Genomic DNA, 55,292 nt, shown 5'->3' on the forward strand with positions numbered 1-55,292 from the left:
GGACCTGCCACCAGCCGCGTTTGAGACACTGCACCAAGCCCGCCTCACCGAGGCAGGCCCCCAACCCGTTTAGCCGCTACCAAACCCGGGGCGGTTCACTTCGAGTTCAGCATCGACTGCTTCGTCTGCAACCGCACGGACCGCACCACCACGCTCACATACGGCGCCGAACAAGGGATCTGTTCCGGGAGCAGCAGCGCCGGTCCGCATCCCGCGCCGACCAGAGTCTCGGCGTTCGACGAAACTTCCGAGCGAGAACGATCCGTCTTGCATGTGGTGGTGGACTACTGGTGGGCTCCGTTCCATGACGCCAAGCGCAACCGTCCGTCCTCCGCATTGACGCAACGTCCGTGGATTCGCTTGTACGTCGGCTACCTATGCCCTCATTCGAACGAATCGGGTCGATTCTGTGTGCAGAGTAACGTGCGCCGGCCGCAGGCGCTGACCTGCAAACAGTGCGAGCAGCCTCTCGCACACAGCCGCGATGCGCCGCGCATCCAGCTTATGACGTGAACCGGCCCGCCACTGCCACCACGACAGAGCGGCATCCGCTCATCGGCATGAGCGCTCATGGATCGAAGGCTGCTTCAGGCTTGCCGGACCACGGAGCGTAACGGTCACGGACGAGCCGGCGCGCACGGCCAGCGGCAACCAGTGTGAACTGGAGTGTGTCCGGGCCCGGTTCCGGGCTTGTGCGGTGCAGTGCTGTTGCCCGAGACGCGGCCGCCGATGCGTCGACGACGACACGGCTTCAGGGCATCGGTGAGGGCGGACCGCGCGAGCAGTGGGACCGCACGCCGCGCCGGCTTCCGGCGGCCCACCTGCATGCCTGCCGGGTTGGGTCAGCGAGCACTCGGCCGCCCGGGCCATAATCCTCTGCTGTCGTCACATCGAATCGGGGGAGACAAATGTCGCGTCAGGACAACATCGAAGCGCCGGCGCCGTTCCGGCTGGCCGCTGATGAGCATGGGTTGGGCGCGGTACTGCGGATGATGCAGTCCACCTCCGTCATCGATTCGATCCGGGGGAAGTTCCTCGTCATCGGTGTGCACGAGCAGGGCGCGGTGATCGGTTTCGCGAATGATCCTGAGCCGTTCGCGTTCCGCTTCGACACCGTGGAGACGTTCATCCATCAGGCCGTCGCGAAGTACGTCAACGGCGGCTATCTCTACACCGACACCACGTGCTGGCTCACGTTGTCGGACGGCCGCAGTTACCGGGTCAAGGGCCGCAGCGGCGGTTCGGAACGGCACATCGTGGAGGACTTCCGTGATGTGGCCGACCGGCGTATCGCCATGATCCAATTTCCCCGGGCGCAGGCCTCGCTGCGCGCCGGGAAGACGGTCCAGTTCGGGCGCATCGCCGCCGGGCCCGACGGGCTGTCGGTGCCGAAGCTGTTCGGCAGGACCAAGACGCTGGCCTGGGCCGGCATCGACAAGCTGGAGCTCAAGTCCGGCTACGTCAGGATCAAGGCCAAGGATCGCCGGCGCGCGTGGACCGCCGAGCCCATCGAGACCGTTCCCAACGTGACGACGCTCGCCTCGTTGATCCACGCCGCGTCGTCGGCGGCCTGATGCCCCACGCACCGAGCCGGCGAACGTGCGTCGACAACGCCGTTCACCGTTTCGGACCGGTCGAAGGCGCCGTTCTGGCGATCCTGTCGTTCGCGGCCGCGCCCGCCCGCGCCGACGTGACCGTCCGTCGCGCGGATCACCCCGCCCGAGGGATGGGCGGAGCAGCAGCTCTTCTCCACGAACTACGCCGTCAGCGGGGCGGCCCGCACGGGGCGGATCGACGTGGGGGTCTCGCTCGGTAAGACGCCGACCTTCCCGTCGAACCTTCCCATCAACGTCCTGCAGGTCCACACCAGCGGCGAGATCGTCCGCGGCCTTCACCAGGACGGTCGATGCATCGCTGGAGCCTCAACCGGCGGGGCCCACCGTTCAAGGAGCGTGTTCCATGACCATCAGAAGACGCCGTGTCATCGCCGCTGCCACGGTCGCCGTCGCCGCGGCCGCGACCACACTGGTCGGCGGCAGCCCGGCCTTCGCCAACGTCACCGTCACGACATTGACGTCCGGTCTGAACGTGCGCGACTGCTACCACCCGACGAAGGCGGCGTATCCGGGCTACGGCTGCACCACGATCGTCGCGAGCCTCGAGAACAACCTGTCGATCAGGCTCGTCTGCCAGCACGCGGGAGACGGCGTCGGACCGCAGAACGACTACTACTGGGACTACATCCTCTTCCCGGCGACCAGCGCGCACGGCTCCGGCGAGGGCTACGTCACCGACTGGTACGTGAACACGGGTGTGTCGTCCCCGCCGTTCCGCGACACCCGCGTGCCGATCTGCGACTACTGACCGGTGGCGTAACCCAGGACCAGCCCGCCGGGCACCGGGCCGTGCGGCCGGCGCCCGGCGGTATCGGCGGTGCCGTCACAGGTAGACATGGCAGGCGACGCCCTCGTCCACGTACCCGTACTTGGCGACCGCGTTGTCCCGCTCGGCCACCGACGTGGTGTAGAGGTGATCGCCGCCGGCCGGGCTGTACAGCCGCAACAGTGCGGTCGAGGCGGCGCTCGTCGCCGGTGGCCTGCTCTGGGGCGGCGCCTGGGTCTCCGCAGAGGGCGGGCTGGACGGCTCAGACCCCATCGCCGAGCTCACGCGGGACTTCACGGGATACCCCACCGAAGGCATGCCGCTCCTCCACGTTCGACGGTGTTCTCCGTCATGCGTACGGGAGGCTCCGGGTGCCCGCAACGACCCTCCGGTTCGAATGTGCGGCCACCCGGCGACTGTGCGTCGACGCGACTCCCCCGGCCGGTCAGCGCTCCGCCAGCTGGTCGCGGCGGCGGGTCAGGTACGCGATCTCGGCCGTGTTCCCCGCCGCCGAGATCGCCGCGTCGTACGCCATCCGCGACTCCTGACTCCGCCCGAGCCGGCGCAGCAGATCGGCGCGGGTCGCGTGGAACGCGTGGTACCCGTTCAGCCGGTCGCCGAGCCGGTCGACCGCCGCGAGCGCCACCTCCGGGCCGTCGAGCTCGGCGACGGCGATCGCCCGGTTCAACGCCACGATCGGCGACGGGTCGAGGTGGGTCAGCTGGTCGTACAGGGCGACCACCTGCGACCAGTCGGTGTCGCGGATGTCGCGCGCGGAGGTGTGCACGGCGTTGATCGCGGCGAGGATCTGGTACCGGCCGGGCGGCTCGCCGCTGCGCAGCCGCTCCCGGACCAGGCGGTGCCCTTCGGCGATCAGGGAACCGTCCCAGGCGCCGCGGTCCTGTTCGTCGAGGGTGACCAGCTCGCCACCGGCGGAGACCCGGGCGGCGCGGCGCGCCTCGGTGAGCAGCATCAGCGCCAGCAGGCCGGCGACCTCGCCGTCGTGCGGGAGCAGGGCGCGCAGCAGGCGGGTGAGCCGGATCGCCTCGGTGGTCAGGTCGTGCCGGACCGGGTCGGTGTCGGGGCCGGTGGCCAGGTACCCCTCGTTGAACACGAGGAACAGCACGGCGAGCACGCCGGAGACCCGGGCGGGCAGGTCGTCGGCGGACGGCATCCGGTACGGGATCCGCGCCGCCTTGATCTTCGCCTTGGCGCGGGTGATCCGCTGCCCCATCGCGGTCTCCTGCACCAGGAACGCGCGGGCGATCTCGGGCACGGTCAGGCCGCCGAGCATCCGGAGCGTCAACGCCACCCGGGTCTCCATCGCCAGCGCCGGGTGGCAGCAGGTGAAGATCAACCGGAGCCGTTCGTCGTCGATGGGGCCCGTCGGTTCGGGTGGCTCGTCGTCGTGCAGCATCTGCGCCTGCTTCTGCTTGTCGTCGCGCTTCAGCTCCCGGCGGAGCCGGTCGATGGCGTGCCGGTTCGCCGTCGTGGTCACCCACGCGCCCGGGTTCGGCGGCACGCCGTCGCCGGGCCAGCGCTGCACGGCGGTCGCGAACGCCTCGGCCGCGGCCTCCTCGGCGACGTCGAGGTCACCGAAGCGCCGGGTCAGCGACGCGACCACCCGCGCCCACTCCTCACGGTGGACCCGGGTGATCACCGCATGCACGTCGGTCACGGTCACTCGCTGTGGAAGGGTCGGACCTCGACCTTGCGGTTGCACGCCTTCGACCCGGCCGCGGCCAGCTTCAGCGCCACGTCCAGGTCGGGCACCTCGATGATCCAGAAGCCGGCGAGGAACTCCTTCGACTCCACGAACGGCCCGTCGGTGAACAGCGCCTCCCCGCCGCCTCTGCCGTCCACGACGGTCGCGGTGTCCGGCGCGGTCAGCCCGCCCGCGAACACCCACTGCCCGTCGGCCTGCAGCTGCTCGTTGAACACGTCGATCGCCGCGGCCTCCTCCTCCGTGGCGAGGCCGGGCTGGTCGAAGATCACCGACAACAGGTACTGCATCCGTTCATCATCTCCCGCGTCGCCGGCCGCCCCCGTCGAGCGGCCGCTCACCCGTGCAACGAACGCCGCCGCCCCGATCCGACAGCACCGCCCCGACGTTTTTCAAGATTTTTCCGCCGGTACGGCCACCGCCCGGCCCGACTCAGGCGATGCGGCGGATCCGCCGTACCGCCAGCCACACCAGCAGCACGGCGAGCGCGACGAAGATACCCGTCTCGGCCCACTGGAACCACCAGAACCGCTCCCCCGGCTGGTACACCTGATGGTTGCGCAGCTCGGCGCTGAACCCGCCGAGGCACTCGGCGGCGTCGTCGGGCGCGCAGATGATCGCGCCGGAGGTGACGATCGTGCCGTCGGGCCGGCGCACGTCCGAGCTCAGCACCCAGCTGCCGAGGCTCATCTGGCCGAGGTTGGCGGCCGCGTCGGACACGACCGGGAAGTCGTTGGTGACCGGGGTGGCCAGCCGCGGCCGTACGAACAACGCCACCACGATCCGGGCCGCGATGAACGCCGACAGGGTGAGCCCCATCGCCGGCACCACCTTCGACGACAGCACACCGGCGGCGATGCCCAGTGCGACCGCGAACAGGCTGTAGCCGACCGGGGCCACGCCCTGCACGTCGAAGAAGATCTGCTGGAAGCGGCTCTCGGTGTACGCGAGCGGCTCGTACCACCAGGAGATGCCCAGCCCGTAGACGACCGCCAGGACCGTCACCGCGCCGCCGAGCAGGCCGACCTTCGCCAGCGCCCAGTGGCGGCGGCTCACGCCCTGGGTCCAGATCATGCGGTGGGTGCCCTGCTCGAGCTCGCGGGCGACCAGCGGCGCGCCCCAGAACAGCCCGAACAGCAGCGGCACGACCAGCAGCAGGACACACACGTAGATGTACGAGTCGTACCTGGTGGCGAACTCGTGGAAGCCGTCGCAGGGCGTGTCGACGGCGCTGGCCGGGCAGCCCCGAACCACGAGCCGGTCGAAGTCGCGGTGCATCGCCAGGCCCGTCGGCACGATGAACGCGGCCAGCGCCGCGAGCCCGAGCACGGTGTACAGGGCCTGCTTGCGGTGCTGCCGCCAGGTCAGCCACATCATGCCGGCACTCCCCACGCCTCGTGGTTGGCCCGGGCGTCGCCGCTGTCGAGGTACGCTAGGATGAGGTCTTCCAGACTCAGCTCGTGCACCGTCCACGCCGGGTCGCTGACCGGGCCGTCGACCCGCGCGACCAGCGTCGACTGCCGGTCGGTGTGGCGGGCACGGACCACCGCCGCGACCCCGCCGACCGGCCCGCCGTCGTGGCGCGGGCCGACGAGCTGCCGGTGCGCGGCCACGATGTCGTCGACCGCGCCGGTCAGGTGCACCCGGCCGGCCTGCAGCACCACCAGGTAGTCGCAGGAGCGTTCGAGGTCGGCCAGGATGTGCGAGGACAGCAGCACGGTCGTGCCCGACTCGGCGACCCCGCCCATCAGCGACTGCAGGAACTCCCGCCGCGCGAGGGGGTCGAGGCTCGCCACCGGCTCGTCGAGCAGCAGCAGCCGGGGCCGCTTGGCGAGGGCCAGGGCGAGCGCGACCTGGGCGCGCTGCCCACCGGAGAGCTTGCCGACGGGTGTCCGCGGCGGGATTCCGGCCTGGGCGAGCCGGGTCCGGGCGAGGGTGGCGTCCCACCGCCGGTTCACCTTGCCGCCCATGATGACGAGGTCGTCGGCGGTGAAGTCGCGGTACAGCGGTGTGTCCTGCGCGACGAACCCGATCTCGGCGAGGGCGGCCGTGTTCTCGTACGGCGTCTCGCCGAACACCCGCACCGCACCCGCGTCAGGGCGTTGCAGGCCGACCGCCAGGTGCAGCAGCGTGGTCTTGCCGGAGCCGTTGGGCCCGACGAGGGCGGCGATCCGGCCGGCCGGCAGCCGCAGGGTGCAGTCTCGCAGGGCCCATCGCGCCCCGTACCGCTTGCCGAGGCCGTCGGCCTCCAGCACGTGCTCCATCTCGAGTCCTCTCATGCCAGCTCCTCCTGCAGGAGGTCGGCCTGTCGCGCGGCACGGATCGTCGTCTCGACCAGGGCGGTCACGTCCTCGTCGCTCAGCCCGGCCGCCTGCGCCCGGCGCAGCCACCCGAGCAGCTCGGCACGCAGGTCGGCCTGGTTGGCCAGCGACTCGCCGGCGAGGGTCCGGGTGACGAACGTGCCGACCCCGGGCCGCCCCTCGGCGAGCCCTTCGATCTCCAGCTCGCGGTAGGCCTTGAGGACCGTGTTCGGGTTGATCGCCAGCGACTGCGCGACGTCCCGGACCTTCGGCAACCGGTCCCCCGGCACCAGCAACCCGACCCGCAGCGCCTGCTTCACCTGCTGGACCAGCTGCATGTAGGTGTTCACCTTCGACCGGCCGTCCAGCACGAACTCAATCACCGCCCACGGCCCTCCTCTGTTGTCCTACGACAGTAGGACTATAGGACAACCCGGCGGGAACGCGCTGCCCCTCGGCCGCCCGAACCTCACTCGGTGCAGATGAACCTGGCGTCGGCCCAAACCGCGGCCAACGGCCCGGACCGGTCCTCGACCACCAGGTCGACGTGCCTGACGTCGCCGAGCTCCACCATCAGCTCACGGGTCTCACCGGCCGGCACGGGGTCGGTGGCCACCACCACGACGCCGTCGACCACGACCGCGAACTCGGCGGCACCGTCGCCGTGGACCGGATCGACCCCGACCGTGACGCCGAAGCGCTCACAGGCCGGCGGGTACAGGCGGACCGTGCTCGGCGTGTGGACGCCGAGGCCGCGCTCGAAGGCGACGCCGGCCAGCACGATCGGCGCACCGTCGTCGGGGTCCTCGCCGCCGTTGGTACGGTCCCGCTCGACCGGACCCAGGCCGTTGCGGACCGCCGTGTACGGCAGGTCGGTGACGTACTGGATCTCCTCGTACGTCGGCTGGCGCTCCTCGCGCTGCGTGGTGACGTTGCCCGCCCACCACACGGTCACGGCCGACAGGGCGACCGCCGAGCCGAGGAAGCCGGCCAGCAGGCCACGCCCGTTCGGGTCACCCGCCGTCACCGCGCCGGGCCCGGACCGCACCGCCGGCACCAGCCGGGGCGGGCGGCGCGCGGCGAGGTCCTCGACCCAGCCGAACGCGAGGGTCGCCACGACGGTCCCGGCGACCACGATCAGCGTGGTGACGGTCCGCGATGACCAGGTGGCGTCGCCCGCCGCCGCGTACACCAGCGGCGCGATCCCCAGGAACGGGAAGTGCCACAGGTAGATGGTGACCGCTCGGGCGTTGACCAGCGCGATCCACCGGTCGAGCCGGCCACCCGGCCGGATCCAGGCCATCGGCTGGTCGCCGCGCAGCACCACGGCGACGAACGCCGCCGACCACCAGCCGTTGGCGACCGGATGGTGGTTGAGGTCGAAGTCGCCGCGGGCGGCACCGTGCCACAGCAGCCACACCGCACCGGCCGCGGCGCACCCGGTGACGAGCACCGCGAACACCCGCGCGGGTATGCGGTGCAGGAGGCCGTCGCGGTGCGCGTACCCGATGAGCCAACACCCGAGGTAGATGGACAGGTCCCTGGTGAGCGACTCGAACGACCCGGCGATCGTGAACAGCTGGTAGTGCAGCGTCACCGGCAGCAGCAGCGCCACGGCCAGCACCGGCACCGGCCACGCGCGGAACACCCGCAGCGTCACCGGCGACAGCACCACCAGCCACAGGTACGCCACCAGGTACCACAACACGGCCGTGGTCATCCAGCCCCACTCGGCGGCCCCCGGCGGCGGCCACTTGACCGGCAGCACCCACCACAGCAGGTCGATCCGCTCCCGGGGCTCGTCCAGGAACGGCCCCCACCCGTGGGCGAGGTTCAGCGGGAGCATGATGAGCGCGTACGCCCACAGCGGCGGCAACAGCCGGCGCAGCCTGCCGCGCACCACCCGATCCGGCGACCGGTCCAGCGACTGTGCGGTCAGCGACCCGGCGAGGGCGAACATGAGCCCCATCGCCGGGAACACGACGGTCAACCAGCCGAGCCCCGTGCCGTGGTAGACCACGACCCGCACGACGGCGGCCGCCCGCCACGCGTCGATGTACCGCTCCCGCCCCTTCCCCGGCGCGACCTGCGCCACCAGCTGGGGAACGACACGTGCGCGAGGATGCATGAGCTGAGCCTGACGTCGAAACGGACACCGATCGCCGACCAGACTTCCCGGCACGCCTGCCGGGTACCTTACCCGCGGCCCCCCGAGCGGACCAGCCGGACCAGGTCACCGCCCCTGCCCGACCGCCCGGTCGCTCCTGCGACGGACGGGGCCCGGCGGTGCCGACGCGGACGGAAGGGTCAGATCTGCACCGCCTGGCCGCGGTGCAGCGGCGCCGACGGGGCCGGCTGGGTGCGGACCGCGACACCGAGGGCGGTGAGCAGCACGCCGTACAGGCCGACCGCGACGGCGAGGGCAGGGGTGGCGACCAGGACGATCATGGCGGCGAGCCAGACGCCGGTGGCGAGGGCGACGAAGCGGCGCCAGCCGCTCCACCGTGCGGCCCGCACCGCGGCGATGCCCGCCACGACGAACCCGGCGGCGGACAGGGCGGTGCCGACCCCGAAGGTGGCGCCGACGAGGCTGGGGCCGGTGGCGTCGAGCCGCTGGTCGGCGACCGGGATGGAGAGCAGTTCGGCCGCGAACAGCACGGCGGTGCCGGTCAGTGCCAGCACCGTGCCGATGCGGGCGGCACGCCCCTCACCGGCGGCGCCGCTGCGGGCGAACCCGAGCACTCCGGCGAAGACGAGCGCGTGGAAGACCGCGTACACGATCGACACCGGCACGAGGGCGTCGCTGGACCACGGATAGCTCCACATGTCGTCCGGGACGTCGGTGGCCGGTTGGACGACGCCTTGCACGACGATGCCGGAGATCGCGGTGAGGGCGCCGCCGACGGCGCCGAGGAGGCCGAGCTGCCGCACGGTGGTGGTCTGGCTCATGATGTACCTGCCTTTCGAGATGGCGGATCCGCGCTGGTGGTTGATCCCGGATTCACGCTAGGAACCGGTGGCCCGGGTCGTCTTCGGCGCCAGTACCGCACGTGCGATGGCGCGACCGCGCGGCCCGGATGCGTGCCAGCACTGTTGGCCGGGCCCCGCGGCGCCGTCACACTGAGGCGGTGCGAAGGGTTCGCGTGGCTCACCTGCCGGCCTGGCTGTTCGGCCTGACGGCCGCGGCCGAGCTGGCGGCGGTGCTGCTGTCGTGGGGTCTGGAGCCGCCGTTCGACACGGTCATGTACGCCGTCTACGCCCTGGTGACCGCGGGCGCCGGCGCGCTCGTCGCGGCCCGGCACCCGGGCAACCCGATCGGCTGGCTGTTCTGCGGCTTCGCCCTGCTCAACGCGCTCGCCTCGGACCTGGCCCAGGGCTGGGGGATGCGCGCGACCGCCGAGGGCTGGCCGGGGGCTGCGGTCGGCGAGGGGATCACCGCGGCGAGCTGGCTGCCGAGCGGGTACGGCTGGATGCTCACGTTCCTGCTGTTCCCGGACGGGCGGCTGCCGGGCCCGCGGTGGCGGGCGGTGCCCTGGGTCGGCGCGGCCGGGCTGCTGCTGGCCGGGCCCGGCTGGGTGATGAGCCCCGACCGCGGCCGGGACTTCGCGTCCGGCCGCAACCCCGTGGCGGTCGAAGCGGTGCCGACCGGTGCGCTGGTGGCGGTGGGCATGACGCTGTTCATCGGCGCGCTGGTGGCGTCCGCGGGCTCGCTCGTGGTCCGGTACCGCCGGTCGGCGGGCGAGCGGCGCCAGCAGTTGAAGTGGTTCGCGGTCGCGGCCGCGGCGGCCGGGCTGGTGCTGCCGCTCAGCTTCGTGTTCTGGTACGTCACCCCGGCCGCCGCCCAGATCGCGGCGGCGGTCTCGCTCACCCTGCTGCCGCTGGTCGCCTGCCTGGCGATCCTGCGCTACCGCCTGTACGACATCGACGTCATCGTCGACCGGACCGTCGTGTACGCCACCGTCACCGCGGTCCTCGCCGCCGGGTACGCGCTCACCACCCTGACCCTCGGCACGACGCTGGGCCGGGGCTCCGGCTGGGTCACCGCCGCGGCCACGCTCGTCGTGGCGGTCGCGTTCCGTCCGCTGCGTGACCGGGTGCAGGACATGGTGAACCGGCGGTTCCACCGCGCCCGCTACCAGGCGGCCCGGCGGATGACCGACTTCCTCGAGGCGTTGCGCGCGGGCCGGGCCGCACCCGAGCAGGTGCAGGGGGTCCTGCGCGAGCTGACCGGCGACCCGCGGCTGCGGCTGCTGCTGTTCCTGCCGGAGAGCCAGGTGTACGTCGACCTGGACGGCGTACCCGCGACCGACGCCGGCGGCGGGCCGGGCGGCCGGATCGACGTCGAACGCGCCGGCCGCCCCGTCGGCCGGGTCGAGCCGGCCGCCACCGCGGCGGACCCGATGCTGCTGCGCAGCCTGATCGAGTCCGGCGGGCTGGCGATCGAGATCGCCCGGCTCGACGTCGAGCTGCGCCGGCAGCTGGCCGAGGTGCACGCCTCGCGCACCCGGATCGTCAACGCCGTCACCGAGGAGCGGCGGCGGCTGGAACGCGACCTGCACGACGGCGCCCAGCAGCGTCTCGTCACCATCGGCCTCGCGCTGCGGCACGCGCAGCACCAGCTGGCCGCCGCCGCCGTCGACCAGGCGAGCGTGACCCTCGACGAGGCGGTGGTGCAGGTGCGGATGACCATCGACGAGCTGCGCGAGCTGGCGCGCGGCCTGCCCCCGGCCCAGCTCGACGCCGGTCTCGCCCCGGCGTTCCTGGACCTGGCCCGCCGCGCCCCCGTCCCGGTCGAGGTCAGCGCACCGCCGGAGCGGTACGACCGCGGGATCGAAGGGGCCGCCTACTTCATCGGCTGCGAAGGGCTAACCAACGCCGTCAAGCACGCGCGGGCCACGAGCATCTCGCTGCGCGCCCACCGCGACGACGGCCGGCTGATCGTCACCGTCGCCGACGACGGCATCGGCGGCGCCGTCCCGGTCCACGGCTCCGGTCTCAGCGGCCTGGCCGACCGGGTCACCGCGCTGGGCGGTGTCCTGCGCATCGACAGCCGGCCCGGCGCCGGCACGACACTGACCGCGGAGCTGCCATGCGGGTCGTGATCGCCGAGGACCAGGTCCTGCTGCGCGCCGGGCTGGGGCGGCTCTTCGCCGACGGCGGCCACGACGTCGTGGCGTCCCTGGGCGCCGCGGACACCCTGCCGGCCGCGGTGGCCACCGCCGAGCCGGACCTCGTGGTCGTGGACATCCGGATGCCACCGACCTACACCGACGAGGGCGCCCGGGCGGCCCGCGAGCTCAAGCGGCTGCGTCCGGACCTCGGCGTCCTCGTGCTCTCCCAGCACGTCGAGACGACGCACACCGTCGACCTCATCACCCTGGCCGGCTTCGGCTACCTGCTCAAGGACCGGGTCCTGGACGTCGGCGACTTCCTGTCCGCCGCCGAACGCGTCGCCCGTGGCGGCTCGGCGCTCGACCCTCACCTGGTCGCCACCCTGCTGTCCGGCCGCGCCGCCGACGACCCGCTCGCCGCGCTGACCGACCGCGAACGCACCGTCCTGCAACTGATGGCCGAAGGGCTCACGAACACCGGCATCGCGAAACGCCTGTACCTCAGCGAGCGGACCGTCGAGGCCCACGTCCGGCACGTCTTCGGCAAGCTGGACCTCCCCGACAGCTCCGACGGCCACCGGCGCGTCCTGGCCGTGCTGACCCACCTGAGCGCGGCCCGGCGCTGACCGCCCACCGCCCGTCGTCAGGCCCGGCCCGGGGCCGGTTGGGTCGCCGGCGGGTCCTCGCCGGCGAACAGTGCCACCACCAGGTCCGTGAGGGCCGGATCCGCCAGCGGCACCACGGCGAGGAACCGTGGTGTCTCCGGCCGGGTCGCCAGCGCGCGGGCCAGCTCGGCGCGGCAGCGTTGCTGGTCCACGGCCGCGCCGGCGCGCACGCAGGCGGCGACCGCACGGTCCGCACCCGCGCCGCCCTCCCGGGACCACAGGCTGGCGTAGGACTCGTCCAGCACCGCACGGGCGCGGGCGGTCTCGCCGGCGCGGGCATACGCCTGGGCCCGCGCGGCGAGGGCCGGCACCCGGTGGTCCGGGTGCGCGGCCGTGAGGCGCTCCAGCAGCGCGTCCGCGCGGTCGGGCTCGCCCAGGTCGGCGGCGGCGACGGCGAGCTTGGACAGTTCGCCGCTGGTCGCGTACGGGGCGGCGCCCGGCCAGCCGAGAGCGGCGCGGGTGCCGGCGTCGAGCAGGAACCGCACGAGGTCGGCGCGGCCCCGGGCGGCGGCGACGGTGGCGAGCGCGGTGACGGCGTCGGCGACCGGCGGGGCGCCGGCCGCGGCCTGCGCCGCGGCGGCGTCGAGGTCACCGCGGACCGCGTCGGCCAGCGGCGCCGGCCGCCGGGCCAGGTCGCAGAAGCCGGCCACCAGCGGGCTGCCCGCTTGCAGCGCCAGCACCGCGATCCGGGTCGCCGGATCCTGCGGCCCCGTCGGCGGCGGTGCTTCGCCGGCCCGGGTCAGCAGCGCCAGCGCGGCGTCGAAGCGACCGTCCCTGGCCGCGCCGACCGCGGCGCCGCACAGGACCCGGGCCCGGTCACCGGGGGCGTCCACATCGGACAGCCAGGCGGCGTCCACAAGGGACAGCCGCCCGGCGGCCTCGGCGAGGGTGGGCCGCATGCGGGCGCGCAGGTCCCGGTCCCCGGCGGCCAGCGCCAGCAGCTGCGGCGCCAGATCGAGGCGGCCGGTCTCCGCGACCGCCTCGGTCAGCGCCAGCAGCTCCCAGAACGGCAGCCGGCGCCGGCTCATCGCGAGCAGCACCCGCTCCGCCGCCTCGGGCCGCCCCGACTCGGCGAGGGCGACGACGAGGTCCAGCCGCGGCTCGTCCTGCTGCCGCCGCGGCCGCTCGATGCCCAGTGCCAGTACACACGCCTGGTCGAACAGCGCCCCGGCCCGCTCGTGGTCGCCGGCCTCCGCGACGGCGCCCGCCATGCGGGTCAGCGCCGCCAGCCGGGCGTCGGGGTCCGTGATGCCGGCGACCAGTCCGGCCGCGGCGGACCGGTCGCCGAGCAGCTCGTACCCGGTGGCGAGGCGGGCGTGCAGGCGGTGGCGGCTGTCGGCGTACCCGAGCAGCGGCACCGCCGCCGAGGCGCGGTCGAGATACCGGCGGGCCCGCACGGGCTCGCCGATGCGGGCGGCCGCGACGGCCAGCTCGGTCAGCGACAGCAGGACCTCCCGCAGCCGCAGCTCGTCCGCGCCGTGGAGGACCGCGGCACCGTGCCGCGCCGGCAGCCGCCCGGCGGCCTCGTCCAGCAGGCGGCCGGCGCCGGGGCCCGCCGCGCGGGCGAACGCCGCGAAGACGCGGGCGGTGTACGCCGGGTCGCGCGCGTCCGGGAACGACCGCGCCGCCGCGTCGGCGCCCCGGACCTCGGCCGACGCGAACGCGATCAGCGACAGGAAGTACGCCCGCATCTCGCCGCTGCGCAGCCCGTCGACCTGCCGCTCGGCGTCGGCGACGAGCACGCCGGCGCGGTGGCGGTCACCGATCGCGGCGTACGCCTGCGCGACCTTCGCCAGCGCCTCGGCCCGCCGGTCGGTGTCGCGGCCGTCGGCGCGGCGTCGCAGTGCCGACTCCGCCTCCTGCAACAGGTCGCGGGCGAGGCCGACCCGGCCGAGGGTGGCGGCGGCCCGCCCGAGGACCGCGAGGTCACGGGCGGTGAACCACTCGAACGGATGCTGCCGCGCCGGGTCCCGGGCCGCCTCCAGCATGCGGTGGAACCGGCGGGCGTCGCCGCGGGCCGCCGCGACCTCGGCGAGGCCGGCGTACGCCTGGGCCGCGGCCCCGATGTGCGCGGCGAGGAACTCGGCGCGGTCCCAGTCGCCGCGCCGCGCCCACGCCACCGGCACCGCGGCCGGGCAGCCGTAACTGCGGTCGGCGAACAGCTCGACCAGCCGGTGCCGGCGCATCGCCGCGACGCACGCCGCCCGCAGTTCGTCGCCACCGGTGGCCAAGGCATCGGTCATCGTGTCATTCCACCAGAAGCGGGCTACCCGTCGCGGGTCAGCCGCCACGCGCCGAACGGGTTGTAGAAGAAGGAGTCCTCCTCGTACCGGTCGCACGGGCGGTGCTCGACCGTCCAGCGGGGCGCGTCGACCGCCACCCGGAAGCCCTCGCCGTCGTGCAGGACCGGGTCCTCCAGCAGCAGGTAGCCGGCGAACGCGTCGATGGTCGGCACGTCGTCGAGGGTACCATCGACGATCTCGACCTCGGGCGCGCCGAGCAGGTGCATGCCGCAGCTGAACAGGACCCCGTCGTCGTCGCTGATCGGGCGCTTGACCCAGGCGTCGTACAGGCTGACGACGTGGTCGTCCTCGGTCGGCGCGGTGGCGGCCCGGTCGGCGATCGCCAGCCAGCGCTCGCGGCCGTGGGTGAGGCCGCTGCTCTCGTTCTTCACGGCGGTCGCGCCGGCGCGCAGCAGGGCCGCCGTCAGCGCCAGCATCTGGCCCGAGATCGTCCAGGCGGACACCGAGTGGATCGGCGGCGACAGCACGTAGGCGACGGTGTCGTGCGCCGCCACGGCCGCCACGTCGGCGTCGGTGAACGTGGCGTTGGCCAGTGACACCTGGAACGCGACCGGCATGCGCGGGTCGGGCGCGGTCCTGGCGTCCGCGGGGTCGAAGGTGGCACCGGCATGGGCCGCGCGCACCACCTCGCCGACGGTGTCGAGGTCGAGGCCGGTGCCGAGGACACACAGCACGTGCCGTGGGTAGATGTGCTGCGGGCGGAACGGGTACGAAGGCATGACGACGATCATGACGGCACCGGTCAAGGCGGCCGGGCGGCTGTCGTCCGCCACGACGGGGTGGGGTTCCCGGCGGGCCAGCTGGAGGAGGCGGCGCGGGCCGGGCGGCTCGGGGTGCGGCAGTCGGTCCTTGGCCGGATACAGGATCTCGGCGGGACGACGGCCGTCAAGAGCCGCCCGGGGATCGGGACGGAGGTCGAGCTCTGGCTCCCCTTCCGTCCCTGAGGGTCGGCGACCCCCGGACGTTCGTCCAACCGCCCGGCGGGTTCGCCTCGGGTGGTCGTCACGCCCTGCTGCTCGGCGTCACGGCGTGCCGGTTGCGGTCCCCGGTCCAGGCCGCTTCGAGGATCGCGGTCAGGCTGGCGGTGTCGGTCGGACCAGGATGGTTCTGCATCAGGCGGGTGATGCCCCCCGCCACTTCCGCGAAGCGCGGGAGGTCGGCGCGGGCCACGCCGATGTCCGCCAGGGTGGCCGGGATGCCGATGTCGGCGAGGAGCCCGTCGAGCCAGGTGAGGAACATGTCCGCGCCCTCGGCGTCGGAGGCGCCGGCCACGTCGAGCCCGCACACCCTGGCGAGGGTGGTCAACCGGTCGCCGATGGTGTCCCTGACCGCGTCCAGCGCGTAGGGCAGCAGCAGCCCGACGCCCAGGCCGTGCGGCGTGTGGGTGGCGGCGCCGACGAGGTACTGGAACGCGTGCGGGGCCGCGTTGCCGGCGTGGGAGAACGCGAGCCCGGCGAGCATCGACCCGTAGGACATGTCCGCGCGTGCCTCCGTGTCGCCGCCGTCGCTGACGGCACGGCGCAGGCTGCGGGCGATGCGCTCCGCGGCCAGCAGCGCGTAGTGGTCGGTGACCGGGTTGCGGCCGAGGAAGACCTGCTCCACCGGGTCGCGCGGTCCGTGGGGCCGGGGTCGCGCGGTGTAGCTCTCCACCGCGTGACAGAACGCGTCGATGCCGGAGTGGGCGGTGACGGTCGCGGGGCAGCTGTAGGTGAGCTCCGGGTCCACGATGGCGAAGTCGGGCACGATGTGGACGCTGGAGACGCCGACCTTCAGCGCGCGGTCCGGGTCGGTCAGCACCGAGACCGGCGTGAGCTCGGAGCCGGTGCCTGACGTCGTCGGCACCGCGACGAGAGGAAACGTCGGCCCCGGCACCTTCGACTCGCCGTAGTAGTCGCGTGGCGTCCCACCGTGGCGCCGGATGACGCCGACGATCTTGGCGAGGTCGATCACCGTGCCACCCCCGATGGCGAGGATCACGTCGGCGTCCACCTCCTCGGCGACCGAGACGGCCAGGGCGACATCCGCGACCGGGACGTCCGGGGTCGCGTCGGCGAACACCGCGACGACCTTGACCTTCTCCCGTACGGCGGCCACGATCCCGGCCACGGCCGGCTGCCCCACCAGGACCCGGTCGGTCACGATGAGGACTCGCGAGCCGCACTCGGCGACCACTCGTGGGATGTTCTGCGCGACCCCTTCGCCCACGATCAGCTGGCGTGGTCCGCGGACGGTCTCAAGCATGTCAGTGCCTCTCTGCCACGTCGGCGGCGATGTGCTGGGCGGACGGCGAGCCGGTCACGGCAGGTCGATCGCCGCGTAGGTGACGTCGAGGTACTCGCGGATGCCCTCGTGCGAGCCCTCCTTGCCGATTCCGGACTGCTTCACGCCGCCGAACGGGGCTGACGGGTCCGAGATCAGGCCTCGGTTGATGCCGAGCATCCCCGTCTGCAGCCCTTCGCTGAACCGCAGCGCGCGCTGGAGGTCGCGGGTGAAGACGTAGCCGACCAGGCCGTACTCGGTGTCGTTGGCCTTCGCGATCACCTCGTCGTCGGACGTGAACGACATGATCGGTGCTACCGGGCCGAAGATCTCCGCCTCCAGCATCCGCGCGTCGTCGGGCACGTCGACGAGGACCGTGGGCGGGTAGAAGTGGCCCGGCCCGTCCGGGCGTTCGCCGCCGACCAGGACGCGGGCGCCGCGGTCGACCGCGTCGGCGACCAGCTCGTGGATCTTGGCGACGGAGGGCTCGTCGATCAGCGCGCCGACGTCCACGCCGTCGTCGAGGCCGTGGCCCACCGACAGCGCGGCCATCCGCGCGGCGAAGCGCGCCGTGAACTCCTCGCGGACGGGCTCCTCGACGTAGATCCGGTTGGCCGCGATGCAGGACTCCCCGATGTTGCGCATCTTGGCCACCATGGCACCGTCGACCGCGACGTCCAGGTCCGCGTCGGCGCACACGATCAGGGCCGCGTTCCCGCCGAGTTCCATGGAGGTGCGCAGCACGTTGTCCGCCGCCTGTCGCAGCAGTACGCGCCCGACCTCGGTCGACCCGGTGAACGACAGCTTGCGGGTGCGGCGGTCGGCGAGCAGCGCTGAGACCACCTCACCGGCGCGCCTGGTGGTCACCACGTTGACGACGCCCGGGGGGACGCCGACCTCCTCCATGATGCGGGCCAGCAACAGCATGGTCAGTGGCGTCTGCGCCGCCGGCTTGGTGATCGTCGTGCAGCCCGCCGCCAGCGCGGGAGCGATCTTGCGGGCGCCCATGGCCAGCGGGAAGTTCCACGGCGTCACGAAGACGCACGGTCCGACCGGCTTCGGCACGGTGAGGATGCGGTACCCACCGGCCGGAGCGGTGTTGTAGCGGCCCTCGACGCGCACCGCCTCCTCGGCGAACCAGCGGAAGAACTCCGCGCCGTAGGCCACCTCCCCGCGGGCCTCGGCGAGGGTCTTGCCCATCTCGAGCGTGATGAGCCGGGCGACCTCCTCGGACCGGTCGATCAGTGCCCGGTATGTCGCGGTCAACAGCTCCGACCGTTTCCGTGGCGGGGTCGCCGCCCACTGCGCCATCGCCGCGGTTGCCGCGTCCAGGGCGGCCAGCCCGTCGGCGACGCCGGCGTCGGCCACCTCGGCGATGGTCTTGCCGGTGGCCGGGTCCTCGACGGCGAAGGTGGCTCCGCCGGCGGCGTCGCGCCAGGCGTCGCCGATCCGGAGCCGCCGGTGCTCGGGGGCCAGCACGTTCATCGGGTCACTCATTGCCGCCGCCTCCTGTGACGTTCGTGGTGATGCGCAGCGTGAACCCAGCAGGTCGCGCCGCGCGCGGTGAGGAACGGGCGCGCGACCTCGTGGTCAGGTCGTGCGCACCGGTGACGGTCCGCCGGGCCGCGATCGCCACGGGCGGTGGTGCGTTGATGTCGCCGCGCTGCGCGGTTACCTCCCGGCCTCCGACAGCGCCAGCCCGGTGTCCGCGTCGAACAGGTGCGCCCGGTCCAGGTCGACCGTGACGCGCACCCGCTCGCCCGGCGTACCGGTGACGGTGGGCCGGGCCTTGACCTTCAGCATCTCCGTCCCCACCTGGACGTCGACCACCGTGCGGTCGCCGAGCGGCTCGAGGCCGTAGAGCTCACCCTCCAGCGACGCGTCCCCGCGCTGCTCGACGGACAGGTCCTCGGCGCGCACGCCCAGCAGCAGCCGGCGGCCGTCCTCGGCCGTGGTCCAGCGGGGCCGCGGCAGCGTCCAGCCTGCCTCCCCGACCAGACGGTCACCCTCGGCGTGGCAGGCGAGCAGGCTGATCCGCGGGCTGCCGACGAAACCCGCGACCCACTGGTTGGCCGGCCGCTCGTACACCTCGGTCGGCGTGCCGACCTGTTGCACCGTGCCCTCCTTGAGCACCGCGACCTGGTCGGCCATGGACAGGGCCTCGACCTGGTCGTTGGTCACGTAGACGAAGGTCGCCCCGAGGCTGCGGTGGATGCGGGTGAGCTCGGTGCGCATCTCGACGCGGAGCTTGAGGTCGAGGTTCGTCAGCGGCTCGTCCATGAGGAACGCCCGCGGGCGGCGGACCAGTGCCCGGGCCAGGGCGACCCGCTGCATCTCGCCGCCGGACAGCTGCGCGGGCTTTCGCTGCAGCAGCCGTTCGATGTGCAGCAGCTTCGACACCTGCTCGACGGCGGCCGCGATCTCGCTCGCGGAGCTGCGGCGCGCCCGCAGCGGCGAGGCGATGTTCTCGAACACCGTGCGCCGCGGGTACAGGGCGTAGCTCTGGAAGACCATGGCCAGGTCGCGTGCGGCCGGTTCGTCACCGGTGGCGTCCCGGCCGTCCAGGTGCACCGACCCGGCGTCGAGCTTCTCCAGGCCGGCGATCGCCCGCAGGGTCGTCGTCTTGCCCGCCCCGGACGGTCCGAGCACGACGAAGAACGCGCCGTCCGGCACGTCCAGCGTCACCCCGTCCAGGGCCTGGACCTCGCCGAAGGACTTGCGCAGCCCGTGCGCTGCCACGGTTCCCATCACGCCACCAGCTCTTCCGTGCTCACGTCGTAGACCGTCGGGGTCGCGCCGGAGTGCCGCAGCCCGACCGGCGCGTCGACGGCGAACCGGATCGTCGGTGGCATCCGGACACGTACGTCGCGCTGCCCGCCGTGGTCGACCACGTAGATGATCTCGTCGCCCAGCCCTTCCGCCGCGACCACCCGGGCCGGGACGGAATGTTCCGCCCCCGGTGCGGTGACTTCCAGCGCCTCCGGGCGGACGCCCGCGACGAGGCGGCGGTCGCGCGGCAGGCCCGGCGGTGGTGTGAGGTCCAGTCCGCCCTGGCTGCGCAGCTTCCCGTCGGCCACCTCGACCTCGATGAGGTTCATCGGCGGGGAGCCGATGAACGCGGCGCAGAACAGGCTCGCCGGGCGGTCGTAGACCTCCAACGGCGTGCCGATCTGCTCGACGCGGCCCTTGTTGAGGATGGCGATGCGGTGCCCGAGCGACATCGCCTCGACCTGGTCGTGGGTGACGTAGACCATCGTCGTGCCCAGCTGCCCCTGCAGGTGCTTGATCTCCGTGCGCATGTCCGCCCTCAGCTCGGCGTCCAGGTTGGTGAGCGGTTCATCCATGAGGAACGCGCGCGGCCGCCGTACCAGGGCGCGAGCGAGCGCGACGCGCTGCTGCTCCCCGCCGGACAGCCGGCGCGGTCGCCGGTCCATGAGCGGACCGAGCCGCATCAGCCGGGCGGCCTCCTCGACCCGCGCGCGCACCTCCCGCTCGGGCAGTCCCTCGGCCCGCAGCGGGAACGCCAGGTTGTCGCGGGTCCGCAGGTGCGGGTAGAGCGCGTAGAACTGGAACACCATGGCGATGTCGCGTTCGGCGGGCGGCAGGTCGTTGACGAGCGTGTCGCCGATGCGGATGTCGCCCGACGTCTGCCGCTCCAGGCCGGCGATGGCCCGCAGCGTGGTCGTCTTGCCGCAACCGGAGGGGCCGAGCATCACGAACAGCTCGCCGTCGCCGATGGACAGGTCCACGTGCTCGACCGCGACCGTCCCGTCCGGGTAGCGCTTGTGCAGCGCGGTCACCTCGATGCCCGCCATCAGCGTCGCACCGCCCCGAGCGTCACGCCGGCGATGAGGTGCTTGCGCACCAGGTAGGCGAAGACGAGCACCGGCAGGGCGAACACCACGGAGGCGGCGGCCACGAGACCCCAGTCCACGGTGGTGCCACCGATGAGGCCGGCGATGGCGGGCGGGGCCGTGCGCACGTCGTCGCTGGAGGTGAGGAAGATGGCGAACACGAACTCGTTCCAGGAGAAGATGAGGGCGAAGACCGCCGTCGCGGCGATGCCGGGCACGAGCAGCGGCAGGGTGAACTTGCGGAACGCCTGCAGGCGGGTGTAGCCGTCGAGCATGGCGGCGTCCTCGTACTCCGCGGGCACCTCGTCGACGAACCCCTTCATCATCCAGATCGTGAACGGGACGTTGAACGCGGTGTAGATGAGGATGAGGCCGAGCTGGGTGTCGATGAGCCCGACCTGGCGGTACATGAGGAAGATCGGGATCACGACCACCACGGGCGGCATGAAGCGGGTCGACAGGATGAAGAACAGCTGGTCCTTCTTGGCCTTCAGGGCGAAGCGCGAGTAGGCCCAGGCCGCCGGGACCCCCAGCACGGTGGCCAGCACCGTGGAGACGCCGGCGACCACGACGGAGTTGAGGAAGGAGACCGACAGGCCCGAGCGGCCGGTGCCGGAGGAGACGAACACGTCCTTGAAGTGGTCGATGGTGACGGCGAAGTCGAAGAACTTGGCCGGCACGGCATAGACGTCCCGGTTCTGTTTGATGGACGTCTCGATCATCCACAGCACCGGGAAGAGCATGACGACGGCCAGCACGGCCAGCAGTGCGACCTCCAGGACGGCGCGGCCCCGGCCGCCGAAGCGGCGCGTGGGTGGCTTGTGGTCCCGCACGGGTCCGGTGGACACGGCCTCATCCACGGAGATGGCCATCAGTCCTCCTTGAGCTTGTTCAAGTAGCGCAGGTAGAACTGCGTAAGGATGATGACGACGATGACCATGAGGATCCCGTACGCCGACGCGGTTCCGGTGTTGAAGCCCAGGAACGCGACCTTGTAGACGTGGAACGACAACGTCTCGGTCGACACCCCCGGACCTCCGCTGGTGAGGATGTAGACGAGGTCGAACTGCCGGAAGGCCTCGATGGCCCGGAACAGCACGGCGATGAGCAGCAGCGGCCACACCAGCGGCAGCGTGATGGTCCGGAACCGGAACCACTCGGACGCCCGGTCGATCGAGGCGGCCTCGTACAGGTACTTCGGGACCGCGGTGAGGCCGGCGAGCGCGATGAGCATGATGAACGGCGTCCACTGCCAGGTGTCGACGACGATCAGGGACAGCAGTGCCGTCCGCTGCCGGGTGAGCCACTCCACCTGCCCCAGGCCGAGCGAGCCGAGCATGCTGTTGACCACGCCGAACTGCGCGTCGAGCATGAACCGCCAGAACAGCCCGACCACGACCGGCGACAGCATCATCGGCACCAGGAACAGCGTGGTCAGCAGGCCCCGCCCGCGCGTACGCCGGGAGATCAGGTAGGCGATGGTGAAACCGAGCACGGTCTGCAGGATCACCGCACCGACCACGAAGATCAGCGTCGTCAGGGTCCGCTGGTGCACCTGCGGCGACGTCAGGATGGCGGTGTAGTTGCCGAACCCGACGAACTCGGCGGGCCCCCCGCGGGTGGCCGAGTAGTCGGTGAAGGACAGGTACAACGTCCACAGCAACGGGAACACCGACATCGCGAGCAGCAGCAGCAACGCGGGGGAAGTGAAGACCACGGCGAGCCCGCGGTCACTCAGGCGGCGGGACCGGCCCCGCGCAGGCGGCGTCGCGGACGCCACCTGCCCGGGGTCATCGGTCTTCAGCGGGACCGGGTCACTCACAGCCCGCCGCCGCCCTTGCGGTTACTGGAGTCGAGCACCTTCTGCTGTTCCTTGGCGATGTCGTTGAGCGCGTCCTTCGGCTGCTTCGCGCCGTTGAGCGCCGCGTTCACGTTGGTGTTCTCGATGTCGACGAGGCGCGCGTACTCGGGCACGTTCCACATGTCCCGCATCCGCGGCACCGAGTCCGCGTACACCTGGTTGAACGGCGAGGCGTTGAGGAACTCCGGCGACTGCAGCGCGTCCGTGCGCGCCGGCACGCCACCGGCCGCGGCCCACTTCTTCTGGATGTCGGCCTGCTCGAACCACTTCATGAAGTTCAGCGCCTCCGCCTGGTTCTGCTTGGCGGAGTAGGCCGAGATGTGCATCCCCATGCCGCCGAGCGGCACCAGGTTCGTCTTCTGCGTCGGCAGGGTGGCGAAGCCCAGCTTGGTGAGGATCTGCTCCCGCGTGGTGCCGAGCGTCGACTGCTTCGGGTCGAGCAGGCCACCGCTCGCGGCGATCCACTGGAACGCGATGCACGCCTTGCCCTGGGCGACCGAGGCGTTCACCTCGTCGATGAACCAGTTCCCGGAACCCTTGGCGGTCAACGGCTTCATCTTGTTGACCAGGACGTCCATCGCCTCCTGCCCGGCCTGGTCGTTGAGGACGCCGTCGATCTTGCGGTCCTTGGCGTTCCAGAGGTTGCCGCCGTACACGCCGTTGACGGTGTTGTAGGTGACGGCCGCCGCGTCGGAGCCGTTGGCCTGGTGGAACGCCAGCCCGCTGACGCCGGGGTTGTCCGTCTGGCACTTCTGCGCGACCGAGATCATCTCGTCCCAGGTCTGCGGCGGCTTCTCGCCGATGAGGTCCTTGCGGTAGATCATCGTCCACGTGTCGCCGAGCAGCGGCAGCCCGTACAGGCTGGCGTTCTCGTCGCGCTTGCCGGTCTCCGCCTGGGGGAACTGGCCGTAGGCCGCCAGCAGGTACGGGTTGTAGGCGGTGACGTCGATGTTCTTCTTGACGAAGTCGGTGATGTCGAGGATGTTGCCGTTCGTCACGGCCTCACCGATGTGTTGCGAGTCCAGGATCGCGATGTCGAAGTCGGTCTTGCGCGCGGCGAACTGGGTGAACATCGCGTCGTGCCAGTTCGCGTTCGGTACGGTGTTGACCTTGATGGTGACGTTCGGCCGTTCCTTCTTGTACTCCGCGTTCGCGAACTCCTCCAGCGCATGGGCGGGGGGCCACTCGAACCAGATGAAGCTGAGGGTCAGCGGGTCCTGGGTGAGCGCCGGGATGCTCGCCGGCGCCTTCGGTGCGCCCGACTTCGCGCCGTCGCCGTCGTCGCCGCCGCACGCCGTTATGGTCGTGGCCAGCAATAAGGCCGCGGCGGCGAGCTGCGCCTTCCGGCCGGGAAAGGACAGTCGTCCTGTTCGCTGTGGGTACCGCATCCTCTGCCTGCTTTCTGGGAGGGGACTTCGGGAGCGTTGCTGCGTGCTTCGCCGTGCAGGTGCTGGGGGTGTTCAGGCCTGGCGCCGGTCTGCGCGACGGCCGTCGCGCGGACCGGTGTCACGGGTGTGCCGCGAGTCGAAATGTCGTTCGGCCCCTGCCGCCGGTGGCGAACCGGGCGGGACGTCGAGCATGCTCGTGGGAGCTTCAGGTGATCGAAGTTGAACGCTGGCGGGCGGTCCCGCGATGGTGCAGGATGGCTCGCATCCACCGCGTTTCCTATACGATTCAAGTGGGCGTCAGCATGCAGCAGCGCTGCGATCGATGTCAACAGGTTCGCGCAGACGCAAGAAGGGGACCTCACGTCACGATGGACGACGAAGCGACGCCCGGGTGGGGCAACGGCGCCACGACCGGCGGGCCGCCGCCGGGAAGATCTCGCGGCCGGCTCGCCGACGAGGTGTACGACACGCTGCTCGGACAGCTGATGTCGCTACGGATCGAGCCTGGCTCCCGCGTCACGATCGACGTCCTGGCACGCGAGTTGGGGGTCTCGCAGACGCCGATCCGGGACGCCCTGAACCGCATGGAGGCCGAGGGCCTGGTCGTGCGGGTACCCCATGCCGGCTACCGCATTCCCCCGCAAATCACCCGGCAACGGTTCGAGGACATGCTCGAGATCCGCCTGCTGCTGGAGCCGGCGGCGGCCCGCAGATCCGCCGAACGCGCCACCCCGCAGCAGGTGGCCGGCCTGCGACGGATGCTGGAGGAGATGGCGGAGCTGGAGCGCGGCGAGGGGCCCATGGCCTACGGCGCCTTCGGGCTGCGCGACGCCGCGTTCCACGACCTCATCGCCCTGAGCGCGGAGAACCAGGTCATCCGCGAGGCGCTCGCCCGCCTGCACACGCACGTGCACCTGTTCCGGCTGCACCGCGACTTCCAGGTCACGCACCTGGCCATGGCCGAGCACGACGCGATCGTCGCCGCGGTCGCCGCGCGCGACCCCGACGCCGCGGCCTATGCCATGCGCCGGCACATCCTGCGCTCCGGCGACCGGTTCCGCCGCCTGTTCGACGGGATCAAGGACGTCGACGCGATGGCGGTAGAGGCTTGACGGGCGGGCCAGGCCCGAGGAATGCTGACTCCCACCGGATCAGATCGGATAGGATCACCCGCCCCTAGACGCGAGGAGAAGCAGGTGCCCAGAGCACTGCTCCTGACCGGCGACGCCGCCGAAGAGCTCGACACCATGTATCCCTACTACCGCGTGCAGGAGGGCGGCTGGGACGTCGACGTCTCGTCACGGACGATGCGCGACGTGCAGCTGGTCATCCATGAGTTCGACCCCAACTCCGACGCCTACGTGGAGAAGAACGGCCGGAAGCTGCCGGTCGACGTGCCCTGGTCCGAGGTCGACGTCGAGCGCTACGACGCCCTCATCATCCCCGGCGGCCGCGCCCCCGAGTGGATCCGGGTCGACGCCGACGTCAGGCGCATCACCGAGCACTTCTTCGCCCGCAACCTCCCGATCGCGCTGGTGTGCCACGGCGCGCAGGTGCCGGCGGTGTACGGGCTGCTGAAGGGCCGGAAGACGGCCTGCTTCCCGCCCATCACCGGCGACATGGAGAACGCGGGCGCGACCGTCATCGACGCCCCCGACGTCGTGGACGGCAACCTCGTCTCCTGCCGGGGATGGCCCGACATGCCGCAGTTCGGCAAGGCGATGATGGAGCTGTTCTCGAAGTCCATCGGCGCCGCACCGGCATGAGCACCCCTGAGCTGTCCCGGTGACGGCACTTCGGACCGTCACCGTCGACGGCTCCCCCGTCCACGTCATGGAGCGCGGCACGGGGCCCGCGGTGCTGATGCTGCACGGCTCCGGACCCGGCACGACCGGGTCCGGAGCCTGGGCGACGACGGCGCAGGCGCTGGGCACGTCCTGGCACCTGGTGGCTCCCGACCAGGCGGGGTTCGGCCGCACACCGGTCCCGGCGGGCTCCAGAGGCGGGCTGCGGCTGTGGACGCAGCAGGCCGCCGGCCTGATGGATGCCCTCGGTGTCGAGCACTACGCCGTGGTGGGTCACTCCATGGGCGGTGCCGTGGCGCTGGCGCTGGCCGCCGCGCGTCCCCGGCAGGTCACCCAGGTCGTGGCGGTCTCGACGATGGGCGCCCCCGGGGCGCCGCTGTCCGCCGACCTCGACGCGATCTGGGCCGCCCCCGCCGGGCCGCCCGGGGCCCGGGACATGTTGCGCCGCCTCATGTTCGACCAGGCCCTCGTGACCGAGCCGGCCGTCGACGCCCGCGCCGCCGCGATGCGGGAGGGGGCGGCCGCATACGCGTCGTTGTTCCCTCCGCCCAGGGCCCGCTGGGCCGACGATCTCGCCCTCCCGGCCGGGACGCTGGCCGGGATCCGCGCCCCCGTGCTGCTCGTCCACGGCGCCGAGGACCGGGTCACCCCACTCGGGACGGCAGCCCTGCCCCTGCTCGAACATCTGGCCGACGTCCGGCTGTACGTGCTCGGGCGATGCGGTCATGTGCCGGCCGTCGAGCACCCGCAGGAGTTCCAGCGAATCCTGTCGTATTTCCTCCGCCCGGAACACGGTCACCACTGAACCCGTCAGCCGGTCAGTAGACGGCCGGGACCCGCCGCCGGACGGCGATGTCGGCCAGCCGGGACAGCATCTCGGCGCTGCGCGGGCCGAGCAGCGCCGCTTGGACCCGGCGCGGGACGTGCCGGCCGATGCCCTCGGTGCAGGCGGGTCCCGGCCGCGGGCCAGCCCTCGTCGACGTCCCGGACGTGGGACGCGCCGACCACCCAGCTGGCGTACGTCCAGCCGTCGGCCAGGACGGCGAAGACGCGATCGGGTGAGGTGCGGACGAGCTTGCGCCGCCTGGCCACTGCCGTCTCCCTTCGACGCCGGATCCGCGGTCTTCCCGGTCCTGGCCGGATGAAAGCACCGGTGGGCCGGTCTCCCCCGTCGGCCAGGTGCCGGATCGTAGGCTGGCGGGCCGAACCGTGCAGCTGCGTTGACAGCCATGTGCAAGCTGATGTGACTGGAGGGGGAGCGCATGCTGATGTCTACCCTGGCCGAGCCGCCGGGTCTGGTGTACGAGGTCAAAGGGCTCGTCTTCGCGAACGCCAATCTCAACGCGACCTTCGGCGGCAAGCTGCCGAAGATGGTCGAGTCGCTGGTGGACCAGGCTCAGCAGCTCGGCGCGAACGGCATCGTCGACATCAGGACCGCCGTGGGCGGCGCCCATGGATGCTGCGTCATGACCGGGACCGCCGTGCTGATCGCGAACCCGCCGGGCCCGCCGTACCTCGGTGCGCAGCTGCTGGACGCCGCCGACGGCGTCCAGATCGGTACCGTCGTCGCGGGCGGCCCCGCAGAACGACACGGGCTGCGCCAGGGCGATGTCGTGACGCACGCGGACGGCGAGGCGTTGACCGGCGCCGCCGCATTGGTCGAAAGGAAGAATGCGGCAAGGCCAGGGGATCAACTCGCGCTGACGGTCTGGCGGGACGGGTCGACCGCGAGCCTCACCGTCGTCCTCGGTGTCAGACCGGAGTGAGCCGAACCCGCGGTTTCGGTGTCACAACGGACGCAAGCCGCCCGGTGTGGAGGAGCCCTCCACCGGGATCGTGAGGTCGCAGCTCACCCGCGGCATGTCCCTCTCCCGCTGACGGGTCACGCGGTCAGGCCCAGCACGACCAGGCCGAGCCCGAGCGGCAGGTCGAGGGCCATGCACGCCTCGGCCAGCGAAGGGGCCACGACCGTCCCGCGCCGGTGGTGCACAGCGTCCCACGCGGCGTGGGCGGCCAGGACCAGTCCGGCCACGACGAGGCCGGTGTCCGGGCCGAAGGCCAGTGCGGCGAGCGCGAGCCCGGCGTACACGATGCCGGCGACGAACTGCACGAACACCTGGCGGCGCGGCGCCCCGGCGGCCAGGCCCACGACGACGAGCACGACCGCGGCACCGCCGAGCAGCACCCACCGCCCCACCCGGGTGATCTCGCCGACGGCGATGACGACGCTGGCCGCTGGTATGGCCGCCCAAGCCATCCACGGCCGGTCCAGCGCGGCGGCGGCGAGGTAGCAGAGCACGGCCACCCACACGCAGGTGACGGCGGTTTCCCGGTCGGCGACGGTGACCAGCACGGCGGCCGCGGCGACGAGCCCCACGGCGGCCGGCCAGCGGGATGCGAGGTTCATGCCGTTCACTGTGTACGGGCCGGCCTTCGGCGCCGACCCGGCCACGGATCCGCGTCAGGAATCCTGGCACTCCCGGCACGGAACCTGTGTCACGCGACCGGCGCCGTCGACGACACGGTCCGGTACTGCGACGGCGGCACCCCGTACTGCGCGACGAACGCCTGCCGCAACGTCTCCAGCGACGTGAACCCGCACCACCGCGCGATCATGCCGATCGGGTGCCCGGTCGTCGCCAGCAGCCGCGCCGCCGTGTCGAGCCGGGTGCGGCGCACGAACTGCCCGGGCGGCATCCCCAGGTGCTCGACGAAGAGCCGGTGCAGCTGCCGCGCGCTGACGCCGCACCGCGCGGCGAGGGTCGCCGTGTCGAGGGTCGTCGCCAGGTGCGAGTTCACGTGCGCGACGGCCCTGCGGACCAGGACGTGGTCGGGGTTCGGCGCGGTGAACACGCTCATCTGCGCCTGGTTGCCGGGCCGCTGCAGGTAGGTGACCAGCGCCTGCGCGACAACCCGCGCCAGGTCGGGCCCGCAGTCCTCGGTCACCAGCGCGAGGGTCAGGTCGAGCGCGCTGGTGACCCCGGCGGAGGTGGCGACCCGCCCGTCCCGGATGAAGATCGGCCGCGGATCGACGGTGACGGAAGGGTACCGCCGCGCCAGCACATCGGCGTAGTGCCAGTGGGTGGTCGCCCGCCGCCCGTCGAGCAGGCCCGCCGCGGCGAGCACGGTCGCGCCGGTGCACACCGACGCGACCCGGCGGGAGAGGCCCGCGAGCCGGCGGACGTGCGCGACGATCGCCGGGTCGTCGGCGGCCGCCTCGTGCCCCCGTCCGCCGGAGATGACGAGCGTGTCGATCGGCCCGTTCGTGCGCCGCAGCGACCCGGTGGCGTGCAGCTCCAGGCCTGAGTCGCAGCGGATCGCCCCGCCGCTCGGGGAGATGAGCTCGGTGCGGTACAGCGCCCGGCCGGCGATCCGCACGGCGAGGTCGAGGGTGGAGGTGACGCAGGCGATGTCGAGCAGCTCCGAGCCGTCGTACCCGACCACCACCACCCGCCGTACGGCGTCCTCGCTCGATGCGGCCGTGGTCATGGTCGCATTTTGCCAGAGCGGTACATATCCGACCGCGCGTGCGGCGACGGGAGCGGACCGTCTGACCGCCTACGATCACCGGTGTGGCCGAGACCGTGATGCTGATGTTCAGCTACTTCGAGCACGACTGGGACCCCGCGATCGAGGGGGCCGAGGCGATGGACGCGGAGCTGCTGCGGCGGGTCACCGAGGGCGAGTGGCTGCCGTACACCGGTGAGGCGCCCGACCCGGAGGACATCGCGACGGTCGAGGAGCTGGAGGCGCGGGCCCGCGAGGCGATCGGCGAGTGGGACGTGCCCGACTACGTGGTGCGCGTCCCCATCGACAAGCTGCGGGCCCTCATCGCCGAGGGCGGCTGGACGTTCGTCGCGGGCGAGTTCGCGGAGTTCGAGGGCCACCACAACGACACCGAGTACGTCGTCGAGCTGACCCGGTAGGCATCAGCGGCTACGACAGCGTGAGGTCTGCCAGGGCCGCCGGATCCGTCATCACGCCGACGGCTGGTACGTGACCAACCTCAGCAACAAACGCGTCCTGCACGTGGTCGACACGGGCGGGATCGCGGCGCCGCTGCCGGTGGCCCGCACCGGCTGGCCGGTGAGCCGGCGGGCCCTGGACCAGCCGACCATGACGATTCTCGTGGCCGGTGAGGCGTGGACCTACGCGGTCTCCGTCGAGGGCCCGCCGGCCGACGCGGGCACGTCGACGCCGGCCCCGGTCGACCCGGTCAGCACCCGCGACGTCGTGCTGCACCTCACCGACAACCGCCGGGAGGTGCTCGTCGCGCTGGCCCGCGGGTACCTGCGGCCGTACCCGCACTACGACCCGAAGCCGCGCGGGTACGACGACGTCGCCGCCCAGCTGCGGCTGACCCGGACCCAGGTCACCCGGCGGGTGGAGGACATCCGCGAGATCCTGGTGGACGCCGGCGTGGAAGGGCTCGACAGCGGCCGGGACGGCCGTCGCGCGCTGTGCGAGTGGCTGCTGTCCATGCGCCTGGTCACCGTCGCCGACCTCGACTGGCTCGCCGCCCGCATCCAGCAGCGCGACGCCGGCGCGGCCGCACCGACCGCGGCCGGCGGCCTGAGCCCGACCCAGTTCGCCCGGCTGCCGTCCACCCGGGTGACGCGCGCCGCTTACGCCGCGGCACGGACGCTCGCGCCGGCGCTGACCGCACGGCTCGCCGACGCGTACGGGCCGGACTGGCTGGACAAGGTCAACGTCAGCCGGCGTTCCCACGGGCTGCAGCCGGCCACGTCGCTGGAGGACTACCGCGTCTGCCTCGCCGTCCTCGCGCGGGATCCCGCCACCGCCGGCTGGGCGCCGGAGCCGGTCCGTGCCGCGGCCGCGGCGCTGAAGACCCTCGCCGACCAGGCCGCGCACGGCCGCGCCGATACCGACGCCGCCGCCGGCGAGGCGAAACGCCTCAGTGTCGCGCTGGCAGGATGGGCCCCGCCGGCCGCGCGACCCCCGGCCCGCTGACCGCGCCGGCGCCGTTGCGGTGTCACCGGCGCGGGGGCATGCCGCTGGGCGGGGCGCCGCCGGGGCCGCCCGGGCCGCCCGGGCCCGCGCCGCCGGCGGTCGGGGTGGTGCGGGTGTCGACCTTGGCGGTCAGGGCGACCGTGTAGCCGCGGGTGGCGTCGCCGGTGGTGGTGCCGAGCTGCAGGGTGCCGCCGTCGTTGCCGAAGACGTTGTCGCCGCTCAGGGTGACCTGCGCCAGGTTGCGCACCGAGGCCGCGTAGCCGGTGGTGGCGTACACGGTGTCGCAGGCGTCCTTCGGCAGGGCGACCTGGGAGGTCGCGACCGCCTTGGTCGCGTCGGTGATGCTCGTCCGGTCCGGGTACACCTCGAAGTGGACGTGCGGCCACCGCCCGGCGTAGCAGGCGGGGAAGACGCTGGTGAAGGTGACCTTGCCCTGCGCGTCGGCGAGCTGCACGCCGCGCAGGTAGTTCTGGTCGGTGACGCCGTCGGAGTACAGGGAGTAGCGGCCTTCGCGGTCGCAGTGCCACACGTACACCGCGGCACCGGCGAACGGCGCGTTCCTGGCGAGGTCGACGATCGTGAGCTCCAGGGTCATCGGCACGCCCTGCGCGGTGCCGGTGGCGGTGCCGAACGAGGAGCGGATGTCGCCGCGCACGACGCCGCTGTCGGTGAGCACGTTCGGGCCGTTGGAGCCGTCGCCCGGGTAGGGGCCGGCGGTCTCGTCGGGAATCTCCCCGGTCGACGCCGTCGCGGCCGAGGACGCCGGCGTGCCACCGGCGCCGGTGTCGGTGCCGGTGTCCGAGCCGCAGGCGGCGGTCAGCCCGGCGACGGCGGCGCCGAGGCCGGCCACCCGCAGCAGCTGCCGGCGCCGCAGCATCGTGCCGAGGTCGAAGCCGAGCCCCTGGTCCTCCAGATCCTCGCCGGGCCGCGCGTACCGCCGCCCCTCGTACGTCGGTGACTGTGCCACGATCGACCTCCCGTTGCCGTGCCGGATGACTGTCCTGTGCCAATCTGGCCGGGAACCCTGGCAGCGACCTGGTAGGCGGCTGCCAGCACGCCGCACGTCACGAGCGTCACACGGTACTGGATCAACTACTTTCAGCAGTCGCGGGTACTGGCCGATGAGCAGTCCGTGATCTCCCGTTCGCTGCTGACGCTGGCCTCGGTGGCCGCGGTCGTCCTGCTGGCCCTGCCGAACACGGTCGCCGCCGATGTCGCCGCGGTCGCCGGCACCGGCGCCGCCGCGGCGGCCGCGTGGCTCGCCGTGCGCCGGCAGCGCCAGGGGAAGGCGGCCTGGGCGCTGCTGGCCGCGGGCATCACCGCGACCGGCGCCGGCAACCTCGTCAGCCTGTACCTGGAGCGGGTCGCCGGGGCCGCGCCCGCGGTGAGCCCGGCGGACCTGCTGTGGCTGAGCTCCTATCCGCTGACGGCGGCGGCGCTGGTCGTCATGGTGCGGCGGCGGGCCCCGGGGCAGCTGCGCGCCGGGATGCTCGACGCCGCGGTGCTGACGGTCGCGGCGGCGGTGACGGCGTGGCGGTACCTCATCGCGCCGAACCTGTCGGCCGGCGGGCTGACCGTCGCCAACGTGCTGGCCGCCGCGTACCCGCTCGGCGACGTGGTCCAGCTCGCCGGCGCGCTGGTCCTGGTGCTGTCCCCCGGCACCCGGGGCACGGCGACCCGGCTGCTGGTCGCGTCGTGCGCGATCGCGGTCGTCGCGGACACCGGCTACGGCGTGCTGCCCGCCTACTTCGGCGACGACATGGTCAGCCGGCTCGACGGGGTGCTGCAGGTGTCCACCGTGCTGCTCGTGGCGGTGCTGCTGCGCCCCGACGCCGGCGAGCTGGTCCGGGCGGTGCCGGTGCGGCCCGGCACGCTGCACCCGGCGCGGGTGCTGTTCCTCGGCGTCGGGCTGCTCACCGCGCCGGCCCTCGCCGTGCTCAGCGTCGAGTCGGCCGGCCCGAACACGTGGCTGCTGCTGGCCGCGACCGCCGCCGCGTGCGGGTTCATCCTGGCCCGGTTCACCGCCGCGGTCCGCGAGCAGGAACGCGCCCAGCGGCAGCTGCAGTACCAGGCCTCCCACGACGTGCTGACCGGGTTGGCGAACCGGGCGACGCTCGCCGAGGCGCTGCTGGCGTCGCTGCCGAACGCGCCGGTGGTGCTGTACGTGGACCTGGACGGCTTCAAGGCGGTCAACGACACGGCCGGGCACGCCGCCGGCGACGCCGTCCTGGTCGCCGTCGCGCAGCGGCTGCGCGCCGCGGTGCGCGCCAGCGACACCGTCGCCCGCCTCGGCGGTGACGAGTTCGCCGTCATCTGCCCCGGGCTGCCGGTGCCGGCGGCCACCGCGCTCGCGGACCGGCTGCTCGCCGCGGTCGCCGAGCCGGTCGCCGACGCCGGTGAGCTGTACCGGGTCGGCGCCAGCATCGGCATCGCACCGGCCACCCCTGACGCGACCGCGGACGAGGTGCTGCTGCGCGCCGACGGTGCCATGTACCAGGCGAAACGTGCCGGTCGCAGCCGCTGGGTCCTGGCTGCCTGACCGCCGGCCGCGGGACCCCGCCGCCGAGCGCTCAGGCCAGTGCGGCGGCGAGCCGCGGGACCCCGTCGCCGGACAGTTGCGGCAGCGCCGCGGTGCGCCCGCAGCTGATCAGCAGCAGCGCGGCGATCGGCCCCTGGATCTGCGGGCCGGTGCCGGCGGACCAGGCCACGTCGGTGGCGACCAGCCGGAACCCGCGCGCGACGCGGGCCGCGGGCAGCGGCGGTGGCCAGCGCATCGCCAGTGTCCGGCGGATCGAGGCGGTGGCGGCGTCCGCCGGCAGGTCCAGCCGCAGACCCAGCGGCAGCGCGATGTCCTGGCTGTGCACCAGGACGTCGGTGAGCGTCTCCAGCTCGGTGACGCCCAGCGTGTGCCGCCGCGAGTCGGCCATGGCGCGCAGCTGTGCGCAGATGCGGCCGGTGCTCCATTGCGCGGCGCGCCGGCGGGCGGCGTGCTGGATGGTGCGGTCCATCGTGCCGCGCCACCGCAGCATCGTGCCGATGACCTCGCGCAGGCCGAGCTCCTGCAGTGTCAGGTGGGCGGCCACGTCCCGCACCGTCCATCCGTCGCACAGCGACGGGTGGCGCCACTGCTCCTCGGACAGCCCGTCGAGCAGGTCGGCGAGGGCGCGCCGGTGGGCGCCGATGACCTGCCAGATCCGGTCGTGGTCGATCTGGGCGGAGGTGGGTGCGGGTTGCTGCGTCATGACGCTTCCTCCGTGCTGCGTGGTGGATGACGCGACACCATCACACTACGTTCGTAGTTGACAATACTGCAAGCGTTGCCCTTGAAACTACATTCGTAGTACCGTCGCCGCATGCACGGATTCCGCGCCGACCGCGCGTTCGACGGGGCAGGGATGCTGGCGGGCGGCGCGCTGGTGCTGGTCGAGGACGGCGCCATCGTCGGCGTCGAGGCCGGCACGGCCGCGGCGCCGCACGGGTGCCCGGTGACCTACCTGCCCGGCACCACGCTGCTGCCGGGCCTCATCGACACCCACACCCACCTGTGTGGCGACAGCTCCGTGGGCACGCTGGACCGGCTCGCCGGGCGCGACCCGGACGAGCTCGACGCCACGATCGACGCCGCACTCGCCGCGCACCTGCGCCGCGGCGTGACCACTGTCCGCGACCTGGGCGACCAGAGCTGGTCGGTGGTCGACCGCCACCGCGGCGAGCGGCCGGACCGCCCCCGGGTGCTCGCCGCCGGCCCGCCGCTGACGAGCGTCGGCGGCCACTGCGCGGACATGGGCGGCGCCACCCGCGGCGTCGCCGGCCTGCGCCGGGCGGTGCGGGAGCGGGCCGAGCGGGGCGCCGACCTCGTGAAGGTCATGACCTCCGGCGGGGTCGCCACGGCCGGCACCGACATCCACGCCTGCCAGTTCGACCTCGACGAGATCCGGGCCGTGGTCGACGAGGCGCACCGGGCCGGGCTGCCGGTCACCGGCCACGCCCACGCGCTGGACGCTGTGCGGCAGTGCCTCGCGGCCGGCGTCGACGGCATCGAGCACTGCAGCTGCACCACCCCGGCCGGCGCGGTCACGCCACCGGACCTGGCCGCCGGGATCGCCGCCGCCGGCATCGCGGTCTGCCCGACGCTGGGCTTCGACCTCGGCGGCCTCAGCGCCCTCGACGGGCCCGGGCACGCCGCGGCCGCCCGGCAGGTCGAGCAGCACCTGGCCGAGCGGCGGCCGCAGGTCCGGCAGCTGTACGAGGCGGGCGTCGACCTGATCAGCGGGGTGGACTCCGGCATCCACCCGGTCAAGCCGCACGGCGGCCTCGCCGAGTCCGTGATCGACCTCGTCGGCTGCGGTGTCCCCGCGGTCACCGCGCTGGCCTCCGCCACCGGCCGCGCCGCCCAGGCGTGCGGGCTGGCCGGGCGCACCGGCCGCCTGCGGCCCGGGCTCGACGCCGACCTGCTGCTCGTCGACGGCGACCCGGCCACCGACATCACCGCCCTGCGCGCCGTGCGGGCCGTGGTGCGGCACGGCCGTCCGGTCGCATGACACGGCGGCCCCGGTACGCTCCACCGATGTCGGTGGTGGAGGCGTTGCGGGCCCTGGAGGCCGCCCGGCTGCGCGCGCTGGTCGACGCGGACGCCGAGTTCCTCGACGCCGTGCACGCACCGGAGTTCGTCCTGGTCAACCCGGGGGGCGGCGCGTGGTCCAAGGACCAGTACGTCGGCGGCGTCCTGTCGGGCGAGATCGACTACCGGCGGTTCGCGGCCGTCTCGGAGGTCGAGGTGATCGCCGACGCGACCGTCGCCGTGCTGCGGTACCGGTCGGCCATCGACATGCGGTTCCAGGGCGAGGACATCATCCCGGTGGAGTGCTGGCACATGGACTGCTACCGCAGGACCGCGGTGGACGCGCCGTGGCAGGTGATCTGGTCACAGGCGACCGCGTGCCGCTGACCGCCGGCGGCGCCACGCGGGTCAGGGGACGATGACCACGCCGCCGCGGACGCCGCCCTGCGCCAGCCGCTCGTGGGCGGCCGCGGCGTCGGCGAAGGGGTAGACGCCGGCGACCCGCAGCGGGACGTCGCCGCTGGTGACGAGCTTGGCGAGGTCGGCGAGCCGGGCCCCGTCCGGCTCGACCTCCAGCGCGTACGTGCGGATGCCCCGCACCGGCTCCGGGCGCAGCGGCGGCGACGCGGCCACGTAGCCGCCGCCGTCGCGGACGAGGTCCAGCAGCTCCGGCCCGATCACGGCCAGGTCCACGACCGCGTCGAACGTGCCGGCCGGAGCCCCGGAACGCGGCGCGAAGGTCGCGCCGAGCGACTCGACGAACGCCCGGTCGCCCTCGCCGGCGAGGCCCGTGGCATGCAGGCCGGCCGCTCGGGCCAGCGCCAGGACGAACCCGCCGACCTGCCCGGCCGCGCCGGTGACGAGCACGGTCGCGCCCGCCGGCAGGGCGAGCAGGTCGAGGGCCTGGGCGGCGGCCAGGCCGTTGGTCGGCAGCGTCGCCGCCTCGGTGGCCGGTACGCCGGCCGGCGCCGGGGCCAGCCAGGCGGCGTCGAGAACCACGTGCTCCGCGTGCGCGCCGGCCGTGGTCCGCAGCCACGGCGAGAAGCCGATGACCTCGTCGCCGACCGCGACCTGCGGCACCGACGGGCCGACCGCGTCGACAGTGCCGGCGACGTCCCACCCGGGCGTGTACGGCAGGCCGGTCGGCAGCGGCGCCGGGAACCGCCCGGCGCGGATCATGAGATCGACCGGATGCACCACGGACGCGGCGACCCGCACCCTCACCTGCCCGGGCCCCGGCTCGGGCACCGGCACCTCGGCCACGTGCAGGACCTCCGGGCCGCCGAACGTTGCATACCTGACTGCGCGCATCGCCGTCTCCTTCGCGCTTCTTCGCGCTTCTTCGCGCTTCTTCGTGCGAACTGATCATCTCGACCGTACGAACGGCGGGCACCGCCAGAAAGTAGGTACCGTGAAGTGCCTAGGGCACCGGAGAGGGAGACGATGGCGACCACGACCGCGGCGCAACGCCGTGAACAGGCCAGACGCGACTACGACGCGTTCCTGGACGGCTGCCCGACCCGGGAGCTGCTGAGCCGGCTCACCGACAAGTGGGTCGCGCTGGTGATCCCGGCGCTCGCGGGTGGCCCGCTGCGGCACGGCGAGCTGGCGCACCGCATCGCCGGCGTCAGCCAGAAGATGCTCACCCAGACCCTGCGCACCCTCGAGCGCGACGGCCTGGTGACCCGCACGGTGACCGCGTCGGTGCCGGTCCGCGTCGACTACGAGCTGACCCCGCTCGGCCACGAGCTGTACCCGGTCATGCTCGCGATCAAGGACTGGGCGGAGTCACACATGGACCGCGTCTTCGAGGCCCGCGCCCAGTTCGACGCGCGCCCCTGACGCCCTCGGCGGGGCAGTCTCCCCCGCCCGGCACCCGCCCGGCACCCGCCCGGGGCCACAGCCGGCCGCGCAGCGAACCGAGCACCGCGCCGGAGCCGCCGATCGGCGCGTACGGGAGCGGCCACGGCGTAAGACGATCGCGGCGAGCAGCCGCGCCGGCGACGCACGCGACCCACCACGTGATCTACGGCCGCGCCATGCGGCGAGTGGAGGGCCGCGCGGGCGTCCGGTGTGCCCCCGTCACCCCGCCGGCGGTCCGGCCGTCGCGCCCGCGGCCACGAGCCGGACGGTGAAGCCGTCGGATGCCCGGTGCAGGCTCACGAACGCGCACAACTGGTGCATGAGCCACAGGCCGCGCCCGCCGATCTCGGACTCGTCGATGGGCAGCAGCCCGGCGAACGGGTCGGTGGGGCCCGGGCCCACGTCGTGCACCGCGACCACGATCCGGTCCGGGGCGGCCCAGATGCGCACGTCGACCGGTGCCGCGCCGTGGCAGATGGCGTTGGTGACCGCCTCGGTGGCGCTCAGCTGCAGCCCGCCGACGTCCTCCCCGCTCACCCCCGTGCCGGCGGCGACCGCGGTGATCGCCGCCCGGACCTGCGCCGCCGACGGGTCGGCGAGCCGGACGTCGGGGGTGTGCGCCTCCAGCGGATCCCGCCAGCCGGCGCGGGACTCGGCCAGGAACGCGACGGGGTCGGTGAAGGTCGGGTTCGTGTCGTGCCCGGCGGCGGTGGCGATGTGCGGGTGGGTCCGGCGCACGTCCCGCAGCACGTTTGCCGGGGTGATCCTGGTGTCGTACGGGCACAGTCCCCAGATCGGGTAGTCGTCGTAGGCTCGGTTGACGGCGGCCTCGTAGCGCGCCCACCAGTCCCACAGCGCCCCGACCCCGGGGTGGGGCACGTCGCCGGCGACCCGGATCTGGGTGGCGCCGGCGGCGACGTAGTCGGCGAGCATCGCGCGGTACCCGCGGATCGCGCCGGCCGGGCGGAGGTACTGCGCCTCCCCGTCGACGAACCGGATGCCGCAGCCGGCGCCGAAGGCGTCTCGGACGAGCCGCTGGTTCGCCGGGGCGAACGCCGACACGACCGGTTCACCGGCGGCGAGCCCGTCGGCGAAGAACGGCACGACCATCGCCAGGAACTCCTCGTCGGAGCCGTAGAACCCGGTCTCATGGAAGTAGCCGCGGTGTGCCGCAGCGGCACCGCTCCTCATCCGTCCACCACCCGTAGCTGTCGCAGGCCAAGCAGGTCGATCAACGTGCGCAGCATCGCACCGTCGCCGGTGTACAGCGTGCCAGCCGCCCCGAGCTGCCGCATCCGGGCGTCGAGCGCGAACATCGCGCGGTGGTCGATGAACGACAGCCCGCGACAGTCGATGAGCACCTCACCGTCGACCGGCCGCGGCTCGACCCGGCCCAGCGCCGCGACGAACAGCGCCGCCGCGGCCATGTCGATCTCCCCGTCGAGCACCGCACCGAACGTCGCATCGCCGGCGCTGTACAGGCGAAACGGCACCTGCACCTGCTCGAGGACCGGATGCATGCAGGCCACCGCGGCGATCTCCGGCGCGCTGAGCCGGTCGCGGTGGAACCCGCACAACCCGGACACCGGGTTGCCGCTGATGTGCCGGTCGGCGAGGTGCTCCCAGCGGGCGAACGCGTCGGTCCGGGCCGCGCCACCGGCGAGTGAGGTGCAGTCCGCGGCGACCCGCAGGCCGCGGTACCCGTCGGCGAGCGCGGTCCGGGTCGCCTCCGCGATGATCGCCAGCTGCTGCGGCGGGTCGATGGCGTCCCCGGCCGGATACAGCGCCTCCACCGTCACCGCCTGGGCCTGCCCGCGCTCCACCGCCGCGCCGAACCCGCTCACCAGCTGCGGCCCGTCGGCGCCGACGTAGAGCACCCGCTCACCGGCGGCCAGCCCTGCCGCGAGGAACGCGGCGCAGCGCCGGCGGAACGCCTCGGGGTCGTCGAACACGACACAGCGGTGCTCGTGCGGGGCGCACCGGCCCGACCTGTCGAGCACGGCCGTCGATCCCACGGCGCAACGGTACACCGCCGCCGTCCACCCGGCATGTGGACGCGGGACCCGGTCAGCGGGGGAATGAGCCCAACGGTGACCGGTCGCCCACGGACCACTTGTGCCCGAACGGGTCCGTGAAGCCACCTTGCCGGTGCGTCCCCCAGGGCACCGGGTGATCCTCGACCGCCGCCCCGGCGACCGCCCCGGCCGCGACGGCCCGCTCGACGAAGGTGTCGGGGTCGTCGACGAACACCTCGATGCGGGCGCTCGTGACCCCCGCCCGGCCGGGACTGGTCTCGGCCGGGTTCTCGGGGTTGACCTCGTGCAGGAAGAACGGGGCGCCGCCGATCGCGAGCCCGGCCACGCCCCCGAGGTTCCACAGCTCCGTCGCGCCCAGCGCCCTCTTGTACCAGGCAACCGCGGCGTCCGCGTCGGCGACGATCACCATCACCGAGATCACCGGCGACGCGGCGGCCACCGACCCCCCGGCCGCGGCGGAATGAACGTTCGATTCCTCACTCATGTCCCCAGCATGCCGGACCCAGGTCGGCCCCGGGGGCCGAAGCCGTACCGGCCGCCGATGCGTTCACCGACGAGCCGGAACGGTCACCTCTCGGGGTCACGCGACGACTTGCACGGTTTCGCAGTCGACGAAGACCGAGTCGGGGACACCGGTGTTGTTGGGATAGGCGGCGTCAATGCCGTCACCGCAGTTGATGCGGCTGGGGCCACCGGCCTTGTACGTCACGTTGAGCACGTCGTCACCGGGGCCGGCGTTGACCCTGGCCTGGGGTGGCACGAAGAAGCGGTCGTTGCCGTCGCCGCCACGCAGGATCTGCAGGATGGACTGGCTGCCGGGCAGGGCGGGGTAGCCGACGAAGATGGTGTCGTCGCCGGGACCACCGATGACCGTGTTCGTGTCCTGGCCGTTGTCGTCGTCGCCGAGGTCGTCGTGGCCGGCGTCGCCGTCGATGAGGTCGGCGCCGTCCCAGCCACGGATCAGGTCCTGGCCACCGTTGCCGTTGAGGATGTCGTCGCCGGCGCCGCCGGAGATGCGGTCGTCACCGCCGCTGCCCTGCACGTCGTCGTTGCCGGCGCCGGCGATGATGACGTCGGCGGCGTCGAGTCCAGTGATCGTGTCATTGCCGCCGAGGCCGAGGATGACATCTCTGCCGGCGGTCCCGGTCAGGTTGTCGTCGCCGTCAGTGCCGATCAGGGTCGGCGGCAGACTGACGCGGAAGCCTCGAATGTAGTGGGCGGTGGTGTTCTGCCGGACGGTGAAGCGGTCCATCTGCTCGTAGTTGTAGCTGCCTTCGAAGGCGTTGACCAGCACGTCGACCTCGCTGCCGGTCTGGGCCACGAACGAGAACCGGCCCTGGCTGTCGGTGAAGACCTGGTACCCGTCGCCGCCCACGATGGAGATGTTGACCGGCGAGTCGGGCACCAGCTCACCGTTCTCGTCCCGGATGCTGCCCTGCACCTGCACCGCCGCGGCCATGGCCGGGGCCGGGGCAGCCAGCACCGCGGCCGTGGTGGTGAGCGTCGCGACGGCGATCGCGGCGAGCATCCGCCGGGCGGGTCCCCGCCGGCGGCGTATCGCCCATGCCCAGGTGCCGGCAGGTCGTCCCGGTGCATGGTCGTGACGCGGCTGCGCCTGATCGCGGCTCATTGCCTCACCGTCCCGTCTCGGTGCGCCATCGGAAGGTCCCCGTGGTGACGATGCCACCGGCCGGTGCCGGGCAGGAACGGGCGGATGGACGGGAGTTCTGCCGGACCGATTTCACTCGATCGGGTGGACGCGCTCAGTACGGCAGCTGAGCCCGGATTCCACCTCGCCCTCGACCGCGACACCAACACCCCCGCGTCCGGGACGCCGTGCACGGCGTCATCGCCGCCGCCCGGCGCCCCTGACGCGATCCGCCGTCATGGATGATGGCGGGTGTGCTGATTCCCGGCGGGCGCGTGGCTCGGCTCCGCCGGACGGTCCGTCGAGACGCCCGCAGCGGGCCCGATGACGAAGGTCGACACGAGAAACATCGCGGCGAACAGCGTCACCGCGATGCCCGGTGCCCACCGGGAGCGGAAGCGGCGGCGTAGACGGACCAGCATCGGCGCCATCACGGCCAGGCCGAGCACACCGAACAGCACGGTGCCTCCCAACCCGGCGACGAGCGCCGCGCCGGTGAGCAGGCCGACGTGGTGCAGCAGGTGCGGCGCCAGGCCAGACACGGCGCCGAGCGCCGCACCGAGGCTCCACCGCCCGGCGGGCCGGCCGGTCGTCGCGGCGGTGGGGGCGGTCATCGAACGGTCGCCGGTCGATAGCACCAGACCAGGCGGGGTTCGGCGGCGCCACTGTAATTGCGGTACGTGTCGTAGCGGGTCGGCCCGTCGCGACGGAGTCCGGCGGCGGCGCCGATCGGGTCGACGTTCTCCGCCGACCAGGCGAAGAACTCCAGCCCGGGCCTCATCGGCAGGCCGGGGTTGGCGCGCATGACGAGCCGTCCCGACGGGGTCAGCCACGAGCCGAGGTGTCGCAGCTGCCGCTCGACGAGGTCCCGGCCGCCGAAGTTGACGCAGCCGAGAGCGAGGACGACGTCGATCGATCCGGGCAGGACCGGCGCCTCGAACAGGTCGCAGACGAGGTCCGCGGCCGGGTTGACCAGGTCGATCCCGATCAGGTTCGCGATCTTGCCCTTGAACGGGTTGTCGCCGCATCCGACGTCGACGACGAACCGTGGCTGCCAGCCCTGGACCTCCTCCACCAGGGCGAAGCCGCTGTGCTCGAACCCGGCCAGCGGCGAGCGCCACCGGCTCGGGTCGAAGAACGCGACCAGATCACGGCGGAGCTGATCCGCGTCGCGCAGAGTGTCAGCCACGGGTGCCGCCGGTCGGTGCGGGCTGCCGCGTGGCGGCGGCGACCAGGGTGGTGACCGCGTCGATGACGGCGGGCCGTTGTGCTTCCGGGATGTTGCGCAGCAGGTCCGCGAAGCGGGCCGCGCGGGCGGCCGCCAGCTCGCCGGCGACGCGGCTGCCGGCGGCGGTGAGCTCGAGTCGAACCACCCGGGCGTCGCCGTCGTGCTTGACCCGGCGGACCCAGTCCCGGCCTATCAGCTGCGCCACCAGACGGCTGACCGTGCTCTTCTCCAGATGCAGCCGGCGGGCCAGCTCGCTCTGGGTCATCGAGCCGTCGCGGTCCAGCTCGCCGATCGCGTGCGCCTCTGAGACGGGCACCGGTGTCCCGCACGGGGTCCGGTCCGGTTGGTGCAGCCCGAACGCGCGCACGAACGCGGCGATCCGACCTTGCAGCAGCAGGGCCTGTTCCAGGTCGCGATCAGACATGGTTCGACCATACAACCAATTGGTTCGACAATACAACTATCGCGGTGGTGGTCGCGCCTGCCATGACACCATGACAATCGTCCGATCCGTCGCGCCGTTCCTCGTCGACGCCGTCGACACCGTCACCGCGATCGCCGCCTTCGTTACCTGACGGGCGCGTCGGGTCCCGTCATTCCGGTTCCCAGGCGATGAGCTGGTCGAAGATGCCCGGGTCGCCCTCGACCCGCAGGGACGCTGCGGTGATCCGGCCGTAGAAGAACATGACCAGGTCGTTGGCGGTGCCCCAGGCGGCGACGTCAGCCCTCTCCCCGCCCTCACCGGTGGCGGCGCCGCTCGGCAGGTGGGCGGTGCGGGCGCCGTCGGCGGACAGCCACAGGCGCCAGGAGCCGCCGTCGGTGGCGTGATAGTCGACGACCGCCGGCTGGTGCGGCCACGGCGACGCCGTCGCGCAGCAGGTGGTCAGGAACTCGTCCACGCCGTCGAGTGCCACGTCGTCGGGCAGCGGCTGCGGGGCGCCCACCGCGACCTGCGCGTCATAGGTGTGCACGGCGAGCTGCTGCAGCTGGTGCCGGGCGACGGCGCCGCTGGTCTGCGGCGACTGCGAGGTGCCCCACCACGTCCAGCAGCCACGGTCGGGTCCGGCCTGCCGCAGCGCGTCCAACAGCTCGCGCACCGAGGCGGCGAACCAGGCCAGCACCGCCCCGCGCTCGCGCGGCGTCGCCGGGGCGGACACAACCGTAGGAGCGTCGGCCGGGCCCGCCGCGACCGTGGCGGCCCACCTGTAGCGGCCGTCCACCAGGTGCTGCACCAGGTCGAGCAGCGTCCACTCGGGGCACGTCGGCACCCGCACGTCGAGGCTGGGCGCGGCGGCGACCGCGGCCTGGAAGGCCGTCGATCGGTCGTCCATCAGGCGTAGCAGGTCGGCGAACTCCAACGTCTTCTCCACCGTGGCTTTGTAGCACCGCACATCGACGACCGACAGCGGGTTTCAGGTGGCGCGCCCGTCATCCGGGTGAGCTGAACGCAACCCGGTGGGCCCGGGGGGTGGTGCCGCGCTGGGCGCCGAAGTGGTGCCGGAGCGTGTCCGCGCTGCCGAAGCCGGCCCGGGCGGCGACCGCGTCGACGGTCAGGTCGGTGGTCTCCAGCAGCAGCTCCGCCCGGTGCAGCCGCTGCTGCAGCAGCCACCGCAGCGGCGTGGTGCCCGTGGTGGCGCGGAAGTGCCGGGCGAAGCTGCGGCTCGACATGTTCGCCCGGTCGGCGAGCCGCTGCACGGTCAGCGGCTCGGCGAGGTGCTCCAGGGCCCAGTCCAGGACGTCGGCGAAGCCGGTCACCGGCGGCAGGGGGCGTTCGACGTACTGCGCCTGGCCGCCCTCGCGGTGCGCCGGCACCACCATCCGCCGGGCCAGCGCGTTCGCGGTCGCCGAGCCGTACAGGCGGCGCACGACGTGCAGGCAGGCGTCGATTCCCGCGGCGGCGCCGGCGCCCGTGACGATCCGCCCCTCGTCGACGTAGAGCACGTCCTCGACGAGGTCGACCCTGGGGTGCCGGGTGCGCAGCAGCGCCGCGGTCTGCCAGTGGGTGGTGGCGCGGCGCCCGTCGAGCAGCCCGGCGGCGGCGAGCGGGAACGCCCCGGAGCAGATCGACAGCAGCAGCGCGCCCCGCTCGTGGGCGGCCCGCAGCGCCGCGCCCACCGCCGCCGGCAGTGGGGCGTCGAGGTCCGGCCAGGCGGGCACGGCGACGATGTCGGCGGCGGCGATCCGGTCGAGTCCATGCGGCACGTGTACGGCGAAGCCCGAGCTGGTCGGCACCGGCCCCGGGCGTTCGGCGCAGACCGCGAAGTCGAAGGCGGGCAGCCCGTCGTCGGTGCGGTCCAGCCCGAACACCTGGCACAGGATGCCGAGCTCGAACGCGGCGACCGTGCCGCCGACGAGCGCCGCGACCCGCAGCGGTGGCTGAATGTTCCGGAACCCTGGCATTGCTGCCAGTGTCGCACTGACCCGCCGGCGGCGACAGTCGAGGGCATGGACCTCCACGACTCCGAGCTCGTCGCCGCCCCACCCGTCACCGGCACCCAGCGCTGGGCCGGCGCGCCGGCCGCCGTCCTCGACGCGGACGGCACGGTGCTGCTGCTGTACCGCACCCGCGGCGACGGCGACGCCCTCGTGCTGGCCCGCTCCGCCGACGGGGTCCGGTTCGCGCCGGTGTTCGAGCTGACCGCCGAAGCGCTGGGCGTCGCCATGGTGGAACGCTCGGCGCTGGTGCGCACCGGCGGCGGCTGGCGGCTGTACCCGAGCTACTCCCCCGCTGACGGCGCGCCGTGGCGGATCGGCCTGCTGGAGGCGGCGCACGTGACCGGTCTGCCGGGCGCGGCGCTGCGCGAGCTGACCTTCGGCGGCCCGCTGGAGACGGTGAAGGACCCGGTCGTGCACCGCACCGCTGGCGGCTGGGCGGCCTGGGTGTGCGTGCACCCGCTGGACGTGCCGGGCGCGGACGACCGGATGTACACCCGGCACCTGACCTCGGTCGACGGCATCGGCTGGGCGTCGCACGGCACGGTCCTCGCCGGCCGCCCCGGGCAGTGGGACGCCCGCGGCGCCCGCCTGACCTGCGTGCTGCCGGACGGCTCCGGGTTCTACGACGGCCGCCGTACCCGCGAGGAGAACTGGTTCGAGCGCTGCGGCCGGGCGGTCCCGGCCGGCGACGGCCCGCGGCTGGTCGCGGTGGGCGCCGAGCCGGTCGCCGACGTGCGGTACCTGGAGATCCTGACCCTGCCCGGCGGCGGCCGCCGCGCCTACTTCGAGGCCCGCCGCCCCGACGGCGCCCACGAGCTGCGCACGGCCCTGCTGCCGGACCGCGACAACCCGTAGGCGGCCGCCGGCGAAGACTACTTGCCGCGGGCCTTGCGGGTGCTGCGGTTGTTCGCCTTCTGGATCGCGTCGACCAGCTCGGCCTTGGTCATCCGCGACCGGCCGCGGATCTCCAGCCGCTTCGCCACGTCGGCCAGGTGCTGCTTGCTGGCGTTGGCGTCGACGCCGCCGGCGGTCCGGCCGGGCGTGCCGCGCCCACCGGCGGCCTTCTCGTCGCTGGGCCCCTTCTTGCCGCCGGACTTCGGCTCCCAGTGGTCGCCGACCTTCTCGAACGAGTGCTTCAGGGCGGAGAAGGCCGTGCGGTGGGCACGCTCGCCCTCGCCGTAGGTCTCGACCGCCGAGTCGTGCGCGCGGATCCAGGTCTCCTGCGCCTTCTTCGGCGAGCGCTGCAACGTGCTCGGCATCTCCTGACGGGCAGGCATGATCACTCCCTCCATCGGCTCTGCGGATCCCCTGCCCGCTGCGGCGACCGCGAAACCCGCCGCGGCGGTCACTGACTGACGAACGTCGTTTGCCGCGCCGCCGCACGGGTAGCGGAGCGAACGGGCCACCATCCCCGCCCGCAGCAGCTTCAGGAGGGCCTGCCGTGCTTGATCGCAAGGTTGACCGGATCGCCGATCCGTGGGGCGAGCGCACCCCGTACGCGGCGGGCGAGCCGTGGCCGGTCCGCGTCGACGGGTACCTCGCCGACGGGCTCACCGACGACGACGTCGACGGCTGGTTCCAGAGCGCGTCGGTGCTGCACTCCAACGGCGACGCGATGGACGTCGCGGTGAAGGACGGCCGGATCGTCGGCGTGCGGGGCCGGGCGGTCGACCGGGTCAACCACGGCCGGCTCGACCCGAAGGACCTCTACGGCTGGCAGGCCAACCACAGCCGGGACCGGCTGACCCGGCCGCTGGTCCGCGACGGCGACCGGCTCGTGGAGACCGACTGGGACACCGCGATGGACCGGATCGTCGCACGGTCGAAGGCGCTGCTGGACGGCCCCGGCGGCTGGGGGCACTTCGGCTTCTACACCTCCGGGCAGCTGTTCCTCGAGGAGTACTACACCCTCGGCGTCATCGGCAAGGCCGGGCTCGGCACCCCGCACATGGACGGCAACACCCGGCTGTGCACGGCGACCGCCGCCGCGGCGATGAAGGCGAGCTTCGGCACCGACGGGCAGCCCGGCTCGTACACCGACGTCGACCACTGCGACGCGATCGCCCTGTGGGGGCACAACGTCGCCGAGACGCAGACGGTGCTGTGGATGCGGATGCTGGACCGCCGCCGCGGCCCGAACCCGCCGGCGATGCTGGCCGTCGACCCGCGCTCCACCGCCGTCACCCGGGAGGCCGACGTGCACCTCGCGGTGCGCAACGGCACGAACCTGGCGCTGCTCAACGGGCTGCTGCGGGAGATCATCCGGCGGGGCTGGGTCGACGAGGGGTACGTGGCGGCGCACACCATCGGCTTCGACGAGCTGTGCGCGGTCGTGGACGGCTACCCGCCGGCGCGGGTCGCGGACATCTGTGACGTGCCGGCGGCGGACGTGGAACGCGCCGCGGAGCTGCTCGGCACGTCGCGGCGGGTGCTGTCCACCGTGCTGCAGGGGTTCTACCAGTCCAACCAGGCGACCGCCGCGTCCTGCGCGGTGAACAACCTGCACCTGGTCCGCGGCATGCTCGGGCGGCCCGGCGCCGGGCTGTACCAGATGAACGGGCAGCCGACCGCGCAGAACACCCGCGAGACCGGCGCCGACGGCGACCTGCCGGGCCTGCGCAACTGGGACAACCCGGAGCATATCCGCCAGCTCGCCGAGCTGTGGAACGTCGAGCCCGCCACGATCCCGCACTGGGCGCCGCCGACCCACGCGATGCAGATCTTCCGGTACGCCGAGCAGGGCTCCATCAAGCTGCTGTGGATCAGCGCCACCAACCCGGCGGTGTCGCTGCCGGACCTGGCCCGTATCCGGCGCGTCCTGCGCCGGCCCGAGCTGTTCGTGGTGGTGCAGGACCTGTTCCTGACCGAGACCGCCGAGCTGGCCGACGTGGTGCTGCCCGCCGCCACGTGGGCGGAGAAGACCGGCACGTTCACCAGCGTCGACCGCACCGTCCACCTCAGCGAGAAGGCCGTCGAGCCGCCCGGCGAGGCCCGCCCCGACCTTGACATCTTCCTCGACTACGCCCGGCGCATGGACTTCCGCGACCGCGACGGCGCCCCGCTCATCCCGTGGAAGGACCCCGAGGCGGCGTTCGAGGCCTGGAAGGCGTGCTCCGCCGGGCGGCCGTGCGACTACACCGGCATCACCTACGACCGGCTGCGCGGCGGCAGCGGCATCCAGTGGCCGTGCACCGAGGCCAACCCCGGCGGCGCCGAGCGGCTGTACACCGACGGCGTGTTCAACACCGACCCCGACTACTGCGAGACGTACGGCCACGACCTGGCCACGGGTGCGGAGTTCACCGCGCAGGAGTACCGCGCCAGGCAACCCGGCGGGCGGGCGTTCCTGCACGCGGTGGACTACCAGCCGTCGCCCGAGGTCACCAGCGACGAGTACCCGATGCTGCTGACCACCGGCCGCACCGTGTACCAGTTCCACACCCGCACGAAGACCGGCCGCGCCCCGCAGCTGGACGCCGCCGCCCCCGACGCCTGGGTCGAGCTCAGCGCCGGCGACGCCGACCGGCTGGGCATCGTCGAGGGCGACCTGGTCGGCGTCGCGTCCCCGCGCGCCGCCATCCAGGCCCGCGCGCGCATCGGCCGGATCCGCCCGGGCGTGGTGTTCGTGCCGTTCCACTACGGCTACTTCGACGTCGCCCTCGCCGACCGTACGCCCAGAGCCGCCAACGAGCTCACCGTCACCGCCTGGGACCCGGTCTCCAAGCAGCCGATCTTCAAGGTCGCCGCGGTCGCGGTCGGCAAGCTCGCCGGCGCCGGGGGCGTGCCGTCACCGGCGCCGACCGTCGGCGGCAGCGCACCGCTCGACCCGGCCGTGCCACCCACCGCCGGCGGCCCGGCCGCGGCGGCCACGTCCCGCACCGGAGGGCACTGACATGCACCTGGCGCACTACCTCGGGCTGCTGCACCGGGCCCAGACGAACCTCGCCGACGCCTTCCGCCAGGTCGCCGACGCGCACGGCGACGAGCCCGACATCCACCACCTGTGCCGGCGGCTCGCGCAGCAGTGCGACCGGCACGCCGGGCAGCTGGAGCCGTTCACCCGCCGGTACCGCGAGCACGCCCCGGACGAGCCGGACCGGCTGCACTCCGAGCTGTTCGGCGGCACCCGCACCGGGGGCATCGGCCTGCTGCGCGACCTGCAGGACCTGTACCTGATGGCGGCCGAGTGCGACATCTGCTGGACGGTGGTCGGCCAGGCCGCCCACGGCGTGCGCGACGAGGACCTGGTGGAGGTCGTGCGGACCTGCGAGGGCGAGACCGCCACCCAGCTCAAGTGGCTGCGGACCCGGATGAAGCAGTCCGCACCGCAGGCGCTCGTGGTCGCCGACTGACCGGCCCGCACCTGGACGCGGCGGCACCTGCCGATCGGCGCAGGAGACCGCTCGTGCGGCAGGACCGTCTCCCGTCCGGCAGATGGTCGCGCGGGTCGGCGCTGCCGGACGCTGACGGGCATGGGAATACTCGTTCGGTGGGTCGGGCGCTGGCCCGAGTGGTCGGGATACGCCGCAGCCGCCTGGTCGCTCGGGTACGGTCTGCTCGGGTTCTTCTGGTCGATGGGTGGCGACGGGTTTCCCTTCGAGCCGATCGACATGGCCCACGTGTCGGGCTCCGTCCTGGAGGGCAGCAGGACCGAGATCGTCGCGCCGATCATGGCGGTGTGCGGGGCACTGGGCACGCTCGCCGGGCTGGCCATGGCGAGAGGGGCCGGCAACGGCCGGGGAGCGAAGGCTCTGGTGCTCTTCGGCTGGTCGATGGCGGTCGTCCTCGCGCTCGTCGTCCCGGACTACTTCCTGCTCGCTCTCGTGGCGTTCGCACCACTGTTGCTGGTCTTCGCCTTCACCGGGGTGCCGGGACCGCAGGACGGTCTCGGCGACATCGTGTACTGGCACCGGACGAACCTTGTCATCATGTTCGTCGGCGGCCTGCTGTGGGCGGCGGCCACCCTGTCGTACCAGCGCAAGGCGCGAAAGTGCTGCCCGCATTGCGGCCGTGGTGGCGGTCCTGGGGCGAGACCTTCCCGAGCCGCGTCGCGCCGGTGGGGCGAGTGGGCCGTCGTGGTGGCCTGCCTTGCGCCGCTGCCGTACGAGGTGACGAGGATCGCCTGGTACCTCGGGTACCCGCTCGGCATCACCGACGACTTCCTGCGCATGATGCGGGACACGCCGGGCATGCTCGAGGTCGGGCTCGGCGCTGCCGTGGCGTCGGCGCTCGGCGGCGTGCTCACCCATGGTCTCGTGCGGCGCTGGGGGGAGATCTACCCCCGGTGGATCTGGTGGAAGGCCGGCCGGCCGGTGCCGCCCGCGCTCGCCGTCGTGCCCGCGTCCGTCGTGTCCGTCGTGCTCGTCCCGGCCGGCATGATGAACCTCCGGATGGAGGTCAGCCGCGACATGTGGGCCCTCAACGCGCCGGGCATCCTGTACCTGGTGTGGGGCGTGGCATTGGGCGCCGCCACGATCGCTTACCACCTGCGCCGGCGTGGGACCTGCCGCCGCTGCGGGCGGGGCACCACGATCGTCCGCGAAGCCGTGCGGGTCGCCGGTCCGCCGGCCGCGTAGGTCAGCCGGACGGCCGGACGATGCCCTGCTCCCACGCCCAGGCCGCGATGCCGACCCGATTGTGCCGTCCGAGCTTGCCGCCGATGTTGGCGAGGTGGGTCTTGACCGTGCCCGGCGAGATGAACAGCTCGCCGGCGATCTCGGCGTTGGTCCGTCCCTGCGCCACGTGCCGCACGATCTCGATCTCCCGGCCGCTCAGGATGCCCGTTCCGGGGTGGGTGACCGGCCGTCGCGTCGCGCCGAGGCGGCTGAGCAGACGAACGGTCACCTGCGGGCTGACCAGCAGGTCCCCGTGCGCCGCCGCTCGGATGGCCTCCACGAGCAGGGTCGGCCCGGAGCGCTTCAACAGGAACCCGCAGGCGCCCAGCGCGAGGGCCTCGGCCACGTATTCGTCGTGGTCGAAGGTCGTCACCACGATGACCCGCACGTCCGCCGTCGCGGGGTCGCTGGTCAGCGCACGCGTCACCGCGAGCCCGTCGGCATGGGGCATGCGGATGTCCAACAGCGCGACGTCCGGTTTGAGGCGGCGGGTGGCCTCCAGCGCCGACCGTCCGTCGGCGGCTTCGGCCACGGTGACCATGTCGGGCTGGGCGTCGACGATCAGGCGGAAGGCGCCCCGGACGTCGCGCTGGTCGTCGGCCACGAGCACCCGAATCCGCCGGTCAGCCATGGCCGGTTCCCGGCCGCATCGGCAGTCGCGCCCGCAGGACCCATCGGCCGCCGCTGTCCGGACCGGCGGTGAGGTCTCCGCCGAGCGCCTGCACGCGCTGACGCATGGTGTGCAGTCCCGTCCCGCTGGAGGCGCGCCGGCGAGGTGACCCGGCGGCACCGGCGTCGTTGACGACCGTCACGACGAGCCGGTCGTCGTCGCGGACGTGGACGGTGACGGCGACCCGCGTGGCGGCGGGTGCGTGCCGGCGCACGTTGGTCAGTGCCTCGGCGACGATGCGGTGCGTCGCCGCCCGCACCTGCCAGGACGTCGCCGCGGGGTCGGCGGCGCGCGCGTCCTGAGCGAAGTCGACCCGGCAGGTGCCGCGTTCGGTGCTGAACCCTTCGACGAGGTCGGGCAGGTCACCCGGGTCGGGATGCGCACGTGTCGCCGCCGCGGGTTCGGCGTCGGCGAGCACGGCGACCATCTCGTCCATCGCTGACAGCGCCTGCAGACCCACCGTCTCGATGCGCGCCAGCGTCCCGGCGAGACGGGCGGGATCGTCGCCGAAGGCGTACCGCGCGGCCTGGGCCTGCGCCACGATGGCGGTGACGTCATGGGCGATGTAGTCATGCAGGTCGTGGGCGATCTCCAGCCGCTGCGCCCGCCGGGCGGAGCGCACCGACCGGTCCAGCCGGGCCTGCGCGAGCCGCGGATAACCGCCGACGACGATCGCCAACGTTGCCGGCACAGCCATCGACGCACTGCCGCCGACGACGGCCAGCGGCTCGTACGACGGCAGGTACCGCAGGATCCAGGTGATGACGGCCGTCGCCGTCGCACCGCCCACCAGCAGCGTCGTCCGCCACGACGTCCAGCGCACGACCAGCGCCAGCAGGGTCAGCAGACCACCGACCTCCATGAATGCGATCAGCCCGCCGTCGCCGTCGTGCTCCCGGCCGGTGGTGAGGAGGTGCGCGGTCCCGGTCAGGGACGCCGCCGCCGTCACCGCCGCCGCCCACGCGACCCACGCCTTGGCGCGGGGCCAGCTCACGGCCGCCGCCAGCACCAGCCCACCGGCCAGCGCGGCCGGCACCGCGCTGTGCGGGTCGGTCCGCGCGGCGAGCAGGGCACCACCGGCCGCCCCGGCCGCGGCGAGGAAGGCTCCGGTGAGATCCCGTGGGTGCACGACACCGACGGTAGGCACCGGCTCGGCGCCGTGGACAACGCTTATCAGCCTGCGCTCAGCGCGGGGCGGCGCGGCGGTCCGGTGCCGGCCGGGGGTCAGGATCTGCCGTTCGGCAGATGGCACCACCGGCGCGGGAGCCGGCATGGTCGACACGACAGGCCAGTGACGAACGCGCCCCTACGTGGGCGGTGCAAGGGGAGGAACCCATGCGTGTCTGCATCGCAGCCATCGGATCGACCGGGGACGTGCTGCCGTACCTCGGGCTCGGCCAGCAGCTCACGGCACAGGGCTTCGAGGTCACGATCGCCACCCACAAGTCGTTCGAGCCGTTCGTCGCCGGCGCGGGGCTCGGCTACGCGTTCGTACCGATGGAGCCCCGCGACTCCGTGTCCGACGAGCTCGGCGAACGGCTGCGGCACGGTGTCCGCAGCGCGGCGAAGGCCATCGAGCAGCTGTACGCCCCGTGGGTCTGGGACATCGCGCAGGCGGTCGACGCCGCGTGCGCCGGGACGGACCACCTGCTGCTGTCGGCGATGGCGTGGACGGGTGTGCACAGTGCCGACGGCCGCGGCGTGCCCAGCTGGGGACTGCACCTGCAGCCCTTGGAACCGACGGGCGCGTTCGCCCCGGCGGCGATGGGCGCCCGCTCTTTCGGCCCGGCTGTGAACCGGGCGCTGGGCCGCCGGGTACAGGCGTTGATGGTGCGGCCGCACATGGCGGTGGTCAACGCCCTGCGGCAGCGGCACGGCCTGCCCGCCGTCTCCGCCCGGGACCACCTGCGCATGCTGCGCGACCGGCGGTGGCCGGTGCTGCACGGTTTCAGTCCCTCCGTCGTGCCCCGTCCCGCCGACTGGCGCCCGGGTCTGGACGTCGTCGGCTACTGGTGGCCCCCGGCACCGTCGGACTGGACGCCCGACCCCGACCTGGTCGACTTCCTCGGCTGCGGCCCGGCGCCGATCTACGTCGGCTTCGGCAGCACCCTGCCCGCCCCGGCAGCCGAACTCCAGGCGATGCTGCGGCGGATCTCCAGGGCCCTGCGCATCCGCATGGTGGTGCACTCGGGCTGGCTCGACCTTCGGGTCGACGACGACACGATCCACACCGTCGGTCACGTCCCGCATTCGTGGCTGCTGCCGCGCGTCCGCGCGGCCGTCCATCACTGCGGCGCCGGCACCAGCGCCGCCACCCTGCGCGCGGGCATCCCGTCCGTGCCGGTCCCCACGACACTGGACCAGCCTTTCTGGGCGGACCGGCTGCGCCGCCTGGGCGTGGCGACCGAGCCGATCCACTCGGCCCGGCTCACCGAGGCCCGGCTGACCGCCGAGGTTCGCGAAGCGATCGAGAACCCGCTGCTGAGCAGGCGCGCGGCCGAGGCCCGCGAGCGGCTCGTGCGCGACAACGGCGCCGTCGCCGTCGCCGATGCCCTGTCCAGGCGGGGCCGATGAGCCGGCCGCCGGCCCACCGGACCGAAGGAGGCCGACCGGTGCGCGCTGCCGTGGGCACCCGGACCGACGTGACCACCCTTCCCGCCCATTGGGCCGTCCGCCTCGCCGCATATGCCACGCCCGTCTGCGTCCTGCCGTCGGCCCTCTGGCGGCTGAACGCCGTCCTGTACGGCAACCAGGCCTGCTTCCGCGGCGGCAGCTGGGAGAAGGCGTACGTCGTGTCGCTGTCCGTCGTGTCCGTCACGGCCGCCTGCCTGACCGTCGGGCTGGTCAGCCGCTGGGGTGAGGTCGTGCCGCGCCGGCTGCCGCTCATCGGCGGGCGGCCCGTCGCCGTGACGGCCGCGACCGCGGTCGCGGGGGCCGGAGCCGCGCTGATCTTCGCCGTCTACACGTACGCCGTCCTCAACCCCGTGTTCGAGTGGCGGCGGCCACCGCCGTACGACCCGGCCTGTCCCCCACCGGACCAGACCGACGGCGCCGGGCTCGCCTATGCCGCCTACGCTCCCCTGCTGTTGTGGGGGCCGCTGCTGCTCACCGTCACCATCGCCTACTACCGGCGGCGCACCCGGGCGGCCGCGACGGATCGCTGAGGGTAGCGACGCGTCCGCCCCGCCGGCGCTCGTGGTGGCCGGCTGCGTCGTCAGGCCGCCGGGTGCGGCTGGAGCAGGACCCAGACCCGTTTGCCGCCCTGGTGGTTCTCCACGCCCCACCGCTGCGACAGGGCCTCGATGATGGCCAGGCCGCGGCCGCTGTCGCCGTCCGGGTCGTCGCGGCGGCGCGGCACGACCGCGGAACCGTCGGCGGCGCAGATGGTGACCTGCGCCTCGTGCGCGCGCAGCTCCAGCGCCAGGCACCCACCGCCGTGCCGGACCGCGTTGGCGACCAGCTCACTGACGACCAGGATCGCGGCGTTCAGCCAGTCCTGATCGGAGAAGCCCCATGCGAACAGCGTCGTCTGCAGGGAACGGCGGGCGACCGCCGGTGCGGTCTCGTTCAACGGCAGGTCGACGTGGGCGGTCAGCTCGCTCATCGCCGGGTCCTGTCTGTCGAGGTGCTGCCCTGGTGAGGACACCGGCCAGCGACCCCGCGCCACGGCCGGCGGCGGGGTCAGCGGCAACGGTTCCGGATCACGGCCGTTGCCCCGACCACGCTACTCCCGCCTGATCCGGTACGTGCTGGATGATCATGACCAATTCCAGTCGCCCGACCGAAAGACCCGAACATTCTGCCCGACCGGGCGACAGCGGGGGTGCCATGTTCCACCACGAGCCGGCGGGCCGGGCGGTGAGACGGGCATCGCCCCGGGAGCGGGTCCCGGGGCGATGCGCGTGCGGGCTCAGCAGGGGCCGTTGCAGGCCAGGACCTTCAGCCGGTCCAGGGCGCCGTTCCACTGGTTGGAGTCGCCGGCGAAGGGGCCGGTGCTGGAGTACTGCCAGAACGACCAGGTGGGGGCGCCGGCCGGGAGGGTGCCCGGGGAGCTGCTGTAGCGGGCGAGCCACAGCGGCGAGTTGGCCCAGAAGCCGCTGTAGTTGCCGGTGCAGGTGACCCACCAGTCGGTGGTGGTGTAGATGGTCGCCCAGCGGCCGGTGCGGGCGTAGTACTGGTTCAGGAAGGCCCGGATCCAGCTGACCATGCCCGACTGGGACAGCCCGTAGCAGGTGGCGCCGTAGGGGTTGTACTCGATGTCCAGGGCGCCGGGCAGGGTCTTGCCGTCCCTGGACCAGCCGCCGCCGTGCGCGACGAAGTAGTCGGCCTGGGCCGCGCCGCCGCCGCCGTTCGGGATCGCGAAGTGGTAGGCGCCGCGGATCATGCCGATGTTGTACGAGCCGTTGTACTGCTGGGCGAAGTAGGGGTTGGTGTAGTACGTGCCCTCGGTGGCCTTGATGTAGGCGAACCGGGAGCCGGCGCTCCACTGCGCCGACCAGTTCACGTTGCCCTGGTGGCCTGAGACGTCCTGGCCGTAGGTCACGGTGGCCGCCGAGGCCGGGCTGCCGGTCAGGGCGGTGGTGAGCAGGGCGGCCGCGAGGGACAGGACTGCC

Annotated in this window: 57 protein-coding genes (1 of these 57 running past the window's edge); 21 read left to right on the forward strand and 36 right to left on the reverse strand. The window is 73.2% G+C overall.

Going from position 1 to position 55,292, the window contains the following annotated elements; genetic code table 11:
- The first annotated feature begins 908 nt into the window (after nt 1-908).
- Entirely contained in the window at nt 909-1,574 is a 666-nt protein-coding gene (locus tag OP18_RS26000; RefSeq protein ID WP_156089787.1) for a DUF6585 family protein, read from the forward strand.
- 385 nt (nt 1,575-1,959) lie between these two features.
- On the forward strand, nt 1,960-2,364 hold the full coding sequence (locus OP18_RS26005; protein WP_033361674.1) for a hypothetical protein: 405 nt from the start codon (nt 1,960-1,962) through the stop codon (nt 2,362-2,364).
- 75 nt (nt 2,365-2,439) lie between these two features.
- Here OP18_RS26005 and OP18_RS57560 read toward each other — a convergent pair whose 3' ends face one another.
- The 8 genes from OP18_RS57560 to OP18_RS26040 form a co-directional block, all read right to left on the reverse strand.
- On the reverse strand, nt 2,440-2,667 hold the full coding sequence (locus OP18_RS57560) for a hypothetical protein (protein ID WP_156089788.1): 228 nt from the start codon (nt 2,665-2,667) through the stop codon (nt 2,440-2,442).
- A gap of 160 nt (nt 2,668-2,827) precedes the next feature.
- Nucleotides 2,828-4,060: an RNA polymerase sigma factor gene (locus OP18_RS26010; protein WP_033361799.1), complete on the reverse strand. Its 1,233-nt coding sequence runs from the start codon at nt 4,058-4,060 to the stop codon at nt 2,828-2,830.
- Nucleotides 4,061-4,062: 2 nt separating this feature from the next.
- On the reverse strand, nt 4,063-4,395 hold the full coding sequence (locus OP18_RS26015) for a YciI family protein (protein ID WP_033361675.1): 333 nt from the start codon (nt 4,393-4,395) through the stop codon (nt 4,063-4,065).
- Nucleotides 4,396-4,537: 142 nt separating this feature from the next.
- Complete coding sequence (locus OP18_RS57565) at nt 4,538-5,482, reverse strand: ABC transporter permease (RefSeq protein ID WP_033361676.1); 945 nt, start codon at nt 5,480-5,482, stop codon at nt 4,538-4,540.
- Complete coding sequence (locus OP18_RS26025) at nt 5,479-6,369, reverse strand: ABC transporter ATP-binding protein (protein ID WP_033361677.1); 891 nt, start codon at nt 6,367-6,369, stop codon at nt 5,479-5,481. The genes OP18_RS57565 and OP18_RS26025 overlap by 4 nt, the downstream gene beginning before the upstream one ends.
- A gap of 11 nt (nt 6,370-6,380) precedes the next feature.
- Complete coding sequence (locus tag OP18_RS26030) at nt 6,381-6,788, reverse strand: GntR family transcriptional regulator (protein WP_033361678.1); 408 nt, start codon at nt 6,786-6,788, stop codon at nt 6,381-6,383.
- Between the two features lie 86 nt (nt 6,789-6,874).
- Nucleotides 6,875-8,533, reverse strand: a complete 1,659-nt coding sequence (locus OP18_RS53030) for an NPCBM/NEW2 domain-containing protein (protein ID WP_081971125.1) — start codon at nt 8,531-8,533, stop codon at nt 6,875-6,877.
- A 179-nt stretch (nt 8,534-8,712) separates the two neighbouring features.
- Complete coding sequence (locus OP18_RS26040) at nt 8,713-9,354, reverse strand: hypothetical protein (protein ID WP_033361679.1); 642 nt, start codon at nt 9,352-9,354, stop codon at nt 8,713-8,715.
- A gap of 179 nt (nt 9,355-9,533) precedes the next feature.
- Between OP18_RS26040 and OP18_RS53035 the strand changes: the two genes are divergently transcribed.
- Nucleotides 9,534-11,507, forward strand: a complete 1,974-nt coding sequence (locus tag OP18_RS53035) for a sensor histidine kinase (protein WP_156089789.1) — start codon at nt 9,534-9,536, stop codon at nt 11,505-11,507.
- Nucleotides 11,495-12,142 (forward strand): response regulator transcription factor, encoded by a 648-nt coding sequence (locus OP18_RS26050; RefSeq protein WP_033361680.1) that lies wholly within the window; start codon nt 11,495-11,497, stop codon nt 12,140-12,142. The genes OP18_RS53035 and OP18_RS26050 overlap by 13 nt, the downstream gene beginning before the upstream one ends.
- Before the next feature lie 17 nt (nt 12,143-12,159).
- On the opposite strand, the gene OP18_RS26055 is transcribed toward OP18_RS26050, so the two are convergent.
- The 9 genes from OP18_RS26055 to OP18_RS26095 form a co-directional block, all read right to left on the reverse strand.
- On the reverse strand, nt 12,160-14,424 hold the full coding sequence (locus OP18_RS26055) for a hypothetical protein (protein WP_033361681.1): 2,265 nt from the start codon (nt 14,422-14,424) through the stop codon (nt 12,160-12,162).
- Between the two features lie 23 nt (nt 14,425-14,447).
- On the reverse strand, nt 14,448-15,203 hold the full coding sequence (locus OP18_RS26060; RefSeq protein ID WP_156089790.1) for a hypothetical protein: 756 nt from the start codon (nt 15,201-15,203) through the stop codon (nt 14,448-14,450).
- A gap of 283 nt (nt 15,204-15,486) precedes the next feature.
- Complete coding sequence (locus tag OP18_RS26065; protein ID WP_033361683.1) at nt 15,487-16,725, reverse strand: iron-containing alcohol dehydrogenase; 1,239 nt, start codon at nt 16,723-16,725, stop codon at nt 15,487-15,489.
- 54 nt (nt 16,726-16,779) lie between these two features.
- Nucleotides 16,780-18,240, reverse strand: coding sequence for an NAD-dependent succinate-semialdehyde dehydrogenase (locus OP18_RS26070; protein ID WP_033361684.1), 1,461 nt, complete (start codon nt 18,238-18,240; stop codon nt 16,780-16,782).
- Nucleotides 18,241-18,414: 174 nt separating this feature from the next.
- Nucleotides 18,415-19,491 carry an ABC transporter ATP-binding protein gene (locus tag OP18_RS26075; protein ID WP_033361685.1) on the reverse strand — a complete coding sequence of 359 codons (1,077 nt, stop codon included), beginning with the start codon at nt 19,489-19,491 and terminating at the stop codon, nt 18,415-18,417.
- Entirely contained in the window at nt 19,491-20,558 is a 1,068-nt protein-coding gene (locus tag OP18_RS26080; protein WP_033361686.1) for an ABC transporter ATP-binding protein, read from the reverse strand. The genes OP18_RS26075 and OP18_RS26080 overlap by 1 nt, the downstream gene beginning before the upstream one ends.
- A complete protein-coding gene (locus OP18_RS26085) occupies nt 20,558-21,469 on the reverse strand; it encodes a carbohydrate ABC transporter permease (protein WP_033361687.1) in 912 nt (303 codons plus the stop codon). Before OP18_RS26085 ends, OP18_RS26080 begins: the two co-directional genes overlap by 1 nt.
- Nucleotides 21,469-22,314, reverse strand: a complete 846-nt coding sequence (locus OP18_RS26090) for a carbohydrate ABC transporter permease (protein WP_245635526.1) — start codon at nt 22,312-22,314, stop codon at nt 21,469-21,471. The genes OP18_RS26085 and OP18_RS26090 overlap by 1 nt, the downstream gene beginning before the upstream one ends.
- Before the next feature lie 101 nt (nt 22,315-22,415).
- A complete protein-coding gene (locus OP18_RS26095) occupies nt 22,416-23,846 on the reverse strand; it encodes an extracellular solute-binding protein (protein ID WP_033361688.1) in 1,431 nt (476 codons plus the stop codon).
- 368 nt (nt 23,847-24,214) lie between these two features.
- Here OP18_RS26095 and OP18_RS26100 point away from each other — a divergent pair, with 368 nt between their 5' ends.
- The 4 genes from OP18_RS26100 to OP18_RS26115 all read left to right on the forward strand — a co-directional run bounded on the left by OP18_RS26100 (nt 24,215) and on the right by OP18_RS26115 (nt 27,417).
- Nucleotides 24,215-24,958, forward strand: a complete 744-nt coding sequence (locus OP18_RS26100) for a GntR family transcriptional regulator (RefSeq protein ID WP_033361689.1) — start codon at nt 24,215-24,217, stop codon at nt 24,956-24,958.
- 84 nt (nt 24,959-25,042) lie between these two features.
- A complete protein-coding gene (locus OP18_RS26105; RefSeq protein WP_033361690.1) occupies nt 25,043-25,612 on the forward strand; it encodes a DJ-1/PfpI family protein in 570 nt (189 codons plus the stop codon).
- A gap of 19 nt (nt 25,613-25,631) precedes the next feature.
- Nucleotides 25,632-26,456 carry an alpha/beta fold hydrolase gene (locus tag OP18_RS26110; protein ID WP_033361691.1) on the forward strand — a complete coding sequence of 275 codons (825 nt, stop codon included), beginning with the start codon at nt 25,632-25,634 and terminating at the stop codon, nt 26,454-26,456.
- Nucleotides 26,457-26,919: 463 nt separating this feature from the next.
- On the forward strand, nt 26,920-27,417 hold the full coding sequence (locus tag OP18_RS26115) for a PDZ domain-containing protein (protein WP_162189837.1): 498 nt from the start codon (nt 26,920-26,922) through the stop codon (nt 27,415-27,417).
- Nucleotides 27,418-27,533: 116 nt separating this feature from the next.
- Here OP18_RS26115 and OP18_RS26120 read toward each other — a convergent pair whose 3' ends face one another.
- On the reverse strand, nt 27,534-28,058 hold the full coding sequence (locus OP18_RS26120; RefSeq protein ID WP_156089791.1) for a hypothetical protein: 525 nt from the start codon (nt 28,056-28,058) through the stop codon (nt 27,534-27,536).
- Between the two features lie 89 nt (nt 28,059-28,147).
- A complete protein-coding gene (locus tag OP18_RS26125; protein ID WP_033361694.1) occupies nt 28,148-29,140 on the reverse strand; it encodes a GlxA family transcriptional regulator in 993 nt (330 codons plus the stop codon).
- 83 nt (nt 29,141-29,223) lie between these two features.
- On the opposite strand from OP18_RS26125, the gene OP18_RS26130 reads away from it, so the two are divergent.
- Together OP18_RS26130 and OP18_RS26135 are read left to right on the forward strand one after the other, a co-directional pair.
- A complete protein-coding gene (locus OP18_RS26130; protein WP_033361695.1) occupies nt 29,224-29,577 on the forward strand; it encodes a hypothetical protein in 354 nt (117 codons plus the stop codon).
- A 70-nt stretch (nt 29,578-29,647) separates the two neighbouring features.
- A complete protein-coding gene (locus OP18_RS26135; protein ID WP_033361696.1) occupies nt 29,648-30,622 on the forward strand; it encodes a hypothetical protein in 975 nt (324 codons plus the stop codon).
- Between the two features lie 22 nt (nt 30,623-30,644).
- Here OP18_RS26135 and OP18_RS26140 read toward each other — a convergent pair whose 3' ends face one another.
- Nucleotides 30,645-31,589: an intradiol ring-cleavage dioxygenase gene (locus OP18_RS26140; RefSeq protein WP_245635527.1), complete on the reverse strand. Its 945-nt coding sequence runs from the start codon at nt 31,587-31,589 to the stop codon at nt 30,645-30,647.
- 165 nt (nt 31,590-31,754) lie between these two features.
- Between OP18_RS26140 and OP18_RS26145 the strand changes: the two genes are divergently transcribed.
- Entirely contained in the window at nt 31,755-33,161 is a 1,407-nt protein-coding gene (locus tag OP18_RS26145; RefSeq protein WP_052387336.1) for a GGDEF domain-containing protein, read from the forward strand.
- Nucleotides 33,162-33,192: 31 nt separating this feature from the next.
- Here the strand turns inward: OP18_RS26145 and OP18_RS26150 are convergent, their stop codons facing one another.
- Nucleotides 33,193-33,864 (reverse strand): maleylpyruvate isomerase family mycothiol-dependent enzyme, encoded by a 672-nt coding sequence (locus OP18_RS26150; RefSeq protein ID WP_052387337.1) that lies wholly within the window; start codon nt 33,862-33,864, stop codon nt 33,193-33,195.
- A 111-nt stretch (nt 33,865-33,975) separates the two neighbouring features.
- Here OP18_RS26150 and OP18_RS26155 point away from each other — a divergent pair, with 111 nt between their 5' ends.
- Together OP18_RS26155 and OP18_RS26160 are read left to right on the forward strand one after the other, a co-directional pair.
- Nucleotides 33,976-35,163, forward strand: a complete 1,188-nt coding sequence (locus OP18_RS26155) for an amidohydrolase family protein (protein WP_033361697.1) — start codon at nt 33,976-33,978, stop codon at nt 35,161-35,163.
- A 26-nt stretch (nt 35,164-35,189) separates the two neighbouring features.
- A complete protein-coding gene (locus OP18_RS26160) occupies nt 35,190-35,570 on the forward strand; it encodes a nuclear transport factor 2 family protein (protein WP_052387338.1) in 381 nt (126 codons plus the stop codon).
- Between the two features lie 21 nt (nt 35,571-35,591).
- Here the strand turns inward: OP18_RS26160 and OP18_RS26165 are convergent, their stop codons facing one another.
- On the reverse strand, nt 35,592-36,494 hold the full coding sequence (locus OP18_RS26165) for an NADP-dependent oxidoreductase (RefSeq protein ID WP_033361699.1): 903 nt from the start codon (nt 36,492-36,494) through the stop codon (nt 35,592-35,594).
- Between the two features lie 132 nt (nt 36,495-36,626).
- Between OP18_RS26165 and OP18_RS26170 the strand changes: the two genes are divergently transcribed.
- Entirely contained in the window at nt 36,627-37,025 is a 399-nt protein-coding gene (locus OP18_RS26170) for a winged helix-turn-helix transcriptional regulator (protein ID WP_033361700.1), read from the forward strand.
- Between the two features lie 240 nt (nt 37,026-37,265).
- On the opposite strand, the gene OP18_RS26175 is transcribed toward OP18_RS26170, so the two are convergent.
- The 7 genes from OP18_RS26175 to OP18_RS26205 form a co-directional block, all read right to left on the reverse strand.
- Nucleotides 37,266-38,237, reverse strand: coding sequence for a sensor histidine kinase (locus tag OP18_RS26175; protein ID WP_033361701.1), 972 nt, complete (start codon nt 38,235-38,237; stop codon nt 37,266-37,268).
- Entirely contained in the window at nt 38,234-39,061 is an 828-nt protein-coding gene (locus OP18_RS26180) for an MEDS domain-containing protein (protein WP_052387339.1), read from the reverse strand. Before OP18_RS26180 ends, OP18_RS26175 begins: the two co-directional genes overlap by 4 nt.
- Before the next feature lie 52 nt (nt 39,062-39,113).
- On the reverse strand, nt 39,114-39,566 hold the full coding sequence (locus OP18_RS26185) for a VOC family protein (RefSeq protein WP_081971126.1): 453 nt from the start codon (nt 39,564-39,566) through the stop codon (nt 39,114-39,116).
- A 96-nt stretch (nt 39,567-39,662) separates the two neighbouring features.
- Nucleotides 39,663-40,610: a calcium-binding protein gene (locus OP18_RS53040; protein WP_052387341.1), complete on the reverse strand. Its 948-nt coding sequence runs from the start codon at nt 40,608-40,610 to the stop codon at nt 39,663-39,665.
- A 356-nt stretch (nt 40,611-40,966) separates the two neighbouring features.
- Nucleotides 40,967-41,344 carry a hypothetical protein gene (locus OP18_RS26195; protein WP_033361702.1) on the reverse strand — a complete coding sequence of 126 codons (378 nt, stop codon included), beginning with the start codon at nt 41,342-41,344 and terminating at the stop codon, nt 40,967-40,969.
- On the reverse strand, nt 41,341-41,919 hold the full coding sequence (locus OP18_RS26200; RefSeq protein WP_033361703.1) for a class I SAM-dependent methyltransferase: 579 nt from the start codon (nt 41,917-41,919) through the stop codon (nt 41,341-41,343). The genes OP18_RS26195 and OP18_RS26200 overlap by 4 nt, the downstream gene beginning before the upstream one ends.
- The gene (locus OP18_RS26205; RefSeq protein WP_033361704.1) at nt 41,912-42,382 is read right to left on the reverse strand and encodes a MarR family winged helix-turn-helix transcriptional regulator; all 471 of its coding nucleotides are present in this window, start codon (nt 42,380-42,382) and stop codon (nt 41,912-41,914) included. The genes OP18_RS26200 and OP18_RS26205 overlap by 8 nt, the downstream gene beginning before the upstream one ends.
- Here OP18_RS26205 and OP18_RS57570 point away from each other — a divergent pair.
- The gene (locus OP18_RS57570) at nt 42,381-42,533 is read left to right on the forward strand and encodes a hypothetical protein (protein ID WP_156089792.1); all 153 of its coding nucleotides are present in this window, start codon (nt 42,381-42,383) and stop codon (nt 42,531-42,533) included. The two genes, OP18_RS26205 and OP18_RS57570, sit on opposite strands and share 2 nt — an antisense overlap.
- A gap of 18 nt (nt 42,534-42,551) precedes the next feature.
- Here OP18_RS57570 and OP18_RS26210 read toward each other — a convergent pair whose 3' ends face one another.
- Both OP18_RS26210 and OP18_RS26215 read right to left on the reverse strand, forming a co-directional pair.
- Complete coding sequence (locus OP18_RS26210) at nt 42,552-43,328, reverse strand: maleylpyruvate isomerase family mycothiol-dependent enzyme (protein WP_033361705.1); 777 nt, start codon at nt 43,326-43,328, stop codon at nt 42,552-42,554.
- A gap of 58 nt (nt 43,329-43,386) precedes the next feature.
- Nucleotides 43,387-44,358 (reverse strand): helix-turn-helix domain-containing protein, encoded by a 972-nt coding sequence (locus OP18_RS26215; RefSeq protein ID WP_052387342.1) that lies wholly within the window; start codon nt 44,356-44,358, stop codon nt 43,387-43,389.
- Nucleotides 44,359-44,403: 45 nt separating this feature from the next.
- On the opposite strand from OP18_RS26215, the gene OP18_RS26220 reads away from it, so the two are divergent.
- A complete protein-coding gene (locus tag OP18_RS26220) occupies nt 44,404-45,249 on the forward strand; it encodes a glycoside hydrolase family protein (RefSeq protein ID WP_033361706.1) in 846 nt (281 codons plus the stop codon).
- A gap of 17 nt (nt 45,250-45,266) precedes the next feature.
- Here OP18_RS26220 and OP18_RS26225 read toward each other — a convergent pair whose 3' ends face one another.
- The gene (locus tag OP18_RS26225; RefSeq protein WP_033361810.1) at nt 45,267-45,671 is read right to left on the reverse strand and encodes a ChaB family protein; all 405 of its coding nucleotides are present in this window, start codon (nt 45,669-45,671) and stop codon (nt 45,267-45,269) included.
- Nucleotides 45,672-45,835: 164 nt separating this feature from the next.
- Here OP18_RS26225 and OP18_RS26230 point away from each other — a divergent pair, with 164 nt between their 5' ends.
- The 3 genes from OP18_RS26230 to OP18_RS26240 all read left to right on the forward strand — a co-directional run bounded on the left by OP18_RS26230 (nt 45,836) and on the right by OP18_RS26240 (nt 49,970).
- Nucleotides 45,836-48,286 (forward strand): molybdopterin oxidoreductase family protein, encoded by a 2,451-nt coding sequence (locus tag OP18_RS26230; protein WP_033361707.1) that lies wholly within the window; start codon nt 45,836-45,838, stop codon nt 48,284-48,286.
- Nucleotide 48,287: 1 nt separating this feature from the next.
- Nucleotides 48,288-48,746 carry a hypothetical protein gene (locus tag OP18_RS26235; protein ID WP_033361708.1) on the forward strand — a complete coding sequence of 153 codons (459 nt, stop codon included), beginning with the start codon at nt 48,288-48,290 and terminating at the stop codon, nt 48,744-48,746.
- A gap of 120 nt (nt 48,747-48,866) precedes the next feature.
- Nucleotides 48,867-49,970 carry a hypothetical protein gene (locus tag OP18_RS26240; RefSeq protein WP_033361709.1) on the forward strand — a complete coding sequence of 368 codons (1,104 nt, stop codon included), beginning with the start codon at nt 48,867-48,869 and terminating at the stop codon, nt 49,968-49,970.
- 1 nt (nt 49,971) lies between these two features.
- On the opposite strand, the gene OP18_RS26245 is transcribed toward OP18_RS26240, so the two are convergent.
- Nucleotides 49,972-50,640, reverse strand: coding sequence for a response regulator (locus OP18_RS26245; protein ID WP_033361710.1), 669 nt, complete (start codon nt 50,638-50,640; stop codon nt 49,972-49,974).
- Nucleotides 50,633-51,808: a sensor histidine kinase gene (locus OP18_RS53045; RefSeq protein WP_156089793.1), complete on the reverse strand. Its 1,176-nt coding sequence runs from the start codon at nt 51,806-51,808 to the stop codon at nt 50,633-50,635. Before OP18_RS53045 ends, OP18_RS26245 begins: the two co-directional genes overlap by 8 nt.
- Nucleotides 51,809-52,014: 206 nt before the next feature.
- Here OP18_RS53045 and OP18_RS26255 point away from each other — a divergent pair, with 206 nt between their 5' ends.
- Both OP18_RS26255 and OP18_RS26260 read left to right on the forward strand, forming a co-directional pair.
- A complete protein-coding gene (locus OP18_RS26255; protein WP_033361711.1) occupies nt 52,015-53,253 on the forward strand; it encodes a glycosyltransferase in 1,239 nt (412 codons plus the stop codon).
- 38 nt (nt 53,254-53,291) lie between these two features.
- Complete coding sequence (locus OP18_RS26260) at nt 53,292-53,843, forward strand: hypothetical protein (protein WP_156089794.1); 552 nt, start codon at nt 53,292-53,294, stop codon at nt 53,841-53,843.
- 50 nt (nt 53,844-53,893) lie between these two features.
- Here the strand turns inward: OP18_RS26260 and OP18_RS26265 are convergent, their stop codons facing one another.
- Both OP18_RS26265 and OP18_RS26270 read right to left on the reverse strand, forming a co-directional pair.
- Entirely contained in the window at nt 53,894-54,283 is a 390-nt protein-coding gene (locus OP18_RS26265) for an ATP-binding protein (RefSeq protein WP_033361712.1), read from the reverse strand.
- A gap of 306 nt (nt 54,284-54,589) precedes the next feature.
- On the reverse strand, nt 54,590-55,292 hold the 3' portion of the coding sequence (locus tag OP18_RS26270) for a lysozyme (RefSeq protein WP_033361713.1). Its footprint extends 26 nt past the window's final position; only the last 703 of its 729 coding nucleotides appear in the window; its start codon lies beyond the right edge, outside the window — the gene reads right to left on this strand; its stop codon occupies nt 54,590-54,592.

It is taken from the genome of Dactylosporangium aurantiacum (assembly GCF_000716715.1).
GTDB lineage: Bacteria > Actinomycetota > Actinomycetes > Mycobacteriales > Micromonosporaceae > Dactylosporangium > Dactylosporangium aurantiacum.

Coding starts and splice junctions, on each gene's coding strand:
- OP18_RS26170 (WP_033361700.1), top strand. CDS start 36,627: ATGGCGACCACGACCGCGGCGCAACGCCGTGAACAGGCCAGACGCGAC.
- OP18_RS26150 (WP_052387337.1), bottom strand. CDS start 33,864: ATGACGCAGCAACCCGCACCCACCTCCGCCCAGATCGACCACGACCGG.
- OP18_RS26115 (WP_162189837.1), top strand. CDS start 26,920: ATGTCTACCCTGGCCGAGCCGCCGGGTCTGGTGTACGAGGTCAAAGGG.
- OP18_RS26065 (WP_033361683.1), bottom strand. CDS start 16,725: ATGCTTGAGACCGTCCGCGGACCACGCCAGCTGATCGTGGGCGAAGGG.
- OP18_RS26075 (WP_033361685.1), bottom strand. CDS start 19,491: ATGGGAACCGTGGCAGCGCACGGGCTGCGCAAGTCCTTCGGCGAGGTC.
- OP18_RS26125 (WP_033361694.1), bottom strand. CDS start 29,140: ATGACCACGGCCGCATCGAGCGAGGACGCCGTACGGCGGGTGGTGGTG.
- OP18_RS26040 (WP_033361679.1), bottom strand. CDS start 9,354: ATGAGCCAGACCACCACCGTGCGGCAGCTCGGCCTCCTCGGCGCCGTC.
- OP18_RS26195 (WP_033361702.1), bottom strand. CDS start 41,344: ATGACCGCCCCCACCGCCGCGACGACCGGCCGGCCCGCCGGGCGGTGG.
- OP18_RS26080 (WP_033361686.1), bottom strand. CDS start 20,558: ATGGCGGGCATCGAGGTGACCGCGCTGCACAAGCGCTACCCGGACGGG.
- OP18_RS26060 (WP_156089790.1), bottom strand. CDS start 15,203: ATGCCTTCGTACCCGTTCCGCCCGCAGCACATCTACCCACGGCACGTG.
- OP18_RS26235 (WP_033361708.1), top strand. CDS start 48,288: ATGCACCTGGCGCACTACCTCGGGCTGCTGCACCGGGCCCAGACGAAC.
- OP18_RS26165 (WP_033361699.1), bottom strand. CDS start 36,494: ATGCGCGCAGTCAGGTATGCAACGTTCGGCGGCCCGGAGGTCCTGCAC.
- OP18_RS53040 (WP_052387341.1), bottom strand. CDS start 40,610: ATGCTCGCCGCGATCGCCGTCGCGACGCTCACCACCACGGCCGCGGTG.
- OP18_RS26015 (WP_033361675.1), bottom strand. CDS start 4,395: ATGCAGTACCTGTTGTCGGTGATCTTCGACCAGCCCGGCCTCGCCACG.
- OP18_RS26255 (WP_033361711.1), top strand. CDS start 52,015: ATGCGTGTCTGCATCGCAGCCATCGGATCGACCGGGGACGTGCTGCCG.
- OP18_RS26205 (WP_033361704.1), bottom strand. CDS start 42,382: ATGTCTGATCGCGACCTGGAACAGGCCCTGCTGCTGCAAGGTCGGATC.
- OP18_RS26095 (WP_033361688.1), bottom strand. CDS start 23,846: ATGCGGTACCCACAGCGAACAGGACGACTGTCCTTTCCCGGCCGGAAG.
- OP18_RS26220 (WP_033361706.1), top strand. CDS start 44,404: ATGGACCTCCACGACTCCGAGCTCGTCGCCGCCCCACCCGTCACCGGC.
- OP18_RS26175 (WP_033361701.1), bottom strand. CDS start 38,237: ATGAGGAGCGGTGCCGCTGCGGCACACCGCGGCTACTTCCATGAGACC.
- OP18_RS26070 (WP_033361684.1), bottom strand. CDS start 18,240: ATGAGTGACCCGATGAACGTGCTGGCCCCCGAGCACCGGCGGCTCCGG.
- OP18_RS57565 (WP_033361676.1), bottom strand. CDS start 5,482: ATGATGTGGCTGACCTGGCGGCAGCACCGCAAGCAGGCCCTGTACACC.
- OP18_RS57570 (WP_156089792.1), top strand. CDS start 42,381: ATGGTTCGACCATACAACCAATTGGTTCGACAATACAACTATCGCGGT.
- OP18_RS26245 (WP_033361710.1), bottom strand. CDS start 50,640: ATGGCTGACCGGCGGATTCGGGTGCTCGTGGCCGACGACCAGCGCGAC.
- OP18_RS26055 (WP_033361681.1), bottom strand. CDS start 14,424: ATGACCGATGCCTTGGCCACCGGTGGCGACGAACTGCGGGCGGCGTGC.
- OP18_RS26085 (WP_033361687.1), bottom strand. CDS start 21,469: ATGGCCATCTCCGTGGATGAGGCCGTGTCCACCGGACCCGTGCGGGAC.
- OP18_RS26120 (WP_156089791.1), bottom strand. CDS start 28,058: ATGAACCTCGCATCCCGCTGGCCGGCCGCCGTGGGGCTCGTCGCCGCG.
- OP18_RS26005 (WP_033361674.1), top strand. CDS start 1,960: ATGACCATCAGAAGACGCCGTGTCATCGCCGCTGCCACGGTCGCCGTC.
- OP18_RS26225 (WP_033361810.1), bottom strand. CDS start 45,671: ATGCCTGCCCGTCAGGAGATGCCGAGCACGTTGCAGCGCTCGCCGAAG.
- OP18_RS26050 (WP_033361680.1), top strand. CDS start 11,495: ATGCGGGTCGTGATCGCCGAGGACCAGGTCCTGCTGCGCGCCGGGCTG.
- OP18_RS26100 (WP_033361689.1), top strand. CDS start 24,215: ATGGACGACGAAGCGACGCCCGGGTGGGGCAACGGCGCCACGACCGGC.
- OP18_RS26025 (WP_033361677.1), bottom strand. CDS start 6,369: ATGGAGCACGTGCTGGAGGCCGACGGCCTCGGCAAGCGGTACGGGGCG.
- OP18_RS26240 (WP_033361709.1), top strand. CDS start 48,867: ATGGGAATACTCGTTCGGTGGGTCGGGCGCTGGCCCGAGTGGTCGGGA.
- OP18_RS26155 (WP_033361697.1), top strand. CDS start 33,976: ATGCACGGATTCCGCGCCGACCGCGCGTTCGACGGGGCAGGGATGCTG.
- OP18_RS26265 (WP_033361712.1), bottom strand. CDS start 54,283: ATGAGCGAGCTGACCGCCCACGTCGACCTGCCGTTGAACGAGACCGCA.
- OP18_RS26160 (WP_052387338.1), top strand. CDS start 35,190: ATGTCGGTGGTGGAGGCGTTGCGGGCCCTGGAGGCCGCCCGGCTGCGC.
- OP18_RS26215 (WP_052387342.1), bottom strand. CDS start 44,358: ATGCCAGGGTTCCGGAACATTCAGCCACCGCTGCGGGTCGCGGCGCTC.
- OP18_RS53030 (WP_081971125.1), bottom strand. CDS start 8,533: ATGCATCCTCGCGCACGTGTCGTTCCCCAGCTGGTGGCGCAGGTCGCG.
- OP18_RS26000 (WP_156089787.1), top strand. CDS start 909: ATGTCGCGTCAGGACAACATCGAAGCGCCGGCGCCGTTCCGGCTGGCC.
- OP18_RS26185 (WP_081971126.1), bottom strand. CDS start 39,566: ATGAGTGAGGAATCGAACGTTCATTCCGCCGCGGCCGGGGGGTCGGTG.